Consider the following 56,812-nt stretch of genomic DNA (forward strand, 5'->3'; position numbering starts at 1 on the left):
CGACCAGTCGGGCGCCGTCTCGGACGAGCAGGCCGCCCTGGCCCAAGCGATCCTCTCGCCCGAGTTCCAGATCGCCTTCAACAAGGTGAAGGGCTCGGTTCCGGCGCGCACCGACCTCGAGGTCGATGCCCTCGATGCCTGCGGTCAGCAGGGCTACGCGCAGTTCAAGGCGGCGGCCGAAAGCGGCAACCTCATGGGCTCCTTCGCGCATGGCCACGCCAACCCGGCGGCGGTGAAGAACGCGATGTATGACGTCGTGACCGCGCATTTCAACGGCGAATACGACAGCGAGGTCGCCGTCGAGGAGCTGGTGACCGCGGTGCAGATCAACCGGTGATCCGTCCTCCCGGGGGCGGTGCCTGCCGCCCCCGACCCAAGCCTTCAACCGGGAGAACCGCCATGTCCCTCTCCGAGACGGGGCGCGGGCCCGGCGCCGCCGACCGGCTGCGCGACGCCCTGCCGAAACTCGTCCTGAGCCCGACCGTCGCTTTGGTCGCGGTCTTCGTCTACGGCTTCATCGCCTTCACGCTTTACCTGTCCTTCACCGACAGCCGGATCCTGCCGTCCTTCGGATGGGTCGGCTGGCAGAACTACGAGAACCTCTTCCGCATCCGGGCCTGGGACACCGCGGTCGCCAACCTGGCGATCTTCGGGCTGCTCTACATCGCGATCTGCTGCGCGCTGGGGCTGATGCTGGCGATCCTGCTCGACCAGAAGATCCGCGCCGAGGGGGCGATCCGCACCATCTACCTCTACCCGATGGCGCTGAGCTTCATCGTGACCGGCGTCGCCTGGAAGTGGTTCCTGGACCCCGGCATCGGCCTCGAGGCGGTGGTGCGCGGCTGGGGCTGGGAGAGCTTCAGCTTCGGCTGGATCAAGGACAGCGACATGGCGATCTACACCATCGTCATCGCCGCGGTCTGGCAGACCTCGGGCTTCGTCATGGCAATGTTCCTCGCCGGGCTGCGGGGCATCGACAGCGAGATGCTGCGCGCCGCGCAGATCGACGGGGCGACGAGCTTTGCGCTCTACCGGCGCATCGTCATCCCGCAGCTGCGCCCCGCCTTCATGTCGGCCTTCGTGGTGCTCGCGCATATGGCGATCAAGTCCTACGACCTGGTCATCGCGCTGACCGGCGGGGGGCCGGGCACGGCGACCGAACTGCCGGCGACCTTCATGTATTCCTACACCTTCACGCGCAACCAGATGGGGATCGGCGCGGCCTCGGCGGTGATCATGCTGATGACCATCGCGGCGATCATCGTGCCCTACCTCTGGTCCGAACTCAGGGAGAAGTCGTGATGGCCAGTGCTTCCACATCCATGGCGGCCGAGGCCGGGACCGCGCGTCCCGCCCGCCGGGCCGGCGGAGCGCGGCTTGCCGCGCGGCTGCCCCGGTTTGCCCTCTACGCCGTGCTGATCCTGTTCTGCCTCTATTACCTGCTGCCGCTTTACGTGATGCTCTCGAACTCGCTGAAGCCGCTTTCCGAGATCACCGCGGGCGGGATGATGGCGCTGCCCGGCGACTGGACCACGGCGCCCTGGCGCGCCGCCTGGTCGAGCGCCCAGGTCGGCGTCGAGGCCACGGGTCTCAGGCCCTATTTCATCAACTCGATCCTGATGGTCGTGCCGGCGGTGGCGCTTTCGACGGTGGCGGGCGCGCTCAACGGCTACGTGCTGACCAAGTGGCGCTTTCGCGGCGCGACGCTGGCCTTCGGGCTGCTGCTCTTCGGCTGCTTCATCCCCTTCCAGATGGTGCTGATCCCGATGGCGCGGATGCTGGGGCTGATGGGGCTCGCGGGCAGCGTGCCGGGGCTGGTCTTCGTGCATTTCGTCTACGGGATCGGCTTCTCGACGCTCTATTTCCGCAACTACTACGCCGCCTTCCCGACCGAGCTGGTGCGCGCCGCGCAGATCGACGGCGCGGGCTTCTTCCGGATCTTCTGGCGCATCCTTCTGCCCTCCTCGGGGCCGATCGCGGTGGTCTGCGTGATCTGGCAGTTCACCAACATCTGGAACGACTTCCTCTTCGGCGCCTCCTTCTCGGACTTCGACAGCCAGCCGATGACCGTGGCGCTCAACAACCTGGTGCAGTCCTCGACCGGCGTGAAGGAGTACAATGTCCACTTCGCCGGTGCGATCATGGCCGCACTGCCCACCCTGTTCGTCTATGCCGTCGCCGGGCGCTTCTTCGTGCGCGGTCTGATGGCCGGTTCCGTGAAAGGATAAACCCATGGGCTTTCTCGACATCAAACAGGCCACCAAGTCCTACGGCGCGGTCAAGGTGCTGCACGAGACCGACATCTCGGTCGAAGAGGGCGAGTTCCTCGTGCTGGTCGGCCCCTCGGGCTGCGGCAAGTCCACGCTTCTCAACATGATCGCCGGCCTCGAAGAGGTGAGCTCGGGCGACATCGCGATCCGCGGGCGCAGCATGAACGGCGTGAAGCCGGCCGAGCGCAACATCGCCATGGTCTTCCAGAGCTACGCGCTCTACCCCAACATGACGGTGCGCGGGAACATCGCCTTCGGCATGGAGATGCACGGCATCCCCAAGCCCGAGCGCGAGCGCAAGATCGCCGATGTGGCGCAGCTTCTGCAGATCGAGCCGCTTCTGGACCGCAAGCCCGGCCAGCTTTCGGGCGGCCAGCGCCAGCGCGTCGCCATGGGCCGGGCGCTGACCCGCGACCCCGACGTCTTCCTCTTCGACGAGCCCTTGTCGAACCTCGACGCCAAGCTGCGCGTCGACATGCGCACCGAGATCAAGAAGCTGCACCAGAAGCTCGGCACCACGGTGGTCTATGTCACCCATGACCAGATCGAGGCGCTGACCCTCTCGACCCGGATCGCGGTGATGTATGGGGGTCATGTGCAGCAGCTGGGCACGCCGAAGGAGATCTACGACAACCCGGCCAACATGTTCGTGGCGGGCTTCATGGGCTCGCCTTCGATGAACCTCTTCCCGGCCCGGGTGACGGGGCATGAGGGCCGCCCGGCCGCCGAAATCCGGCTCGGCGACGGCAGCCTGGCGCGGCTGCCCTTCGCCGAGGGCTTCGCGGGCCAGGAGGGCCGCGAGATCATGCTCGGCATCCGGCCCGAGGCGATCACCGACCGCGAGGGCGCGGACCGCAACGCCCGGGCGCTGCAGGTCATCGACGCGCGGGTCGAGGTCACCGAGCCGGCGGGATCGGACATCTTCGTGGTCAGCCAGATGGGCGGGCGCGAGGTCACCGGCCGCTTCCGCGCCGATGTGCCGGTGCGCGCGGGCGAGACCTTCCCCTTTGCCATCAACATGGACAAGGCGGTGGCCTTCGATCCCAAAACGGAAATGCGGATCGGCTGAGGCGGCATGACAGGCTCCCCGGATATCGTGGTGATCGGCAGCGGCATGGGCGGCGCAAGCCTGGCCGCGGGCCTGGCGCCCAGCGGCGCGCGGATCGTGATCCTCGAACGCGGCGCGCCGATTGCCGCCGATGCCCCGGCGCGCGACCCCGCCGCGGTGCATGGCCGGGGTGCCTTCCGCGACCCCGAGACCTGGCTCGACGGCGCCGGGCGGCGCTTTTCGCCCGGCAATTACTACAACGTCGGCGGCAACTCGAAGTTCTACGGCGCGGTGCTGATGCGCTACCGCTCCGAGGATTTCGACGAGATGGCCCATCACGAGGGCCTCTCTCCGGCCTGGCCTTTCGGCTATGCCGAGCTTGCGCCCTGGTACGACCGTGCCGAGGCGCTCTACCAGGTGCGCGGGGATGCCGACTCGGACGCAAGCGAGCCGCCCCACAGCACGGCCTATCCGCATCCGCCGGTGCCCGATGAGCCCGCCATCGCGGCGGTGCGCGCCCGGCTGGCGCGGGCGGGCGTGCGGCCCTTCAGCCTGCCGCTCGGCGTCGACGTCGACCGCTGGCTCGCCGCCGGGCGCACCGGCTGGGACGGCTATCCCGACCAGCGCTGCGGCAAGATGGACGCCGAGACCTGCGGGCTGGCCGCGGCGCTCGCGCATGACAACGTCGAGCTGGTGACCGGCGCGCGGGTGACCGGGCTCACCGCCGGGTCCGACGGGCGGCGCATCACGCGGGTCACTTATGAAAAGGACGGCGCGACGCATCACCTGACGCCGGGCACCGTGGCGCTCTGCGCCGGGGCCGTGCAATCGGCGGCGCTGATGCTGCGCGCGGGGCTCGGCAACGACCAGGTCGGGCGCTGCTTCATGAACCACAACGCCAGCGCGATGATCGCCATCGACCCGCGCTTTCGCAACGACAGCACCTACCAGAAGACCTTCGGGATCAACGACTGGTATCTCTCGGACGGGCAGGGTGGGCCGCCGCTCGGCAACCTGCAGCTCCTGGGCCGGGTGGTGCCGGAGATCCTGAAGATCCAAGTGCCGACCCTGCCGCGCGCCGCGGCGCGCTGGATCTCGGGCCATGCCATCGACGCCTATCTGATCTCGGAGGATCTGCCCGATCCGGAAAGCCGGGTCACGCTTGCGGGCGGAGAGATCCGGCTGGCCTGGCGGCGCTCCAACATGGTGGCGCACCGCAAGCTGGTGGCCAGGGCGCGCCAGACCTTCCGGGCGGCGGGCTTCCCGATCGTGCTGTCGCGGCTCTTCGACGGGCGGGTGCCCTCGCACCAATGCGGCACGCTGCGGATCGGCGCGGATCCGGCCTGCTCGGTCGCCGATCCCGAGGGCCGCGCCTGGGACCACCCCAACCTTTTCATCGCCGATGCCGGCGCCCTGCCGACCTCGGCCGCCGTGAACCCGGCGCTCACCGTGGCCGCGCTGGCGCTGCGCGCGGCGGATACCATCAAGAAGGACCTTGCAGCATGACCCGTGTCGCATTGATCACCGGCGGCCAGAGAGGCATCGGCCTCGGCATCGCCGAGACCCTGGCCGAGGCGGGCTTCGCCGTGGCGCTGGCCTCGCGCAGCCCCGCCGACAGCCCCGAGGTGCAGGACGCGCTGGACCGGCTCGGCCCGCAGGCGCGCTACTACGCCCATGACCTCCAGGCGATCGAGGGGCACGCGGGCCTGCTCGACCGGGTGGAGGCCGACCTCGGGCCGGTCACCTGCCTTGTCTCCAACGCGGGCGTGCCCGCCAAGCGGCGCGGCGACATGCTGGAGATGGAGCCCGACAGCTTCGATTTCGTGCTGGGCGTGAACCTGCGCGGCGCCTTCTTCCTGGCCCAGGAAGTGGCGCGGCGGATGCTCGCCCGCCCCGAGGAGAGCTACCGCTCGATCAGCTTCGTGACCTCGGTCAGCGCCGACATGGTGTCGGTGGAACGCGCCGAATACTGCATCTCCAAGGCGGGCGCGGCGATGATGTCCGAGCTCTTCGCCGTGCGCCTCGCACCGCATGGCATCGGCGTCTTCGAAATCCGCCCCGGCATCATCGAGACCGGCATGACCGCCGGCGTGAAGGACACATACGACAGCCGCATCGCCGGCGGGCTGGTGCCCGCGGCGCGCTGGGGACGGCCCGGCGACATCGCCGACGTGGTGCTGCCCATCGCCGAGGGCCGCATGGCCTTTGCCACCGGCAGCGCGATCCGGGTCGACGGCGGCCTCTCCATTCCGCGGCTCTGAGGACGGACCATGGCAGACGGATACGATTTCATCATCATCGGCGGCGGCAGCGCGGGCTGCGTGCTGGCCGCAAGGCTCTCCGAGGACCCCGCCGCGCGGGTCCTGCTGCTCGAGGCGGGCGGGCGCGACCGGCATCCCTTCTACCACCTGCCCGTGGGCTTCGCGAAGATGACCAAGGGCATCGGCAGCTGGGGCTGGAGCAGCGTGCCGCAGCGCCACATGCAGGACCGGGTCTTCCGCTACACCCAGGCCAAGGTGATCGGCGGCGGCTCCTCGATCAATGCGCAGATCTACACCCGCGGCAACCCGCTCGATTACGACGAATGGCGCCAGAAGGGCTGCACCGGCTGGGGCTATGACGACGTCTTGCCCTATTTCCGCAAGGCCGAGGACAACGACAGTTTCGACGACCGCTACCACGGGCGCGGCGGCCCGCTGGGGGTCTCGCAGCCGCGCGCGCCGCTGCCGGTCTGCCAGGCCTATTTCGAGGCCGCCGCCGAGCTCGGCATCCCGCGCAACCACGACCTGACCGGCGCCAGCCAGGACGGCGTGGGCTTCTACCAGCTCACCCAGCGCGACGCGCGGCGCTCCTCGGCGGCAATGGCCTATCTCGCGCCGAACCGCGACCGGCCCAATCTGACCGTGCGGACCGGCGCGCAGGTGCGGCGGATCACCGTCACCCAGGGCCGCGCCCGGGGCGTCGAGATGATCGACGGCAGCCGCATCACCGCCGCGGCCGAGGTGATCCTGGCCTCGGGCGCCATCGGCTCGCCGCGGCTTCTGCAGCTTTCGGGCATCGGGCCCGCCGACGCGCTGCGCGAGCTGGGCATCACACCCGTGTGCGACCAGCCCGGCGTTGGCGCGGAGCTGCAGGATCACCTCGATCTCTACTGCATCTCCGAGCTGACCGGCCCGCACAGCTACGACCGCTATGCCAAGCCGCATTGGTCGGTGCTGGCGGGGCTGCAATACCTGGTCTCGCGCAGCGGGCCGGTGGCCTCGAGCCTCTTCGAGACCGGCGGCTTCTGGTATGCCGAGCCGGGCGCGCGCTCGCCGGACCTGCAGTTCCACTTCGGGCTCGGCACCGGCATCGAGGCGGGCGTCGAGGCCATGCCCGACGGCGGGGTGACGCTGAACTCCTGCTACCTGCGGCCGCGCTCGCGCGGGTCGGTCCGGCTGCGCAGCGCCGATCCGGCGGAGGCGCCGCTGATCGACCCGAACTACCTCGCCGATCCGCATGACCGCGAGATGTCGATCCGCGGGCTGAAGCTCACGCAGGAGATCATGGCGCAGGCCCCGCTGAAGCCCTTCGTGCGCGCCGAGCGGCTGCCGGGGCCGGAGGTGCGGACGGAGGCGGAGTATTTCGACTTCATCTGCCGCCACTCCAAAACCTCGCACCACCCCGCCGGCACCTGCCGGATGGGCAGCGACCCCGGGGCCGTGCTCGACCCCCGGCTGCGCTTCAACGGCATCGAGGGGCTGCGCGTCGCCGACGCCTCGATCATGCCGACGCTGATTTCGTCCAACACCAACGCCGCGGCGATCATGATCGGCGAAAAGGCCGCCGACATGATCCGCGCCGACCATGGAGTGCCCGCATGATCCGCCACATCGTCCTTGTCCGCTTCGCCCCCGGCACCACAGAGGCAAAGATCGCCGGGCTCTGGGAAGAGCTGCACCAGATCGAGGGCCAGCTGCCGGGGCTTCTCGGCATCGCCTCGGGCCAAAGCGAAAGCCCCGAGCAGATCGAACGCGGCTACATGCACGGCTTCACCGCCGATTTCGCCGATTGGGAGGCGCTGGCCGCCTACCAGGCGCATCCCGACCACATCCGCTTCGGCCAGCGCCTGACCGCCCATGCCGAGGGCGGGCGCGACGGCCTCCTGGTCTTCGACCTGCCCGTCGCCGACCGCTGATCCTGTCCCTGCCGGAGAGCTCCATGCTGACCCTGCCCACCGCCGACCGCCGCCTGGAAGCCTATGCGCTTTCCGGCACGCCCCTGACCCCGCGCGCCCCCGAGGTGCCGCTGACCCGCACCGCCTTCGCCGCGGCGCATATCGTCTCCGACCCCTTGGGCGAACGCGACCCCTGGGTCGGCGCGCCGGCGGTCGACTGGGAGAACACGCTCCGCTTCCGGCACTGGCTCTGGGACCAGGGACTGGGCCTGGCCGAGGCCATGGACACCGCGCAGCGCGGCATGGGCACCGATTGGCCGACCGCGCGCGAGCTGATCGCGCGGACCATGCGCGAGGCGAAGGCGCATCCCCTGAAGCCGCGCGTCGCCTGCGGCGCGGGCACCGATCAGTGTCCGCCCGAGGACCTGCGCGACGAGAGGGCCATCATCGCCGCCTATGCCGAACAGATGGAGGCGATCGAGGCCGAGGGCGGGCAGGTCATCCTCATGGCGACCCGGACGCTGCCGGCCATGGGCGCCGATGCCGAGACCTACGCCCGGGTCTACGGGCGCCTGCTCGACCAGGCCACGGAGCCGGTGATCCTGCATTGGCTGGGCGAGATGTTCGACCCGGCGCTGGCCGGTTACTGGGGCGCGCGGGACGTGGCCGCCGCCTCGGATGCCGTCCTCGCGATCATCGAGGCCCATCGCGACAAGGTCGACGGGATCAAGATTTCCCTGCTCGACCAGGCCCATGAGGAAGCTTTCCGCGCCCGGCTGCCCGCGGGCGTGCGGCTCTATACCGGCGATGACTTCAACTACGCCCCGCTGATCGAGGGCGACGGAGCGCATCATTCCCACGCGCTTCTCGGGGCCTTCGCGGCCATCGGCCCGGCGGCGAGCCAGGCGCTCGAGGCGCTGGCCCGGGACGACCGCGAGACCTATCACGCGCTTCTCGCCCCGACGGTCCCGCTCTCGCGCGAGATTTTCAAAGCGCCGACGCGCTTCTACAAGGCGGGCATCGCCTTCCTGGCCTGGCTCAATGGCGCGCAGGAGCATTTCATCATGCCCGCGGGCTTCCAGTCCTCGCGCGAGATCACCCATTACGCCGAGATTTACCGCCTCGCCGACCAGGCGCGGCTCCTGGCGCGGCCCGATCTGGCCGAGGACCGCATGGGCTGCCTGCTGAAACTGCACGGGCTTGGCTGAGACCATGCCGCGCCGCGCCACGATCCGCGATGTCGCCCAGCGGGCGGGGGTGTCGAAATCCACCGTCTCGCTGGTCCTGCAGGGCTCGCAGCTGGTGCGCGACAGCACCCGGGCGCAGGTCGAGGTGGCCATGGCGGAGCTCGACTACGTCTACAACCGCGCCGCGGCGGGGTTGCGCGGCGCGGCCAAGGGGCTCGTGGGCCTGGTGATCAACGACCTGCGCAACCCTTTCTTCACCGAGTTCGCCGCCAGCGCGCAGATGGGCTTCGCCGAACGCGGCTTCGCCACGGTGATCGCCAATACCGACGAGGACCCGGCGCTTCAGGCCCAGGTGATCGACTCGATGATCGAACACGGGGTCACCGCCATGGTGATCTCGCCGGCCTATGGCGACCCTTCCGGCTTCGACCGCATCGCCCGGGCCGGGGTGCCCTGCATGCAGGTCTTGCGCATGGTCGATCCGCGCACCGATCTCTTTCCCTTCGCCTCGCTTGATTACGCCGAGGGCGGGCGGCTCGCGGCACGGCACCTGGTCGAGGCGGGTGCCCGGCGCATCGCCTTCGTCGGCGGGCTCGAGGACCGGCCGATCACGCTCGAACGCATGCAGGGCTACGCGGGCGTCATGGAGGCCGAGGGCCGCGCGCCCCGGGTCTTCCCGGGCCGGCCCTCGCGCAGCTTCGGCCGCGAGCTGGCGCTGGAGCTGGCGCGGTCCCACCCCGAGGTCGACGCGGCGGTCTGCTTTAGCGACCTCGTGGCGCTGGGCATGCTCTCGGGCTTCGCCGAGGCCGGCGTGCCCCTGGGCGAGGCCTTCCGCCTCGTCGGTTTCGACGACATCGAGGAATGCTCGCTGGTCTATCCGCAGCTCAGTTCCGTGCGCTGCAACACCACCCGTTTCGGCCGCGACGCGGCGCGGACGCTGCTGGCCTGGATCGACGACGGCGAACGCCCGCCCGACACCCGCCGCCTGCCGGTGGAGCTTGTGGCCCGCCGCTCGAGCCTGGGAGAGACGCGATGACCCAAGAGCCCGAGACCCTATTGCGCGCGCTCTTCGACGCCGCCGTGGCCGCCGCCGACCCGATGCGCTGCCTGCCGCGCGCGCTGCCGCCGCGCCCGCCCGGGCGGCCGCTGGTGGTGGGCGCGGGCAAGGCCGCCGCCCGCATGGCCGAGGCGGTCGAGGCGGCCTGGGGCCCCTGCGAGGGACTGGTGATCACCCGCGACGGTTACGAGCGGAGAACCGAAGGCATCGAGATCCTCTCGGCCGCCCATCCCGTGCCGGACGCGCGCGGCGAAGAGGGCACCCGCCGGATGCTGGCGCGGCTCAAAGCGCTCGGCCCGGACGACCAGGTGCTGGCGCTGATCTCCGGCGGGGCCTCGGCGCTGCTGGTGGCGCCCGCCGGGCGGGTCACGCTGCCCGAAAAGCGCGCGATCAACGAGGCGCTCCTGGCCTCGGGCGCGCCCATCGAAGAGATGAACACCCTGCGCAAGCATCTGAGCGCGGTGAAGGGCGGGCAGCTTGCCGCCGCGGCCGCGCCGGCGGCGATGACCGCGCTGGTGATCTCGGACGTGGCGGGGGATGCGCTCCCGGCCATCGCCTCGGGGCCCACGGTGGGGGACCATTCGACCCCGGCGGAGGCCCGGGCGATCCTTGACCGCTATCGCATCGCGGTGCCGCCCTCGGTCGAGGAGCTGCTCTCCGGTGAGACCGGCGTGATCCCGCCCGGCGATGCGCGGCTCGCGCGCGCCGAGACCCGGCTCATCGCCGCGCCCTCGCAATCGCTGGAGGCCGCCGCCGAGCTCGGCCGCAAGGCCGGATGCCGGGTCGAGATCCTGGGCGATGCGCTCGAAGGCGAGGCCCGCGCGCTGGCGACAGAGCAAGCCCGGCTGGCTCGCGCGCGGCAGGCGGGCCTGCGCCCCGGCGAGGCGCCGCTCCTGCTGCTCTCGGGCGGCGAATGCACCGTGACCCGGCGCGGCGCGGGCTCGGGCGGGCCGAACGCCGAGTTCGCCCTGGCCCTGGCGCTGGCCCTCGACGGACAGCCCGGCATCTCCGCCATCGCCTGCGATACCGACGGGGTCGACGGCGCCGCCGAGGTCGCGGGCGCGGTCATCGGCCCCGAGACGCTGGCCCGTGCCCGCGCGGTGGGGTGCGAGCCGGAGGCGGCGCTGGCCAGCAACGACGCGCATGGCTTTTTCGGGGACATCGGCGGGCAGGTGGTCACCGGCCCGACGCTGACCAATGTGAACGACTTCCGCGCGATCCTGGTGACGGGCTAGGGGCCTCAGCCCGCGCCGCAGGAGGCGCGCACCACCAGGCGCGTCGGCAGGATCGTCTCTTCGGGCACCGTCTCGCCGCTGATCCGGGACAGGAGTGCCCCGGCGGCGGCGCGGCCCAGCTCGTCGATCTGCACGTCGACCGTGGTCAGCGGCGGCGCGTGATGCGCGGTCTCGGCGATATTGTCGAAGCCCGTCAGCGCGATGTCGCGGCCGATGCCGAGCCCGCGGGCTTGTAGCGCCGCGCCGACGCCGAAAGCCACGATGTCGTTGTAGGCCACCAGCGCGCCGGGCCGCGGGCCGCCTTCGGTGCGCTCCAGGAGCGCTTGTGCCGCCTCGTGCCCGCCCGCCCGCGAGGGCAGGGCGTCGACGACCTCCACGACGCGGTCGGGATCGAGCCCTGCCTCGGCGAGCCCCGCGCGCAGGCCCGAGAGCCTCTCGCGCTGGGTCGCCATGCCCGCCATGCCGCCGAGGAAGGCCAGGTGGTCATGCCCGAGCCCGACCAGGTGCCGCGCAAGCTGGCGCGCGCCATCACCGTTGTCCGGCCCGACGTAGGGCAGACCTGAGCCCGGGGCGGGTCGGCGCATCATGGTCACGATGGGCAGGCCCAGCTCGGCCAGGTGTGCGCCGTCCGAGCCCTGCGCGGGGCTGATCATCACGCCTGCCGCCCCGTGTTCGCGCATCGAGCGCAGAAGCTCGCGCTCGCGCGCCGGGTCGTCGTTGGTATTGGCCAGAAGCGGCACGAAACCCCGGGCCGAAAGCGCCTCTTCCACGGCGACGGCGAGCTGGGCGAAGAAGGGGTTCACCAGGTCCGGGATCACCAGCGCCACGAAGGAGCTGCTGGCCGAGCGCAGCGCCGCCGCGCCGCGGTTGTAGACATAGCCGATCCGCTCGGCCGCGGCGGTGACCCGGTCGCGGGTCTCGGAATTGACCAGCGAGGAGCCGCGCAGCACCAGCGAGACGGTGGATTTCGAGACGCCGGCCTCGCGCGCGACGTCGAGGATGGTGATCCGGCGCTGGGAGCTGTCGGGCATCGTATGTCCTGGGGTCGGAGGCGGGTTAGGGCGGCTCGGCGCAGTATGGCGGCTCGGGCGCGGCGGTAACAGGGGGGATTGGCGGTGGGCGCTTGGCGGCGACAAGGGGCGGCGTTGGGCGTGCGGGCAAGGCGCCAAGCCCAAAGCGCCCCTTCCCCCTGCCGCCCGGCGCGTTAGGCTGCGCGGATGACCCTCGACCGGCTCGACAACGCCACCGCGCGGCGACTCTTCCTCGACCGTCACCTGCTGCTCGCGCCGGGCGGCGGGCCGGGGCGCGGCCAGGACCTCGAGACGGTGCTCGACCAGCTCGGCTTCGTGCAGGTCGACAGCGTCAACACGCTGGCCCGGGCGCATGACCTGATCCTCTGGGCGCGGCGCGGGCGCTACCGGCCGGCGGCGCTCTCGCGCCTCGTGTCGCACCGCCGCAGCGCCTTCGAGCATTGGACCCATGACGCCTCGGTGATCCCCATGGCGGCCTATCCGATGTGGCGGCTGAAGTTCGAGCGCGACCGCGCGCGCATGCTGGCGCGCTGGCCCGCCGCCCGCCGCGCTGGCTGGCAGGAGGAGCTCGAGGGAGTTCTGGCCCATATCGCAGAGCATGGCCCGGCGGCTTCGCGCGATCTGGGCGGCGACGCCCCCAAGGGCTCCTCGGGCTGGTGGGACTGGCACCCCTCGAAGACCGCGCTGGAGTTTCTCTGGCGCTCGGGGCGGCTCTCGGTCTGTCACCGCGCGGGTTTCCAGAAGGTCTACGACCTGGCCGAGCGGGTGATCCCGCCCGAGGCGCTCAACGCCTTCGTGCCGGACGCCGGGGTGATCGACTGGGCCATGTCGGCGGCCTTGGCGCGGCTGGGCTTCGCCACCAGCGGCGAGCTTGCTGGCTTCTTCGAGATCGTCACCCGCGCCGAGGCCCGCGACTGGTGCGCCCGGGCGCTTGCCGAGGGCCGCATCCGCGAGGTCGAGGTGGCTTTGGCCGACGGCAGCCTCCGACGGAGCTACACCACCGAGGACGCGCTGGCCGAGGCGCGGGCCCTGCCGCAGCCCTCGGCGCGGGTGCGGCTCCTGTCGCCCTTCGATCCCGCGCTGCGCGACCGCGCCCGGGCCGAGCGGCTGTTCGGCTTTCACTACCGGATCGAGATCTTCACGCCCGAGGCCAAGCGGCGCTACGGCTACTACGTCTTCCCGGTGCTGCAGGGCGACCGGCTGATCGGGCGCATGGAGGTGAAGCGCAGCGGTTCGGCGCTGGAGCTGCGCGCCTTCTGGCCCGAGGCCGGGGTCGCTATGGGCAAGGCCCGCCGCGCGGGGCTGTTCTCGGAGCTGGAGCGGGTGCAGGGGTTGGCGGGCACCGAGCGGCTGGAGGTCGCGCGGGATTGGCTGCGGGGGTGAGGGGGGCATTCCGGCGGTTGGCTGGGAGCCTCCGCGCCTCAGCCTTCCTTGCGGCCAACGCCACAGCGCCCACCGCACACACGCGCCTTCCTTGCGCCCGAATAGCACCGAAGGTGCCGGGCGCGCGCCGGACCGGCCCCTTGGGCCGGCGCTTCTTGGGGTGACGTGCCTAGCCTACAGCGAGCAATGACCTTGCCGGGATAAAGCGCCTAGCTTGCAGGTCGGAAGCGCCGGCCCCCGGTCCGGCGCGCGCCCTCTGGTGGTTTAGGGTGAGAGGGAAGCGGGGCTTGGGGGAGGTCGTCATGTGGGCTTTGCGTGGTGGCTTCAGAAATGCGCCGCGTGAGGTGACGCTGAGTTCAGGCAAACACAGAGCGGACCGCCACCCCTCACAAATCCTCCGCCATCACCCGGTCCAGCGCCCTGTGCAGCGCGTCGAGCTCCTCGGACAGCAGCGCCTCCAGCCGGGCCTGGTAGTCCGCGGCCAGGGGCAGGAGCTCGGCCATCAGCGCGCGGCCCTTGTCGCTCAGTGACAGGCGCAGGAGCCGGCGGTCCTCGGGGTTGGGGATCTTGGTGATATAGCCGTCCTGCGCCAGCCGGGCGGCGGCGCGGCTGGCCTTCGATTTCTCCAGGCTCACCCGGCGTTCGAGGTCGCGGATCGAGACCGCGCCCTCGTCGGCCAGATGCACCAGCACCCGCCATTCCGCGACCGAGATGCCGAAGTCCTGCCGGTAGCGCCGGGCGAGCCCCGCGCTCAACCGGTCGCCGGCCACGGTCAACCGGTAAGGCAGGAAGCGGGCAAGGTCGAAATCCGGCAGGTCTTTGGTCACGGGGCAGGGGTCCTCCGAGGGTCCTTCGGGCGCCGGGGCAAAAGGCCCGCGCCCAGGCAACATAACCAACCGCAAAAGAGCGGCGCAGCGCCGCCAGCATCCCCGGATTTCATCTCATTTGCAACGAATATTGACTTCATTGCACATGCAACGAATACTGCCACGGCGATTCCGGCGAGTTTGGGAGGAGACCCGATGACCCAGCAGGAGCTGCCCGAAGGCATGATCCGCGCCCCCCACAGCGGCGGCACGGTGGAGGGCTACATGCCCGGCTTCGGCAACGATTTCGAAACCGAGGCCCTGCCCGGCGCGCTGCCCCAGGGCATGAACAGCCCGCAGAAGTGCAACTACGGGCTCTACGGCGAGCAGCTCTCGGGCACCGCCTTCACCGCGCCCGCGCATCAGAACGAACGCACCTGGTGCTACCGGATCCGGCCCTCGGTGAAACACTCCGGCCGCTACCAGCGCATCGATCTGCCCTATTGGAAGACCGCGCCGCATGTGCCCGAGGGGGTCACGAGCCTCGGCCAGTATCGCTGGGACCCGGTGCCGCACAGCGACGCGGCGCTGACCTGGCTCACGGGCATGCGCACCATGACCACGGCGGGCGACGTGAACACCCAGGTCGGCATGGCGAGCCATATCTACCTGGTCACCGACAGCATGCGGGACGCCTATTTCTACTCCGCCGACAGCGAGCTGCTGGTGGTCCCGCAAGAGGGCCGGTTGCGGTTCTCGACCGAGCTGGGCGTCATCGACCTCGCGCCGCAGGAGATCGCCATCATCCCGCGCGGGCTGGTCTACCGGGTCGAGCTTCTGGAGGGCCCCGCCCGCGGCTTCGTCTGCGAGAACTACGGCCAGAAGTTCGACCTGCCGGGCCGCGGCCCGATCGGCGCCAACTGCATGGCCAACCGGCGCGACTTCAAGACGCCGGTGGCGGCCTTCGAGGACCGCGAGACGCCCTCGACCCTGACGATCAAGTGGTGCGGGCAGTTCCACACCTGCGAGATCGGGCATTCGCCGCTCGACGTGGTGGCCTGGCACGGCAACTACGCGCCGGTGAAATACGACCTGACCACCTATTGCCCGGTGGGCGCGGTGCTCTTCGACCATCCCGACCCGTCGATCTTCACCGTACTGACCGCGCCCTCGGGCGTCGAGGGCACGGCGAACATCGATTTCGTCTTGTTCCGCGACCGCTGGATGGTGGCGGAGGACACCTTCCGCCCGCCCTGGTACCACAAGAACGTCATGTCCGAGCTGATGGGCAACATCTACGGCCAGTATGACGCCAAGCCGCAGGGCTTCGTGCCCGGCGGCATGAGCCTCCACAACATGATGCTGCCGCATGGGCCCGACCGCGAGGCCTTCGAAGGCGCCTCGATCGCCGAGCTGAAGCCGCAGAAGCTGGCCGACACGATGTCCTTCATGTTCGAGACCCGCTTCCCCCAGCATCTGACCGAGTTCGCCGGCCGCGAAGCGCCGCTGCAGGACGATTACGTCGATTGCTGGGACGGCATCGAGAAGAAGTTCGACGGGACCCCGGGCCCCAAGTGAGGCCGCCCACCCGCATCACGCAAGACAGGAGACGCTGACATGGCCAAGGCTTTCGCCTCTGCCGGAGACATGGACGAGAAACAGGTGAGCTTCACCGAGGTGGGCGAGGGGCTCTATGCCTTCACCGCCGAGGGCGACCCCAACACCGGCGTGATCATCGGCGACGAGAGCGTGATGATCATCGAGGCCCAGGCCACGCCGCGGCTGGCCCGCAAGGTTATCGACTGCGTGCGCTCGGTCACCGACAAGCCGATCAGCCACCTGGTGATGACCCATTACCACGCGGTGCGGGTGCTCGGCGCCTCGGCCTATGGCGCGCGCGAGGTGATCATGTCGGAGGCTGCCGCCGCCATGGTCGAGGAGCGCGGCCAGGAGGACTGGGACAGCGAGTTCGCCCGCTTCCCCCGGCTCTTCCAGGGCCACGAGGAAATCCCCGGCCTGACCCGGCCCACCACCACCTTCCGCGACCGCATGAGCGTCTATCTCGGCAAGCGGCGCGTCGACCTGATGACCCTCGGGCGGGCCCATACCGCCGGCGACGCGGTGATCTGGGTGCCCGACGCCGAGGTGATGTTCACCGGCGACATCGTGGAATACCACTCGGCCTGCTACTGCGGCGACGGCCACCTGCAGGACTGGGGTCCGACGCTCGACCGGATCGCCGCCTTCGAGCCGCGCGCCATCGCGCCGGGCCGGGGCGACGCGCTGGTCGGCGACGAGATGGTCGCCGCGGCCATCGCCAACACGCGCGACTTCGTCGAGAGCACCTACAAGCCCGCCGCCCGCGTGGTCGGCCGGGGCGGCACCCTCAAGGAGGCCTGGGACGCGGTGCGCGCCGAATGCGACCCGAAGTTCGCCGATTACGCGATCTACGAGCATTGCCTGCCCTTCAACGTCGCCCGGGCCTACGACGAGGCGCGCGGCATCGACACGCCGCGGGTCTGGACCGCCGCCCGCGACAAGGAGATGTGGGAGGCCCTTCAGGGCTGACGGGCCTCAAGGGGGGCGCCGGGCGGCCCTGCCGCCGCGCCCCCGGCCCCACCCGCAGGCGCCGAGGGAGGACGCCATGCTAGACGACAGATACGACCTGGCCTTCCGGCTCTACCCCTATGAACGCTCCGCCGACCAGGACGCGGCGACGCCGGTGCGCCACCCGGTGGTGGTGCTCGGCGGCGGGCCGGTCGGCGTGGCGATGGCGCTCGACCTCGGTCTGCGCGGCGTGCCGGTGGTGCTGCTCGACGACCACGAGGGTGTGGGCCAGGGCAGCCGCGCGATCTGTTTCGCCAAGCGCACGCTCGAGATCTGCGACCGTTGGGGCGCGGCCCTGCCGATGGTCGAGAAAGGCGTGGTCTGGAACCTCGGCAAGGTCTTCCACGAGGACCGGAAGGTCTATGAATTCAACCTCTTGCCCGAAGAGGGCCACCGCTTCCCGGCCTTCATCAACCTGCCGCAGCCCTGGTTCGAGCGTTACCTGGTCGAACGCATCCGCGCGGCTCAGGCGCAGGGCGCGCCGATCGAGATCCGCGGTAGGAACCAGGTCACCTCGGTCGAGGTCGACGAGGATCACGCCCGGCTCGAGGTCGAGACCCCCGAGGGGCCCTACAGCCTCGAGGCCGACTGGCTGATCGGCTGCGACGGCGCGGGCTCGCCTCTGCGCAAGCGGATGGGGCTCGACTTCGAAGGCCGCGTCTTCGAGGACAACTTCCTCATCGCCGACATCCGCATGACCGCGGATTTCCCGACCGAGCGCTGGTTCTGGTTCGAGCCGCCCTTCAAGTCCTCGGGCGCCTCCTGCCTCTTGCACCGGCAGCCCGACGACATCTGGCGGGTCGATTTCCAGATCGGCTGGGACATCGACCGCGAAAAGGAGCTGCGCGAGGAGAACGTGCGCGCCAGGCTCGACGCCATGCTGGGCGAAGGCGTCGACTACGAGATCGTCTGGACCTCGATCTACCGTTTCCAGTGCCGCAGGATGCGCCGCTTCCGCCACGGCCCGGTGATCTTCGCGGGCGATTCCGCGCATCAGGTCTCGCCTTTCGGGGCCCGCGGAGCGAACTCCGGCATCCAGGACGTCGACAACCTGGGCTGGAAGCTGGCCGCGGTGCTGCAGGGAGCCGCGCCCGAGGCCCTGCTCGAGAGCTACGACAGCGAGCGGCGGCAGGCGGCGGACGAGAACATCCTGAACTCCAGCCGCTCGACGGATTTCATCACGCCCAAGTCGCAGATCAGCCATGTCTTCCGCAACGCGGTTCTGGACCTGGCCGAGGCCTTCCCCTTCGCCCGCCCGCTGGTCAATTCGGGGCGGCTGTCGCTGCCCTGCACCTATGACGGCAGCCCGCTGAACGGCGCCGATGCGCTGCCCGGCGGCCCCGCGCGCACCCGACCCGGCAGCCCTTGCCCCGACGCGCGTCTGGGTCAGGGCTTTCTGCTCGGCCGGCTGGGGCAGGGAGTGACGCTTCTGACGCTGGATTGCGCGCTGCCCGAGGGGGCGCTGCCCGAGGGCGTGACCCACCTGGCACTGTCTTCGGATGATGACGCCAGCGGCGCGCTGGCCGCCCGCTACCTCGGAGAGGCCGCGCAGGCGGTCTACCTGATCCGCCCCGACCAGCATGTCGCCGCGCGCTGGGCGGCCCCGGAGGCGGAGGCCATCCGCGTCGCCTGCGACAGGCTTTTCGGAAGGGAGATGACATGAGCGAGTTCGTCACCGACCCCAATCTGGCCGACCCCGACGGCTTCTACGCCGACCTCCTCGCCGCCCATGAGGGCCTGAGCGAGGAGGAAAGCGCCGCCTTCAACGCGCGGCTGATCCTGGTGCTGGCCAATCAGATCGGCGCGCCCGAGACCCTGCGCGCCGCGCTTGCCGCCGCTGCCGAGGCGGGCGCGCGCGGCTGAGGCCCCGCGCCGCTCAAGTCGAGATGAAGCGCACCTCGCCCGCCTCGACGATGCCCGCGGTCAGCCGGCCCGTCGCATAGGCCCCGGTGTCGAGCGCCACGCGCCCGTCCTCGGCGCTCGGCGCATCGACGATCGTATGGCCGTGCACCACCCAGGTCCCGTCCTGGCGCGGCACCTGCAGGAAGTCGCGGTGTCCCCAGATCAGCGTCCGCTTGTCCGCCGCGCTCAGCGGCTTGGCCGGATCGGCGCCCGCGTGCAGCACCGCGACATTGCCGGTCTCGTGCAGGAGCGGCAGTTCGCGCACCCAGGAGATCAGCTCCGCGCCCATCTCCTCGGCCATGCGGTGACGCGCCTCGATCAGCGGCTCTCCCTGTGTGGTCTCGCTGATCCCGCGCACGCCGATGTCGGCCAGGGTCTGCAGCCCGCCGTTGCGCAGCCAGCGCGGGCCGCGCTCGTCGGGGCGGTCGATGAAGTCGAGCAGCATGTCCTCGTGGTTGCCCTTGAGGCAGAGGATCTCGGGGTGGTCCTTCAGGAAACGCAGGGTGTTCACGGAGGCCGGGCCTCGGTCGACGTAATCGCCGACGCAGATGATATGCAGATCCTGCGGCAGCTTGGGCAGCAGCTCCTCAAGCAGGTCGAGCCGTCCGTGAATGTCGCCCACCGCGGCAAAGGGCACCTCGGGCGCGGGCGGCTCGAAGCGCGCGCCGGCGGGTTTGCGGAAGCGGTCGAGAAGCGATTTGATCACGCGGGGGCCCTTCGGATTTTTTCGGGTCCGCCCCTGTTACCAATCCGGGCGCCGAAAGGCCACGGGGGCGGGGCTTGGCCTGGGGTCACAGGGGCGTCAGGCGCCCTGCCTGTGGATAACTTTCCAGATTATTCGGAACTGTGTCCGCCCCGCCACAACCGGCGGTTTGGCGCCGGCGCCGCCCGCCCCCCGGGGGTGCCGCGCGCCCGGGGATGCACTAAGCACGAGGAGACGTCCAAAGGGGGGAATTGTCGTGAAGCGTCTCGCCGCCATCGCGGTCCTGTTCTGCGCGGCCGGCTCGGCCGCGGGCGCGGAGACCTTCGAGACCTGGCGCAACAACTACGGCCTGCCGGGCCTTCTCGACATGCCCAACGCGCTGAGCTTTCCCGACGCGGACCTGTCGGTCACGGATGCCTATTTTGGCGGGACGAACCGCCTGACGGGCTCGTTCCAGATCCTGCCGCGGGTGACGGGGTCGTTTCGTTACACGCGCATCGAGAACTTTCGAGGCGGGACCACCGGGCGCGACACCAACTACGACCGCTCCTTCTCGCTGCACCTGAAGCTGCTCGAAGAGCGCGAATACCGCCCGGCGCTGGCGGTCGGCGTGAACGACCTGATCGGCACCGGCCTTTACGCCTCGGAATACCTGGTCGCCACCAAGCACCTGACGCCGCGCGTGCGGGTCTCGGGCGGCCTGGGCTGGGGGCGGTTGGCCTCCAACAACGGCTTCACGAACCCCTTGGGCGTGTTGAACGAGAACTTCGAGACGCGCCCCGCCCGGACCACTGGTGTTGGTGGCGAGGCCGAATTCGACCAGTTCTTCCGGGGGGACGCAGCCTTCTTCGGCGGGATCGAGGTCAGGGCCACCGACAAGCTGGGCTTCGCGGTGGAGTATTCCTCGGACGTCTACAGCTTCGAAGACGGCCCCACCTTCGACTACCGCTCACCCTGGAACTTCGGCCTGCGCTACGCCCTGCGCGACGGCGTGAACCTCACGGCAAGCTACATGTATGGCTCCGAGGTCGGGGTGAACCTGACCTTTGCCCTCAACCCCAAGAACCCGCCTTATTACGGCGGCGGCGATGCGGCGCCCTACCCGGTCACGCCGCGCGGCGAAGTGGATGCCGAGGCGCTGGGCTGGACCCTCGACGACGGCGGCGCCACGGCGACCGACCAGCTGGCCGAGGTGCTCGAGGCCGAGGGCATCTTCCTGCACGGCCTCTCGATCCAGGGCGGCACCGCGCGGGTCGAGATCGAGAACAACCGCTGGCGCGCCAATGCCCAGGCGATCGGGCGCACGGCGCGGATCCTGACCGCCTCCATGCCGGCCTCGGTCGACACCTTCGTGATCGTGCCCATGGTCACCGGGCTCGCCGGCTCGCAGGTCACCATCCGCCGCGCGGACATGGAAGAACTGGCCTTCTCGCTCGACAATTTCTGGGAAAGCTACGCCCGCGCGGGCATCGCGCCGGTGACCCAAGGGCCCGCGCCGCGTCCGGGCACCTATCCGCGGTTCGAATACGACATCTCGCCCTACCTCCAGCCGAGCCTCTTCGACCCCGACGCACCGGTCCGGCTCGATGCGGGCGTGCAGCTCAAGGCCACCGCCGAGCCCGCGCCGGGCGTGGTGCTGCGGGGCGCGGTGCGCCAGAAGGTCTTCGGCAACCTCGACGAATCCACCCGGGTCTCGAACTCAGTGCTGCCGCGGGTCCGCAGCGAAACCAACATCTACGAGCGCACCGGCCCGCTCGACCTGACCGATCTGACCGCCACCTATTTCTTCAAGCCCGGCCGGGATCTCTACGGGCGGGTCACCGTGGGCTACCTCGAACGCCACTTCGGCGGCGTCTCCTCGGAGCTTCTCTGGAAACCGGTCGACAGCAGCCTCGGCCTCGGGCTCGAGGCCAACTACGTCAAGCAGCGCGCCTTCGACCAGGGCTTCGAGTTCCGCGACTACGAGACCGCGACCGGCTTCGCCTCGGTCTATTACGAATGGGACAACGGCTTCGAGGCGCAGCTTGACGCCGGGCGCTACCTGGCCGGCGACTGGGGCGCGACACTGACCCTGCAGCGCGGCTTTGCCAACGGCTGGAAGGTCGGCGCCTATGCGACGCTGACCGATGTGCCCTTCGAGGAGTTCGGCGAAGGCTCCTTCGACAAGGGCATCCTGATCACCATCCCGATCGACTGGGCGCGCGGCGATCCGACCCGGCAGACCTTCGGCTACAACCTCAAGCCGATCCTGCGGGACGGCGGCGCGCGGCTGACGATCCGCGACCGGCTCTACCAGCGGGTCAACCAGAATCAGCGCGACGCCCTGCGCAACGGCTGGGGGAGGTTCTGGAAATGAAGCCTCTCGCGTCTCTCTCGGCACTGGCGGCACTGGCGCTCCTGGCGGGCTGCGCGGCACAGCCGCCCTTCGGCGCCTTCCGGGCCGGGCTCACGCAGGAGCTCGTCGATACCGTCGACAACCCGCTGCTTTATGTCGGCGTCGAGGGGCTGGGCCGCGAATCCACCGTGCAGCCGCTGCAGGAGCTCGACGGGGTCACCACCTGGCGCACCCCCGACGGCACCTCGGCGATCTCCACGCGCGACGGGCTCGTGGTCTCGACCCGCTCGCTGGGCGACGACCTCATGGCCGCGGATATCGCGGGCTCGGTCGCGGCCTCGAAAGGGCAGGGGGGCGGCGGCTATTACCCGCGCTTCCACACCACGCTCGACGGGCTTTCGCAGCCCGAGTTCGAGGCCTTCCAGTGCCGGGTCAGCGCCCGGACATCGGAAGACATCGTTATCCTGGGGCGCGCCCGTGCCTCGGTGCGCACCGACGAGACCTGCACCACCCCGGGCCGCGAGGTCACCAACAGCTACTGGCGCGCCGCCGACGGCACCATGCTGCGCGCGCGGCAGTGGATCAGCGAAGGCGTGGGTGTCATCATAACCGAAAGACTGAACTGACCCCGCCAGACAGGGACGGAAGATGAGGGACTATCAGATGAACAAAGCTCTGTTCGGATCGGCGCTGGCCGTCGCCGTACTGGCGCTGACGGGATGCGGCGTATCCTACACGAGCCCCTCGGTGAGCCGCCAGGCCGGTGGCGCCGAAGTGCGCGTCGTGGATGTCGACCCCGAGACGGTGCTGGTCGCGAACCGCGCGCCCTATGCGCCGAAGACCCTGCCCGAGGTCTTCTACCAGGCCGCCGGCGGCGGCCAGCTGCGCGGCGTGGGCGCGCTGCCCGAGGAACCCTATCTGCCCGACGAGCGCCGCCAGGCGCTGGAGCTGCGCGTGCCGCCGCAGGTCCCGGCCGAGCCCTACCGCATCGGCGTCGGCGACGTGCTGCTGCTGGCGACGAAATCCGCCGGCTCGACCGTCGAGGAGCTGTCCGGCCTCCTGGCCGCGCAGAACTCCCGGCAGGGCTATACCGTGCGCGACGACGGGGCCATCGCGATCCCCGACATCGGGCCGGTGCAGGTCGCGGGCATGACCATAGACGAGGCCGAGGCGATGCTCTTCGACTCGCTGGTCTCGAACCAGATCGACCCGGCCTTCTCGCTCGAGGTGGCGGAGTTCAACTCCAAGCGGGTCGTGGTCGGCGGCGCGGTCGGCAACCCGACGCTGGTGCCGATCACGCTCAACACGCTGGACCTGGGCGAGGCGGTCACCGCCGCGGGCGGCATCCGGGTCACCAACGAGGAGTTTGCCTCGATCCGCATCTACCGCGACGGCACGCTCTACCAGATCCCCTACGAGGAGTTCCTCTCGCGGCCGGACCTGCAGCGGGTGCGTCTGACCGACGGCGACGCGATCTATGTCGACACGAGCTACGACCTCGAGCAGGCCCTGGAGTTCTACCGCTCGCGGATCGACGTGATCACCGTCCGCCAGGAAGCGCGGCGCAACGCGATCCAGGAGCTTCAGGCCGAGGTGGCCCTGCGCCGCGGCCAGCTCTCCGAGGTGCGCGACAACTTCAGCGCGCGGCTCGAGCTGGGTGCCGAGGACCGCGACTTCGTCTACCTGGCGGGCGAGGTGAGCGAGCAGAGCCGCTACGTCATGCCCTACAACCAGCAGGTCACCCTGGCCGATGTGCTTTATGACAGCGGCGGTTTCCCGACCACAACAGGCGATCCGTCCGAGATCTACGTGCTGCGCGCCTCGGCCAATCCGGCCGAGTTCGGAGCGGTCACCGCCTGGCATCTGAACGCCGCCAACGCGGTGAACCTGACCCTGGCGACGCGCTTCGAGATGCGTCCGAACGACGTGGTCTTCGTCGAGGAACAGCCGATCACCAAGTGGAACCGCGCGCTCCAGCAGGTCTTCCCGACGCTTCTGAACACCACCGCGGGTGTCGTGCGCACCGGGCTGACGCAGTAAGATCAAGCGCTTGAGCGGAAAGGCCGCGGGGCAGACCCCTGCGGCCTTTCTATTTCTGCAACGCTGGGTTTACCGGATTGCGTTGAATGCGACGGTGAATCCCCTTTTTCGCCTCATTTCGATCACGATTAACCACGAGGTTGGTCGCATCCGGTAGGACAATTCCGTCTTGCCGACCGACTGGAGGCAACCGATGCGCATTCTGGCAGTAGATGATGATCCGATCATCCTCGACCTGTTGCGGACGGTTCTGAGTGAAGCCGGTTACACCGACCTCGCCACCGCAAGTTCCGCCGAAGAAGCGGTGAGCGTGATCGAACGGACCGACCGCGGGTTCGACTGTTTTCTTTTCGACATTATGATGCCGGGCATCGACGGCGTGGCCCTGACCGGGGCGGTGCGCGCGATGCCGCAATACGCGCAGACGCCGATTCTCATGGTGTCGCGCCTCGATGACAAACATCACTTCGACCGGGCCTTCGCGGCCGGGGCGAGCGACTATGTGACCAAGCCCTTCGAGCCGACCGAGCTGAAGGTGCGCCTGGGTCTGGCCGAACAGGTCAGCCGCCAGCAGAAGGCGCTGGCCGCCGCCGCCGTGGACGCGCCGCAGACGCCGCTGCCGCGCCTGGCCGAGCCCTTTCAGCTCGACGACGTGCCCTATGCGATCAACAACCACGCGCTGGAAAGCTACCTGCAAAGCGTGCCGGTTGGCAGCTCGGGCATGCTGTTCTTCGCGCTCAAGCTGGTCAACGCCAGCGAGCTGCACCGCAAGTCGACGGGCGATGACTACCACTTCATCATCAACTCGCTGGCCGATGCGGTCACCGACGTGCTGTCGGGCGCCAACTACTTCATCTCGCATGCCGGCAACGGCGTGGTGAGCTTCGTGGTGCATGGCGGCACCGACATGACCGAGGAGGAGATCATCCATTCGATCATGTCCGACGCCTCGGGCCTCGACGTGACGCTCGCCTCGGGCGAGGAGGTGGTGCTCGACATCGTGGTCGGCTCGTCCAGCGCATCGCGGATCACCTCGCGCGGGGCCCGGATCGAGGCCATGCGTGAAGCGGTCCTCAGCGCCGAGGGCATCGCCGAGGCGATGGTGGCGCGCGAGCTCGGCCTTGCCGCCGTCCATCCCATGCCGAAGCGTAGCGGCGGTCTGTTCGACCGTCTGTTTGGAGGTATCGCAGCATGAACATGCAGGCCCGTGAGGTTCAGCCGGACCCGGCGATCACCGCGATCCGTGAAAAGTTCCTCTCGGGCCTGGAGACCCGGCTCGCCGAGCTCGACTCGTTGTCGGGGCTGCTCAAGGGCGAGGCCAACCGCGCCCGCGTCTGGGAAGAGATCCGCCTCAGGGTCCACCGGATCGCCGGGGTCGCGGGCTCGCTGGGCTTCGCCGCGCTGGGTGCACGTTCGGGCCGTCTTGATACCGCGATCGAGCATTACCTGAACAAGCCCGCCAATCCGCGCGACGAGGCCACGCTGTCGGCCGCGCTGGAAGGGCTTCTGGACGACATCGACCAGATCCTCGAGGAGCAGGCCGCGGCCTGATCCCCTCTGATCTATTGTGGTGCGCGCGGGCCCCGAGGCTCAGCGCGCCGCCAGCATTTCCCGCAGTTGATCGGCAAGCGTCATCGGGTCGAACGGCTTGGTGACAAAGCCCACCGCGCCGGTGCGTTCGACCAGCGAGGCCGAGCTGTCCTCGGTCTGGGCGGTCATGAAGATCGCCGGCACATCCTTCAGATGCGGGAAATTGCGCAGCGCCAGCAGCGTTTCCTCGCCGCTCATGTTCGGCATCATCTGGTCGAGCAGCAAAAGATCCGGGCTCAGCGTTTCCGCGTCCGACAGCGCCAGGGTGCCGTCGGAATACTGCGTGACGGTCAGCCCGCCGATCATCTCGAGCGCCAGACGGGCGATTTCCTGGATGTCGGCGTCATCCTCGATGTGCAGGATATGGGAAAGCTCGCTCACGGTCCGTCCTTTTTTCCGGGACTGTGGCAGAGCCCGCGCGCAATTGCCAACGACAAAAAACGCCCGCCGTTGATTTCGCGCAACAATGTCGGAACTCGGCCCGGATAGGGGATAGGCCGGGCGGAGATTTGGCATCACGGTGCCGTGAACGCGCCTCGACGCGCGACGAGCAGAAAAAAGCGAACGATATCGGGCCGAACCTGAATGCGCGCATCCATCCTCAAGACCTCGTGGCGCCACGCCGTGGTCGCCGCGGAACTCGTCGTGGTGATCCTGGTCGCGACGGCCTTCACCGTGTCGCTGCTGGTCGACCGCCAACGCGCCGAGCAAGAGCTGCAGACCCGCGAGCAGGCCGAGATGATCCGCGCCGAGCTCGATGCCTCGGTGCAGCAGATCCTGCAGGCCGCGCGCGGCGTCGCCACGGCCATCGCCCGCGACACCACCATGGACCAGGAGGTCTTCGCCCGGATCGCCCGCAGCTTCAGCCCCGAGGGCCCCTCGGACAATCGGCTGCGGCTGATCAACATCGGCGCCTCGGACGGCTACGTGATCCGCTACGTCTACCCGCTCGAGGGCAATACCTCGGTGCTGGGCGTCGACTACCGCGACCTGCCAGGCCAGCTGCCCAACGTCGAGGCCGCGATGCGCAGCGACGACGTGGTGATGATGGCGCCGGTCAACCTGATCCAGGGCGGGCGCGGCATCATCGCCCGCATCGGCGTGACCGAGATCGGCGGCGACGAGGTCTTCGGCGTCGTGGGCGTGGTGGCGCTGCTCGAGGATCTCTTCTCGGGCGCGGTCGAGATGGCGCGGACCGCCAAGCTGGAGCTGGCGATCTCCAAGCAGGAGGCGCGCCAGGAGGGTCGGCAGCAGATGTATGGCCCGGCCAACCCCGAAGAGGGCGAGCCGGTCATGGTGCAGCTCGTGGTGCCGGACGGGCTTTGGTATCTCTCGGTCGTTCCCTCCGAGGGCTGGCCGACCTGGACCGATTTCGCCGGGCGCATCCTCCTGGGCTATTTCGGCATCGGGGCACTGGTCTTCATGGTCTACCTGCTGCTCGACCGCGCGGCGCGGGCGCGGCGCAGCGCCGAGGAGCAGCTGACCACCGCGATCGAATCCATCGACGACGGCTTCGCGCTCTACGACCCCGAGGACCGGCTGGTCCTGTGTAACGAGACCTACCGCCGCTACTACCCGCGCTCGGCGCGGATCATCCAGCCGGGCGTGCGCTTCCAGGATCTCCTGGAATACGGCGTGGCGCGGGGCGAATACGCCGACGCCAAGGGCCGCGAGCCGGAGTATATCCGCGAGCGGCTGAACGCCCGGATGCACCCCGAGCGGCATTTCATCCACGAGCTGGCGGGCGGGCGCTGGATCAAGGTCTCCGACCACCGGCTGTCGGACGGCAGCACCGTGGGCCTGCGGGTCGACATCACCGAGCTGGTCGAAGCGCGCCGCGCCGCCGAGGCGGGCAGCCGCGCCAAGTCGGTCTTCCTCGACCGGATGAGCCACGAGCTGCGCACGCCCCTGGCGGTGCTCATGGGCTCGGCGGCATTCCTCGAACGGCCCGAGCGGCTCGCCACCCGGGCGGCGCTGGCGGCGCGGATCGAGGGCGGGGAGCTGACCGCCTTCGAGGGCGAGATCACCGGCCACGCGGGGCGAATCGGCAAGTCCGCGCGGCACCTCATGGCGCTGATCGACCGGCTGCTCGACGTGGCGCGCGCCGAGCGCGAGGCGCCCGACAGCGGCGAGGTGCTCCTGGGCGAGCTGCTGGAAGAGCAGCGCACGCTCTTCGACGCGGCGCTGCCGCGCGGCATGACGCTGGACCTGCGCCACGCCAAGGGGCCGCTGCCGGTGCCCTACGGCGAGACGGTGCGCAACGCGCTGGGCGCGATCCTGCGCCACGGCCGCGACGGCTTCGCCGAAAGCAAGGCCGAGCTGAGCGTGGCCGCCACCGACCGCCATGTGTCGCTGGCCTTCGTGATCTCGGGCAAGCGCACCGAACCGGTGCTGACCGAGCGATTCTTCGGACCCGCCTCCGACGACCTGGACCGCGCCGGCGCCGCCGATCTGACGCTGGATCTGGCCGTGGCCGAACGGCTGGTCAGCCGCGCCGGCGGCACCTTCCGTTACCGGAAGGTCAACGAATCGAAGGACTTCGTCGACATAACCTTCCCTCGGAGAAAGGACGAAGACCTTGTCGCTGTCTCGTGAACAGTGCGTTTCCAGCGCTGCCAAAGTTATGCCCAAATCTCGGGTTAACTTCCGGACAAATCAAAAATGGTCTTTGGTTCGATTTTGGTAAGGGTTTTTAAATGTACAGGGCAGTGAAACGGGTGTTCTCCGTTAGAAACAAACAGGCCTTCGCGCTTCGACTGGTGATGGTCGGACTGCTGGCCACCTTCATCGTCACAGCCTTTGCCACCGTCGAATCCGAAGAAGCCCGATCTCCCGACATCTACCTTCTGCTGACCGCCTTTCTGTTCGTGGCGGTGGGGGCCTTCTACAAGCTCCAGCAGACCAGCCTGCGCCGCGACCAGATGCTGATGATGCAGCGCAAGGAAAACGCCGCGATGCGCGTCGCGCTCGACACCCATGCGATCGTTTCGGTCACCGATGCGGTGGGCACGATCATCGACGTCAACGAGCGCTTCGTGGAGCTGACGGGCTACACCCGCAGCGAAGCCATCGGCCGCACCCCGCGCTTCCTGCACGAATGCGCCGAGGGCGAGAACACCTTCCACGTCATCCGCAAGTCGCTGGACCAGGGGCTCAGCTGGCACGGCGAGCATTGCTCGGTCACCAAGAACGGCGAGCGGCGCTGGTTCGAGGTCACCGTGGTCCCGATGATGGACCGCCGCGGCAAGCTGATGAAGGCGATCTCGGTGCGCACCGACGTGACCGAGCAGCGCGCCGCCGAGGGTGACCGCCAGATGCGCGCGATCCTCGACAACCTCCAGGACGAGGTCTTCATCTACAATCTCGACGACACCTCGCTGCGCTACATGAACCGCGCGGCCTGCGACCGCTTCGGCTGGGCGCTCGACGAGGTGGCGGGCAAATCCATGCGCGACATCCGCGAGGACTTCGAGATCGACCGCTTCCGCGCCCATGTGGCGCCGCTGCTGGAAGGCAAGGTCGATGCGACCTACGCCCAGGGCAAGCTCGCGGGCTCGCCGGTCGAGGTCTCGACCAGCATCCTCGAGACCGCCGACGGCGAGCGGGTCTTCATCTCGATCCTGCGCGACATCCGCGAGCGCCATGCGCTGGCGCGGGCCAAGCTCTCCTCGGTCTCGGTGGTCAGCCACGAGCTGCGCACGCCGCTCACCGCCATTTCCGGCGCCATCAAGATGCTGCGCGGCCGCTTCGACCAGGACATGAGCCGCGAGGCCGCCGGCGTCGTCGAGATCGCCGAGCGCAACTGCGACCGGCTTTTGTTTATCGTCAACGACATCCTCGACCTCGAGAAGATCGAGGCCGGCAAAATGGCCTTCGACAAGAAGCACATCGACCTCAACGGCCTGGTGAACGAGGCGGTGACCACGCTGCAGACCTATGCCAGCGGGCTCAACGTGCGGATCGCGCTCGAATCCGACTGCGACAGCGCCATGGTCGAAGCCGACCAGGCGCGCCTCATGCAGGTCATGTCGAACCTGGTCTCGAACGCGGCGAAATATTCCTCCTCGGGGGATGTCGTGACCGTGTCCCTGGCCGACAACGGCAATTGCTGGCGGGTGGCGGTGCGCGACAGCGGCCCCGGCATCAGCCGCGAGAACCAGAAGAAGCTCTTCGACACCTTCGCGCAGATCTCGGCCGCCGACGGCAAGAAGCGTCTCGGCACCGGGCTCGGCCTCGCCATCACCCGGCGCATCCTCGACAACCACCAAGCCAGGATCGCGGTGCAGAGCGAGATCGGGAAGGGCTCGACCTTCTACTTCGACATCCCCAAGCTGGTCGACGATGGCAGCAACCGGATGCGGGTGATCGCGGCCTGAGCGCCGCCTCTTTCACCGCCTGATACCTGTCATCGGCGCCGGGGGCGCCTTGCCCTCCCGGCCCCGTGGACCCGGGCGGAATTGTCTTGTAGTGGTCTCGGCGAAACCTGCACAGGACGAGGCCATGACCGACAAAGCATATCCGGATATTGTGTATACAAAGGTAGACGAAGCGCCCGAGCTTGCCTCGCATTCGCTTCTGCCGATCATCCGCAGCTTCACCGATGCCGCAGGCGTGAGCGTCGGCATGAAGGACATTTCGCTTGCCGGGCGCATCCTCGCGGCCTTCCCCGAAAAGCTGACCGAGGCGCAGCGCCGCAGCGACGACCTGGCCGAGCTGGGCCGGATCGTGAAGGAGCCGCAGGCCAACGTCATCAAGCTGCCGAACATCTCGGCCTCGGTGCCGCAGCTCGTCGCCGCGGTGCGCGAGCTGCAGGGGCAGGGCTACGACATTCCCGATTACCCCGAGTCCCCCGAGAGCGACGCCGAGAAGGACGCCCGCGCGCGCTACGACGCGATCAAGGGCTCGGCGGTGAACCCGGTCCTGCGCGAGGGCAACTCCGACCGCCGCGCCGCCAAGCCGGTGAAGAACTACGCCATGGCGAACCCGCATTCGATGGGCAACTGGTCGGCCGAGAGCAAGACCACCGTGGCCAGCATGTCGGGCGGTGACTTCTACTCGAACGAGACCTCGACCACGCTCAGCGGCGCCCAGGCCGGCAAGGCGAAGATCGAGCTCGAGGCGGAGGACGGCAGCGTCACGGTGCTGAAGGAAGGCGTGGACTTCCCCGAGGGCACCGTGGTCGACGCGACCTTCATGTCGGCGCAGAAGCTCGACGCCTTCCTGGCCGAGCAGATCGCCGCCAGCAAGGCCGAGGGCGTGCTCTTCTCGCTGCACATGAAAGCGACGATGATGAAGGTCTCCGACCCGATCATCTTCGGCCACGCGGTGAAGGAATTCCTCAAGCCGGTCTTCGAGAAATACGGCGACGCGCTGAAATCCGCGGGCGTCGATCCGAACTCCGGCATCAAGGACCTGATGGCGCGTCTGCCCGAGACCGGCAAGGCCGAGGAGATCGAGGCCGAGATCAAGCGCGTCATGGACGAGCGGCCGCCGATGTACATGGTCGACAGCTCCAAGGGCATTTCCAACCTGCACGTCCCCTCGGACGTGATCATCGACGCCTCGATGCCCGCGGTGATCCGCGCCGGCGGTAAGGGCTGGGGCCCCGACGACGCCCAGCATGACGTCAACTGCGTGATCCCCGACAGCTCTTATGCGCCCGTCTACGACGAGACCATCGCCTACTTCAAAGAGACCGGCGCGCTGGATCCGACCACCTCGGGCACGGTGCAGAACATCGGCCTGATGGCGCAGAAGGCCGAGGAATACGGCTCGCATCCCACCACCTTCGAGATCCCCGCCAAGGGCAAGGTGCGGATGACCGCCGCCAACGGCGAGGTGATCCACGAGCACGCGGTCGAGCCCGGCGACATCTGGCGTTCGGCCAGCGCCAAGAAGGCGCCGATCGAGGACTGGGTGAAGCTGGCCATCGAACGCCAGCGCGCCGAGGGCTGCGAGGCGATCTTCTGGCTTGACGCCAAGCGCGCCCATGACGCCGAGCTGATCCGCTTCGTGAAGCCGATCCTCGAGGCCGAGGGCGTGGCCGACAAGTTCGCGATCATGGCCCCGCGCGAGGCGACCCGGCAGACGCTGGAGACCATCCGCCGCGGCGAGAACTCCATCGCGATCACCGGCAACGTGCTGCGCGACTATCTCACCGACCTCTTCCCGATCCTCGAGCTCGGGACCTCGGCTAAGATGCTCTCGATCGTGAAGCTGATGAACGGCGGCGGCCTCTTCGAGACCGGCGCCGGCGGCTCGGCCCCGAAGCACGTCCAGCAGCTGGTGGAGGAAAACCACCTGCGCTGGGACAGCCTCGGCGAGTTCTGCGCCCTGGGCGAGAGCCTGAAGTTCCTGGCCGACCAGCAGGGCAACGCCAAGGCGCGGGTCCTGGGCCAGGCGGTGGAAGCGGCGACGCAGGGCGTGCTCGACAACGACCGCTCGCCCTCGCGCAAGGTCGGCCAGCCCGACAACCGCGACAGCCACTTCTGGTTCGCGCTCTACTGGGCCAAGGCGCTGGCCGACCAGGGGGAGGACGCCGAGATCGCGGCGCATTTCGCCCCGATCGCCAAGGCGCTCGAAGAGAACGCCGAGACCATCACCGGCGAGCTGGCCGCCGCGCAGGGCCAGGCGGTGGACCTCGGGGGCTACTACAACACCGACGAGGCCAAGACCTCGGCGGTGATGCGCCCCTCGAAGACGCTGAACGAGATCCTCGGCTGACGCCGAGAGGTCTTGGCGACACGACGCCCGCCGGTCCCGGAATGGGGGCCGGCGGGTTTTTTGTTGGGGGGAGGGGGCCGTCGGCGGATGCGCGGGGCAGGGTGTCGGCGCGCGCCCGCAGCCCCTTCCCAGCGCCGCAGCCCGCCCCTAGGCTCCGCGACCCTGACCCCCGGAGCCCCCCTTCCCACCGTCGCACCCCGCCCCTAGGCTCCGGGCATCCCGACCCTGACCCCCGGAGCCCCCATGCGCGCCTTCTTCGACGACCGCCAAAGCCGTCACGACCCGCAAACCTTCCTGGTCGCGGGGATCCTGCAGCCCTCGCCGGAACAGCCCGAGCGGGCGGCGCGGCTGAAGCGCGGGGCAGAGGCGGCGGGCTGCACCTTCGAGGCCCCCTCGGATCACGGCATGGCGCCGCTCGCAGCGGTGCATGGCGCCGACTACCTGCGCTTTCTCGAGACCATCCATACCCGCTGGGCGCGGCTGCCGGGCGCGGGGCCCGAGGTGGTGCCGAACGTGCATCCCGCCAACCGCAGCGACAGCTACCCGGCCTCTCCGGCGGGGCTCGCGGGCTATCATCAGGCCGATACCGCCTGCCCGATCGGGGCCGAGACCTGGGGCTCGGCCTATTGGTCGGCGCAGACCGCCGTCTCGGCCGCCCAGGCGCTGGCCCGCGCGCCCGGAGAGGGGCTGGTCTACGCGCTCTGCCGTCCGCCCGGGCACCACGCCTTCGCCGATCTCGCCGGCGGCTTCTGCTTTCTCAACAATGCCGCCATCGCCGCCGAGGTGCTGCGGTCCGAAGGACGCCGGGTGGCGATCCTCGACGTCGACGTGCACCACGGCAACGGCACCCAGGGCATCTTCTACGCGCGCGGCGACGTGCTGACCGTCTCGGTCCACGCCGATCCGGCGGGCTTCTATCCCTTCTACTGGGGCCACGCCCACGAGCGCGGCGAGGGGGCCGGGCGCGGGGCCAACCTGAACCTGCCGCTGGCGCGCGGGGCGGACGACGCGGCTTTCCTCAAGGCGCTCGAGCGCGGGCTCGCCACGGTCCGGGCCTTCGGGGCGGATGTGCTGGTGGTGGCGCTGGGGCTCGATGCCCATGAGAGCGATCCGCTGCAGGGCATGGCGGTCACCACCCCGGGCTTCACCCGGATCGGCGCGGCGCTGGCCGCGGCGGGGCTGCCGATGCTGCTCGTGCAGGAGGGCGGCTATCTCTCCGACGCGCTCGAACACAACCTGACCGCCGCGCTGGAAGGCGTGCAGGGCGGGTGAGCCGCAAAGCCCTCGCGCCGCGCGCCCAAGCGTGCCGCCCATGCACCGCTTGGCCGGGCGCGCGCGCCCTGCGGGCATACTTTTGCCGCCGCCCGGCCTAGACTACCCGGAACCCCGCCCGCGTCCCGGGGCGCCGGCCCGTGCGTGTTGTGCCGGTCGCACCCAGGGCGTATAGGCGCGGCATGTTGGCGTGGGCATCATAGGCGGCGGCGATGCGGCTATCTCGGACGCAACTCCGCGTGATCCAGATCCTGGTGAGCCTCACCCTGCTCACGCTGCTCTGGCTCGCGGTGGACGGCCAGCAGGCGCTGCGGATCCTGCGCCGCGCGGACCTGGGCTGGATCGCGCTGGCCTGGCTGGTGATGAGCGCCCAGACCATCCTCTCGGCGGTGCGCTGGAAGCTGATCGCCGGGCGGCTCGGCCAGGTCTTCGGGCTGAAACACGCGCTGGCGGAATATTACCTCTCGCAATTCGTGAACCAGTCGCTGCCGGGCGGCATGGTGGGCGACGCGGGCCGGGCCTTCCGGGCCCGCAAGGCGGCGGGGCTCCTGCGCGCGGCCCAGGGCGTCTTCTTCGAGCGGCTGACCCAGCAGGCGGGCATCTTCGCGATCTTCGCGGTGACCTATGTGGTGACCACGGTGCAGCCCGGGGGCCTGCGCTGGCCGGTCTGGCTGACCTCGATCACTGCGCCCTTCCTGCTGATCTGCCTGGCGCTGCCGGTGCTTCTCTGGTTCGGCTGGCTGCTGCCCGGACCCCAGCGCCGGGCGCTGCAGGACCTCTGGTCGGCGCTCGAGGCCTCGCTTCTGAAACCGCGCATCCTGGCCTACCAGGTGCCGCTGGCGCTGATCACCGCGGCCTGCAACATCTTCGCCTTCTACGCCTGCGCCCGCTCCATCGGCACGGAATTGCCGCTCGCTGCGGTGCTGGGGTTGGTGCCGCTCATCCTCTTCATGATGCTGGTGCCGGTGACCGTCTCGGGCTGGGGCCTGCGCGAGGGCGTGGCCGCGGCGCTTTTCCCGGTGGCGGGCGCCAGCGGCTATTCGGGGCTCGCGGCCTCGATCGCCTTCGGGCTGGTCTTCCTCGCGGCGGTGCTGCCCGGGGTGCTGCCGATCCTTTTCCGCCGCAAGCGTGTTGAGGAAGACCCGGACCCGACCTAGCTGGCAATGCGGCGCCGGGCCCGCGGATCCGCCCGGCCGTTGTTCCGCCCGGCGCCCAGCCGGGCTCCGAGGAGTGCCCCATGCCCGTGACCGCCGGCCCCGTCCTGATCTTCCGCGCGCTCGACGACAGCGTGCTGCGGCTTGCCGCCCTGGTCCTGACCGACAGCGCCGAGAGCCCGCCGCCCGAGCTCGAGACCGAAGCGGGGCGCGTGGCGCCGCGGCTCCTGGCCGAGATCGGCGGCGAGGGCGTCTGGCGCTTCGACTTCGCCCTGCCGCGCGGCGGACGGCCGAGTTACAGCTTCGACGGCGTGAGCCACCGCGTCGCCACGGATTTCGACGGCGATCTGCGCATCGGCTTCGTCTCCTGCAACGGCGAGGAACACGGCGACCTCGACCGCGACGAGGCCGAGCGCAACGCCATGTGGCGGCACATGCGCGAGGCGCATCTGCAGTCGCCCTTCCACCTGATCCTGCACGGCGGCGACCAGGTCTATGCCGACGAGGTGACCCGCGGCCACGCGCTGAGCGAGAGCTGGCCCGAGGACCTCGAGGAGGCCCCGGGCGCCGAGGCCCTCGACGACCTCGAGGACCACCTGCGGCGCGGCTTTCTCGAACGCTACCGGCTGACCTACGCCGGGGCGGGCTTTGCCCGGATGGCTGCCGAGGTGCCCGCGCTGATGATCTGGGACGACCACGACATCTGCGACGGCTGGGGCTCGCTAGGCGAGGAGCTGGCCGCGCATCCGATCGCGCGGCGGCTCTTCCGCGCCGCGCGCGAGGCCTTCCTGCTGTATCAGCAGGCCGCGACCGAGGACGATGTGCCGGCGCTTTTCCTCGACCCCAAGGGCCGCTCCCTGTCCTTCCGGCGCGACCTGCCCGGGGTCAGCGTGATCGCCCCCGACCTGCGCTCGGAGCGCGGCATGGAGCGGATCATGGGCCCGGCGGGCTGGCAGGGCTTCGAGACGGCGGCCGAGGCCCCCGAGGAACGCGTCCTCCTGGTCTCCAGCGTGCCGCTTCTGGGGCCCCGGCTCTCGATCCTCGAGCGGCTGATGAACGCCATCCCGACCATGCAGAAATACGAGGACGACCTGCGCGACCAATGGCAGAGCCGCGCGCATCGCGCCGAATGGCAGCGCATGTTGCGCCGGGTCCTGGAGATCGAGGCCGGCGGGTCCGATGTCACCGCGCTTTCGGGCGAGATCCACCTGGCGACCCGCGCCACGCTCGACAGCCCGCGCGGCCCGGTGCACCAGCTGGTGGCCTCGGGCATCGCCCATCGCGCCCCGCCCAAGGCCTGGGCCTGGATGCTCGGCACGCTGGCGCGGCTCGGTGAGGCGCCGCTGCCCGAGCACCCGATCCGCATCGCGCCCCTACCGGGACGTGGCACCAATTACACCGCCGAGCGCAACTACCTGATGCTCGAACGCGAGGGCGGCGTCTGGTCGGCCCGCTGGGCGCTCGAGGAGAGCGGGGTGACCCCGGCGCTGCCGATCTGAGGGTTGGACTTCAGGGCGGTCGGTTGGTGTTTTTTGCTGGGTCCGGGCCGCCTTCGGCGCCCCGGACCGGGGGAGGGGGCGCTGCCCCCTCTGCGGGCGTGCCGCCCGCATTCACCCCCGAGGTATTTGGACAAGCTGAAGCATGGGGTGGGGCGCGTCGGGAGAGGGTGCGGCGCTGTTTTGGGAGCGGTTGCGTGTTGGGGGGGAGCGGCGCTTGTGGAGGGCGGCGGCGCGCCGTGGTGACGGGGACGCGCCGCTTTTCATGGGTATGCGAAGGGAGGCGGGCGCTCAGCCGAGGTAGATCCGGCCTTTGGGGTAGCGCACCCGCACGGCGCTGTGGGTGGCGAGGAAGAAGCCCAGCGTCAGCGGGCCGACCCGGCCGAGGAACATCACCACCATGATCACCGCGCGCCCGAGGGCGTCGAGCTCTCCGGTCGCGCCGAGCGAGAGGCCGACGGTGCCGAAGGCCGAGACCACCTCGAAGGCGAGGCTGATGAAGCTGCCCTCATAGGTGATCGAGACCAGGAAGAGCGCCAGGAAGACGATCAGGATCGAGACCGTGGTCAGCGCCAGGACCTTCATCACCTCTTCGAGGCCGAGGCTGCGCCCGAAGGCATGCAGCTCGGTGCTCTTGCGGAAAAACGCGATGGTGGCGAGCACCAGCACGATGGCGGTGGTGACCTTGATGCCGCCCGCCGTCGAGGTCGAGCCGCCGCCGACCAGCATGAGCGTCATGGTCATCAGCGTGGTGGCGTTCTCCATGCCCGCGGTGTCGAGCGTGTTGAAGCCCGCGGTGCGCGGGGTGACCGCCTGGAACCAGCTGGCGAGGATCTTCGCGCCGGTGCCCTCGAGCCCGCCGAGGGTCGCGGGGTTGCGCCATTCCAGCGCCGCGAAAAGCGCCCAGGCGGCGAGGATCAGGCAGAGCGTGCCGTAGAGCATGATCTTGCTGTGCAGGGTCAGCGCCCGCCAGCGCCGGGCCTCGTAGAGATCGGCCAGGACCACGAAGCCCAGCCCGCCGAGGATGAAGAGGAGCGGGATCACCAGGTTGATCACCGGGTTGCCGACCCAGGGCATCAGCGAGCCGTCGTCGAGCCCGAAGCCCGCGTTGTTGAAGGCCGAGACCGCGTGGAAGACCGCGTACCAGCCGCCCTGGGCCCAGCCCATCTCGGGCACGAAGACCGTCATCAAGAGGAGCGCGCCGAGGGCCTCGCAGGAGAGCGAGACCACCAGGATCACCCGCACCAGGCGCAAAAGGTCGCCGAAGGAGGACTGGTTGAGGTCCTCGCGCAGGACCAGCCGCTGGCCGAGGCCGACCTTCACCCCGATGGCCGAAAGGACGAAGACCGCGAAGGTCATCAGCCCGAGGCCGCCGAACTGGATCAGAAGCGCGATCACCAGCTGGCCGAAGAAGGTGAAATCCTGGCCCGTGGAGACCACCACGAGCCCTGTCACCGTGACCGCCGAGGTCGAGGTGAAGAGCGCGTCGTAGAGCCCCACGCCGCCGCTCTGCGAGATCGGCAGCGCCAGGAGCCCCGCGCCGAGGACGATCACGCAGAGATAAAGCGCCACCAGGAGCATCGGCGGCGAGAGCCGCACGACGCGGTCGAGGAGCCGCGAGCGCATGCCGATGAGCGCCATGTCAGAGGCTCGCCGCGAAGCGCCGCAGGTCGGCGCGCTGGCCGAGCAGCAGCAGCAGGTCGTCGCTCTCGAAGGTGCAGGCCTCGCCGTCCTGGGCGATGAACTTGGTGCCGCGCATCACGCCGACGCAGCGCAGGTTGAACTTCTCGCCATGCGCCAGGTCGCCGAGGCTCTTGCCTTCGAGGCTCTTGGGGATGCGGAAGTTCACCACGTAGAAGCCGTTGCCGAGGCTGATGTAGTCGCGGATCAGCGGGTTGTGCAGCACCTGGGCGATGTGCTGGCCGACCTCGACCTCGGGGTGCACGATCCGGTCGACGCCGAGCCGCGAGAGGATCCGGTGGTGGGTCTTGGTCCGGGCCTTGGCCCAGATCTTGTCGACGCCGACGAGCTTGAGGTTGATCGCCGAGAGGATCGAGGCCTCGAGATCCGAGCCGAGCGCCACCAGCGCCACGTCGCAATCGCCCATGCCGGCCTCCTTCAGGGCCTGGTCGTCGCGGGCGTCCACGATCAGCGCCTGGGAGAGCTTGTCGGCATGCGCCGAGACCCGCGTCTCGTTGATGTCGATGCCGATGACCTGGTTGCCGAAGCGGGTGAGCTCGCGGGCGACGGTGGAGCCGAAATTGCCCAGGCCCACGACGCCGAAGATGCGGGATTTCTCTGCCATGATGGAATGCTGTCCTAGCTTGGAAGGCGGCCCTCGGGCCTGTCCGCGGCTGAGGGTGGCGCGCCCGGGCCCGAAGGCAAGGCGCGGGCACCGCGGGGCGGGTGGCTCAGGCCTCGATTTTCTCGAGATAGACGGCGGGCACCGTGACGCGGGTCTTTTGGCCCATGAACTCCATCAGGAGCCGGATCCGGTCGTCGTCGCCGAGCGCCTCGATGCGGCTGACCAGCATGGCCATCGGGCCGTTGATGACCCGTACGAGGTCACCCTCGGCGAAGGCCGGCACGGTCTCCAGCACCTCGTCGCGGTCGCAGCGCGCCAGGAGGCCCGCCATAAAGTCTTGGGGCAGGGGGCGGGGGTGGCGCGGGTCGTCCAGCACCACCCGGGTGAGCCCGCGCGTGGCGTTGAGCTTGCGCCAGTCGGCGCCCGCGGGGTCGAACTGCACGAAGACATAGCCCGGGAAAAGCGGCCGCGGGCGGCTGGTGAGCTTGCCCGCGCGGCGCGTGGTCTCCATCCGCCGCGGCGCGAAATGCGCGAAGCCCTGGCGGGCGAGGTTGCGTTCGGCCAGCGTCAGCCCGTTGGGCTTGAGCTGGGCCGCGAACCAGTTCCGGGGATTCTGCGTGTCGCTGTTCCTGTCCATCGCGTCTGTGTCCATGACATCAATCGCAGGGCTTTGGGGCCTCAACTGTCGTAGTAGCCCGCGCCATAGGCACCATAAGCGCCGTATTTGCCGCCGTAGCCGTAGCGCTTCATGCCCTTGTGGTCGATCTGGCTCAGCACCAGGCCGGTGACCGGCACGTTCACGGTGGCGAACTGGCGCATGGCCTCGCTGACCTGGGACTTGGTGGTGCGGTCCCAGGCGGTGGTGAAGGCGATGGCGTCGACATGCTGGCCGATCACCCGGGCGTCGGGCACCACGAGCACCGGCGGGGTGTCGATGATGATCGTGTCGTAGATGCCGCGCATCTTCTCGAGGAACTGCTTGAAACGCTCCGAGGAGAAGACGTCGGCGGCGTTGAGGCTGGACTTGTCGCCCATCAGCACGTCGACCTTGAGGCGCGGGTCGCGCACCAGCGCGTCCTCGACCGAGGCTTCCTCCATCATCACCGCGACGAGGCCGGGCTGGTTCGCGGGCACCTCGAAGTATTCCTGGAAGGTCCGGCGGCGGATGTCGGCCTCGATCAGCAGGACCTTGCGGCCGAGGCCGGCGAGGTTATGCGCCAGCGAGATGGCCTGGGTGGTCTTGCCCTCGCCGGGCAGCGAGGAGGTCGACATGATGAGCTGCGGCGGGTGGTCCACATCCGAGAGCAGCACCGAGGTCCGCAGGTTGCGGATCGCCTCGGCGGCGGCCGAGGTCGGCTTGTCGTTGAGATACTGGATGAGGCCCTGCCGCTTCTTGATCGGCATCTTGGGGATCTGGCCGAGGATCGTGCGGCCGGTATGCGCCTCGAGGTCCTCGGCGGTGCGGAAGCCCTGGTGCAGGAACTGCCGGCCCAGCACCACGGCGGCGCCGATCATCAGGCCGAGGATCATGGACAGCGCCAGGATCAGCCCCTTGCGCGGCTCGACGTAGCGGCCCGGCGTCGCCTCGGAAAGGACGCGGCTGTCGGCGTTCATCAGCCCGCGCTGGACCGTGGCCTCCTTCAGGCGGGCCAGGAAGGTCTCGTAGAGCGTGCGGGTGGTCTCGATCTCGCGGTTGAGCTGTTCGAGCGCCGAGAGGTCCTCGGATTGGGCCTGAAGCTCGTTCTCCTGGCGCCGCATCGAGGCCTCGAGGGCGGCGGACTGCGAGCGCAGGCGTGCGAGCGTGGTCTCCTGCCGGGAGACCAGCATCTCGGCACGGTCGAGGAAGCTCTGGCGCGCCTCCGCGTCGCCGGCCTGGGCCTCGGAGCGCAGGCGGGTGAGGATCGGGTCGTCCAACTCCTCGGCCAGAAGTGCCAGGTCTTCATTCTCGAGCGCGCCGGTCAGCATGGCGACCTCGGCGGCCTGGGCGTCGACATCGGCGCGGGTCTCCTCGAGACGGTTGCGCACGTCGATGAGCTGGCGGTTCACCGCCTGCAGCGCCTCGGGGGTGATCAGGTCGGTCTCTGTGCGCAGCTGCTGAAGCCGGTCCTCGCCGTCGTTCAACTCCTGCTCGAGCTCGGTGACGCGCTCGGAAAGCCAGGTCACCGCGGTCTCCAGGCTGTCGAACTTCGCCTGCACCTGGTCGTCGATATAGACCTCGGCGAGGGTGTTCACGACCTGCTGGGACTTCGCCCGGCTGGTGGTCGTGGCGGAGACGTTGAAGACATAGGTGTCGCGCTTGACGCTGGCGGAGATGGCGGCGCGGAGGTTCTCCACGGTCTTGTTGAGGATGTCCTCCTCGGTGAGCGCCTCGCCGGTGTTGGCCGTGGCGCCGGTCAGGCCCGCGACGACCTCCATCACGTTGCCGATCGAGAAGGCGGGCTCGGGCCGCAGGGCGGCGTTGAACTCCGGGTCATCCAGCAGGTCCAGCCGCTCCACCAGCTGCAGGAGCACATTGCGCGAGAGCAGGATCTCGAGCTCGGTGTTCATGCTGGCGTCTTCGGTGGAGACGCCGCTCACGATCGATTCGATGTCGGCGATGGGCGAGGATTGGACCGAGATCGCGACGGTGGTGGTCGAAGTGTATTTCGGCACCGCCACGACATAGGCGTAATAGGCCCCGATGAAGAGCGCGATGAGCGCCGCGCCCGCCAGCATCAGCTTGCCGCGCCAAAGCGTGCCGGCCAGTTCCAGAAGGTCGATCTCGTCGTCCTGGTCCGCCGGTTGCGGCGGAGGCGTGACGCTCGGCCTGTTCTGGAATGCGGAGTAGCTTTTATTCACGGCGCGCTCTCGAATTTCTGGGGCAAATTCTTTTGCGAAACTTTTATCAGGTGTCGGCTGACAGTGAAGGGCCTAGGGCTGGATTGGGTGCAGAATAGCAAGAAATCCGGGTGCCAGGTGCGGAATATACACCCCTCACAAACAGAAAAGGTGGCCCGGGGGGGCCACCTTTCAAATCCTGTGCTGATCGGCCGATCAGTCGGTGCCGCCGGTGCCCGACGTGCCCGAGGTTGCCGAGCTGGAGGATCCGTCGCCGTCGCCGCCAAGCGCTGCGATGATCGCCACGAAGGTCAGGCCGGCCACGGCGGTGCCGGTCGCACCCAGCGTGCCGCCGAGATCGCCGCCACCGGCGCGCAGGCAGACCACGCGGACGTTGCCGTTGGGCAGGAACTCGGCCGACTGGATCGACGCCCCGCTTCCGCATGCGTTCTGTGCCTGAGCAATTTGCAGGGCTTCCGCGTTGGTGCCCTGAGCGGCTGCTGCGCTCGCCGTCACGGCGAGTGCGAGGGATGCGGTAATCGCACGAATAGACATGGCCAAGCTCCTTAGGTTCGAAGACTCGAAAAAATGAATAACGTTCTGGCTGTCCAAGGCATAGCTCAAAACCGGCTCTCGTCACAAGCTTGACGATTATTTTTTGAGGAATCCCGGTTAAGCCCGCGAATTGGGCGGGAAGTCGCCGGGGCGGATGCGGAATTCTTCGGAAAATTGCGAAAATTCAGGCGATAAGCCTGTGGCGGGCGGGTCACGGGCCGGAACGATTCGGCCCGGACCGGTGCCCGCGCTCAGCCCAGAACGAAGATCGCGCCAAGCGCCACGAAGCCCGCGAGGAAGACCGTCTCGAGGCAGAGCATCAGCATCGCGGCGCGGCCCACCTGCATGAGTTTCGGCAGCGAGGTCTTCATGCCCACCGCCGCGATGGCGGTCAGCAGGGCCCAGCGCGACAGGTCCGAGGCCAGAGCATTGACCGTGTCGGGCACCACGCCGGTCGAATTCACCCCGGCCAGCACCAGGAAGGCCAGGACGAAGCCCGGCAGGAGCGGCGGGCGGCTGCCGGTCTCGGCGCTGCGGCGGAAGGCCAGCGCGGCCAGAAGCACCACGGGCGCCAGGAGGCTGACGCGGATCAGCTTGACCAGCGTGGCCACGTCGCCGACCTCGTCGCTGACCGAATAGCCCGCGCCGACGACCTGGGCGACGTCGTGGATCGTGCCGCCCAGGAAGACCCCGGTCACGGTGGCGTCGAAGCCCAGCCAGGCGGCCAGCATCGGGTAGAGAATCATCGCGAAGGTCGACAGGACGGTGACGCCCACGACGGTGAAGACGATGTCCTGTTCGGAGCGTTCGTCGCGCGGCAGCACCGCGGCGATGGCCATGGCCGCCGAGGCGCCGCAGATCGCCACCGAGCCGCCGGTCAGCAGCGCGAAACGCTGGCGCCGCCCGAAGAGCGGCGCGGCCAGGAGTGCCACGCCGATGGTCGCCGCGGTGGCCAGCACGATCAGCCCGACGAAGCCGAAGCCCAGGTCGGCCACCAGCCCCGCCGAGATCCGCAGCCCCAGAAGCGCCACCCCGAAGCGCAGCACCACCTTGGCGGCGAAATCGACACCCGGCGCGGTGCGCCCCTCCTCGGAGAGGAAATGCAGCGCGATGCCCAGGAGGATCGCCATCAGCATGGCCGGCGCGCCGTAATGTTCCGACAGGAAGGCCGCCGTCACCGCGACCAGCGCGGTCACCGCGAGGCCGGGGAAGATCGTCTGGAAGCGGTCGCGCAGCGTCTGGGTCGTCATCTCGGCTCCGGGTCTGGGCAATAGCTCGGGTGCGGCCGGGGGCCGGCGCGGCTGCCGTTTACGCATGTGGGAAAGCGGAGAAATGGGTGGCCCCGCGCGTCCATGGCGCGGGGCCCGCGGACCTTACTGGATATCGGCCGCGATTTCGGCGTCGATGCGCTCTTCGGCCTCGGCGACGCTGTCGCGCAGCGCCTGGAGCACCTCTTCACCGCCGTCGACGTTCTGCGCGAACCAGTCGTAGACCGGGGTCACGGCCTCGGAGAAGGCGTCCATCTCCTCGGCGGTGGGCACGTAGATCTCGCCGCCGGCCTCGGTGAAGGCCTGGTAGGCCGAGATCTGCTTGCGCTTGGGGCTGGCAAAGGTCGCCTGCTGCAGCTCCTTGAAGCCGTTGACGACCACCGTGCGCAGCTCTTCCGGCATGGAGGAGAAGCGCTCGTTGTTCATCACCCAGATGGCGGCCATATAGGCGTGCCCGTCAAGCGTGAGATGCTTCAGCCCGGCATCGGTGAACTTCATGTTCATGATGTCGGTCACGCCGTTCTTGGTGCCTTCCACCACGCCGGTCTGCAGCGAGGTGAAGAGTTCCGGCCACGGGATCGGCGTCGGCGAGGCGCCGAGCGTCTTGACCAGCTCCTGCGGCAGGTCGGCGACCACGGTGCGCATCTTCATGCCTTCGAGGTCCGAGGGCGAGGCGATGCGCTTCTGGGTGTTCGCGAAGTTCCGCCAGCCGCCGGTGTTGCCGATGGTCATGATGCGGATCGCGTCGCCGGAATCCTCGAGCCCCATCTCGCGCAGGGTGCGGGTGAAGGTGCCGTTGGTCAGGACCGCCTCGGCGATGCGGTCGTCGCGCATCAGGTAGGGCAGGTCGAAGACCTGGACGTAGGGGAAGATCCCCGCGGCGCCGCCCGAGGTGGTCACGAAGATGTCGATCGAGCCGTCGGCCACGCCCTGCAGGCACTCGGTGCCGTTGCCGCAAAGCTGGGTGCCGATGAAGAGCTCGACCTCGATCGCGCCGTTCGAAGCCTTCTCGACGTAGTCCTTGAAGACCACGAGGCCGTCGTAGTCCTCGTCCTGGTCGTTGGAGTTGGCGGTGGCGCGCAGGGTGTATTCCTGCGCCTGGGCCACACCCGCGGAGAGGCTGAGCGCCGCCGCGAGGCCGAGGCCGGTGAGGGTCTGTTTCAGCATGGTAGTCCTCCCTGTTTTTTGGATGCTGATCAGTTCACGAATCCCGCAAGTCGCGGAATGGTGAGGGAAATCGCGGGGACATAGGTGATCAAGAGGATCACCAGCACCTCCACCGCGAGGAAGGGCAGGATCGCCCGCGAGATGGATTCCACCTTCTCGCCTGACACCGATGAGGCGACGAAAAGCACCAGCCCCATGGGTGGCGTTGCCAGCCCCACGGTCAGGTTCACCGACATGATGATGGCGAAATGCACCGGGTCGACGCCGAGCGAGGTGAAGACCGGCCCGAGGATCGGCCCGAGGATGATGATCGCGGGCCCTGCGTCGAGGAACATGCCCACGATGAACAGCAGGATGTTGATCAGGAACAGCAGGGTCAGCGGGTTCTCGGAGAGCGCCAGGATGAACTCGGCCATGATCTCGGGCGCATGGCTGAGGCTGACGACGGTCTTGAAGCTGACCGCCGCGCCCACCAGCAGCAGCACCGTGGCCGAGGCGATGGCCGAGCGGCGCAGCACGTCGGCCAGATCGGCCAGCGTCATGGCCCCCAGCACCCCGTAGGAGATGATCAGCGCGTAGAGGACCGCGATGGCCGCCGCCTCGGTGGGCGTGAAGACGCCCAGGAGGATGCCGCCGAGGATGATGATCGGGGTCTGCAGCGGCGCCACGGCCTTCTTGCAGACGATGCGGAAATCCGCGTCCACGCGCTTGCGGTAGAAGACCAGCAGGAAATGCGCGGGGATCAGGAGGCCGATGTAGACGGCGATGCCGCCCACCGCCATGCCCTCGGGCAGGAGGCCCGCGAGCAGGTAGAAGATGCCCGCGAGGTTCAGCCGCAGGAGCGCGAAGCTCACCCAGCTTTCGACCCGGCCGATCTTGGCGCCGCGGGCGACGATGCGCTCGGCCTTGGGCAGATCGAAGCGGTCGGCGAGGATGCGCACCATGACCATGAGCCCGAGGCCCACCAGGATGCCCGGCACGATGCCCGCGAGGAAGAGCGCCGCGACCGACTGGCCCATGACATAGGCGTAGATGATCATGATGCCCGAAGGCGGGATGATCGGCCCGATCACCGAGGAGGCCGCGGTGATCGCCGCGGCGAAGCGGCGCGAATAGCCCTGCCGCTCCATCGCGGGAATGAGCGTCGAGCCCAGCGCCGAGGTATCGGCCACCGCCGAGCCCGAGAGCCCCGCGAAGAGGATCGAGGACAGGATGTTCACATGCGCGAGCCCGCCCCGCAGGTGACCCATGAAGGCCTGGGAGAACAGCACCAGCCGCTCGGTGATGCCGCCGCGGTTCATGATCTCGCCCGCGAGCAGGAAGAAGGGCAGGGCCATCAGCGGGAAGCTGTCCATGCCGTTGTAGAGATTGCGGTAGAGAAGCGCGAGGTCCCGCTCCTGGCCGTTCAGCCAGAGAAGCGCCCCGGGCGCGAAGAGCAGCGCGAAGAAGACCGGCAGGCCGATCATCAGGAGCAGCAGGAACAGCGGCAGGAACCAGACAAGCATCACTCGGCCTCCGGCAGGTCGGCGGGGACCAGCGGCGACAGCTCGTCACCGCGCCCGGCCAGGATCAGGATGCGGCGCAGGATCAGCTCGATGTTGACCAGCGCGAGCAGGATCATCCCCAGGAAAACGGACATATACATCCAGGCGAGTTTGACCTTCACGACCTCGCCGCCGATCAGGTCGAGCGGCACCCGCAGCGAAGACGAGGCGAAGAGCCAGCCGGAATTCACATGCGTGTGGCCGAGCTGGACGCCCATGGCCAGGACGCTCATCGACATGAACAGCAGGACCAGGATCACCGTGTCGGCGAGCTTGCGGGGCAGGGCCTCGGTGATCATGTCGATCGCCACGAAGCCGCCCCGGCGCAGCCCCGAGGGTGCGGCCAGGCCGGTCATCCAGAGCATCAGGAAGCGCGCGGCCTCGTCGGGCCAGGGCAGGGCGTTGTTCAGCACGTAGCGGAACCAGACCTGCGCGAGGATCACCACCACCATGATGCCCAGCGCCAGGAGCGCCAGCCAGCGCCCGAGCGCCAGCGCCCAGGTGTTGAACAGCTCGAGCGGGACGAGCAAAGCCCGGATCAGCCCCATCTGTCTCCTCCCCTGCCTGCGCGCAGCGGGGCGCGCGCCGGTCCAAGTCTCCCGCGCCCCGTCCCGGGGCGCCGGGCCGGTGTCAGTCGAACGCCTGGAAGGCGCCGTAGCGGCCCTGCAGGAACAGCAGCGGTTCTCCCTCCCGCATGCGGACCCGCTGGACCCGGCCGACCACGATGACGTGGTCGCCGCCGTCGTGCACCGCCTCGCGGGCGCATTCGAAATGCGCCAGCGCCGATTCGATCAGCGGCACGCCGTTCTCGTTCTCGGTCAGGTCGCCGGGGCGGAAGCGCCGCGCGTCCTTGGCCACCTCGCCGCAAAGCGCGGCCTGGTCGGTGGCGATGACATGGATCGCGAAGTGCTGCGCCTCGGCAAAGGGCTTGAAGCGGCTCGAGGCCTTGGCCGGCGACCAGAGCACCAGCGGCGGATCGAGCGACAGCGAGGCAAAGCTGTTCGCGGTGATCGCGATCGGCCCGTCCTCGGTCTGGGTGGTCACGATGGTGACCCCGGTCGCGAAACGGCCCAACGCGTCGCGGAAGTCGCGCTCGCGGCCCGGTCCGGGCTCGAAGATCTCGTCCATCGTGCTCATGCCACCATCCATGTCAGGGCACCTCGTGGCCCAGCGCAAGGGTATAAAGCTCGAACCACGTCTCGCGGTCGATCTCAACCTTTTCGGCGGCCCCGAGGCCCTTGATCCGCTCGAGGTTGTTGGTGCCCATCACCGGCAGGATCCGCGCGGGATGGCGCAGGAGCCAGGCCACCGCCACCGCCGCCGCGTCGACGCCCTGCGCGGTCGCGATCTCGTCGAGCTTGGCGCGCAGCCGCGCCGAGCTTTCGGCAAAAAGCGAGCCGCCGCCCAGCGGCGACCAGGCCATGGGCGCGATGCCGCGTTCCTGCAGGAAGGCCACGTCGCCGTTGGTGAAGCCCTCATGCGCCAGCAGCGACAGCTCGATCTGGTTGGTCACCAGCGGCGTCTTCATCGCCGATTGCAGCAGCGTCCAGTCGTAGGGGCGGAAGTTCGACACGCCGACCTGGCCGACCTTGCCCGAGGCCACCGCCTTGTCGAGCGCCGCGCCGGTCTCCTGGTGGTCCATCAGCGGGTCGGGGCGGTGGATCAAGAGAAGGTCGATATGCTCGATCCCCATCAGCCGCAGCGAATGGTCGACCGAGGCCTCGATATGCGCCGCGGAGGTGTCGTAATATTTCACCCGACGGTCGGCGTAGCGCCCCGCCGGCGCGACGATGTCGCACTTGGTGACGATTTCGATCTTGTCGCGCAGGTCCGAGCCCTTGAGCGCCTGGCCCAGCACCTCCTCGGCCTCGTAGCCGCCGTAGATGTCGGCCTGGTCCATGGTGGTGATGCCCTGCTCGAGGCAGGCTTCGATCTTGGCCTGCACATGGACCGGCGAGGTGTCGCTGTCGTCCGACAGCCGCCACATGCCGTAGACGATGCGGCTGAGGCTAAGATCCTGGGCGAGTTGGACGCGGGACACGGTCACTTGCGCTCTCCTTCTGCGAGGGGGGTCGCGGGGGTCTCGCTCGGCACCCGGCCATAGACATGGGGCAGCGAGCAGGTTTCGAGGTTCGGGAGCACCTTCTCGCCGAAGTGGCGGCATTCGTCGAGATGCGGATATCCCGAGAAGATGAAGGCGCGGATGCCCATCTTCTTGTAGCGTTCGATCTTGGACATGACCTGGTCGACCGAGCCGACAAGGGCCGCGCCGCAGCCCGAGCGCGCCCGCCCGATGCCGGTCCAGAGGCCGGGCTCCACGTAGCCGAACTGGTCGGCCAGCTCGCGCGCCCGCGCCTGGTGGCTGACCCCGAGCGATGTGGCGTCATGCGAGCGTTCGCGGATCAGCCGGCCGTATTCGTCGTCGAGCTTGGAGACGATGTAATCGGCGTATTCCCGCGCCTCCTGTTCGGTGTCGCGCACGATCATGTGCACCCGCAGCCCGTAGTCGAGCGTCCGTCCGTAGCGTTCGGCCACCGCGTTCACGTCGCGCATGCGCTGGGCGAGCTGCTCCTCGGGCTCGGGCCACATCAAGTAGACGTCGCAGTGCTGGCCGCAGAGCTCGAGCGCGTGGGGCGAGTAGCCGCCGAAGTAGAGGAGCGGCCCGCCGTTCTGCTGGTAGGGCTTGGCGGGGTCGGTCCAGAGGTTCTTGAAGTTGTAGACCTCGCCCTCGTAGTTGATCTCGTCGCGGGTCCAGGCCTGCTTGAGGATCTCCACCACCTCGCGCGAGCGCTGGTAGCGGAAGGCGCTGTCGGCCTTCTCGCCGGGGAAGTCCGAGGAGATGACGTTCAGCGTCAGCCGGCCCTTCATCATGTGGTCGATGGTCGCCACGGTGCGCGCCAGCATGATCGGCTGCATCTCGCCGCAGCGGATCGCGGCGAGCATGTTGATGTCCTTGGTCACCTGCGCGCCCGCGGCCACGAAGGACAGCACGTCCTGGCCGACCTGGTAGGACGAGGGACACAGGATGTTGCGGAAGCCCTGGGCCTCGGCCTCCTTCAGGATTGAGGAGCAGTGGTCCCAGCTCGAACGCAGCCGCCCTTCGGGCACGCCGAGGAACTGGTAGTCGTCCGAGCAGAGCGCGGCGAACCAGGACACCTCGGCGGCGTCGAGATCGGCGGAGGTGACGGGCACTACGGTCATGTGATTCCTCGGAAGCTCGGCGTGAATTGGCCCTTGCGTAGCATCGTCATTGATGTGCATCAATAGTGTATCAATTTTTCGCCGCAGAATCGATGCCCGACGAAACAGCCCTTCCCCGCTACCTCCAGGTGGCCGAAACCCTGATCCGCGAGATCGCGGCGGGGCGGCTGGCCGATGGTGCGCGGCTGCCGCCCGAACGCGAGATGGCCGCCGAGCGCGAGGTCTCGGTCGGCACCCTGCGCAAGGCGCTGGCGCGGCTCGAGGAGGCGGGGCTTCTGGAGCGCATCCAGGGCTCGGGCAACTACGTGCGCCACGCCCCGCAGGAGCTGGGCCTCTACGCCTTCTTCCGGCTCGAACTGGTGGAGGGCGGCGGCTTGCCCACTGCCGAGCTGATCACCGTGGAGCGCCGCGGCAAGGAGCCGGCGATGCCGGACTTCGGCCCGGCCCCCGAGGGCCACCGCATCCGCCGCCTGCGCCGCATCGGCGGCATTCCCGCGGTGCTCGAGGAGATCTGGCTCGACGGCGCGGCGGTCGCCGAGATCGACCGTTCGGACCTCTCCGAGAGCCTCTATCTTTACTACCGCGAGCGGCTGGGCCTGGTGATCACCCGGGCCGAGGACCGGCTCGGCGTGGCGCCGGTGCCCGATTGGGTGCCCGGCGCCGCCACGCTGACGTCGGGCGAGACCGCCGGTTTCATCGAACGCGTGAGCCAGGCCGCCGACGGCGCCCGGGTGGAATATTCCCGCACCTGGTTCGACAGCCGCCACGTCCGCTACGTGGCACGCCTCAGATAACGAAGGGACGACTTGAGCATGGTTAACTACGGCATCATCGGCGCCGGCATGATGGGGCAGGAGCACATCCGCAACATCCAGCTTCTGGGCGGGGCGCGGGTCGACGCGATCTTCGAGCCGGACGCCGAGATGCGCGGCCGGGCCGGGGCGCTGGCGCCCGATGCGGCGCTCGTCGGCAGCATCCCCGAGATGCTGCGCCGGAACACGCTCGACTGCCTGCTGATCGCCTCGCCGAACAACCTGCATGTGTCGCAGATGGAGGAGGTCGCCGCGATCCGCCCGCTGCCGATGATCGTGGAGAAGCCGCTTTACACCAGCGAGGCCGAGGCCGCCCGCGTCGAGGTGCTGGCCCGCGACTATCCCGCGCCGATCTGGGTGGCGATGGAATACCGTTACATGCCGCCCATCGCGATGATGCTCGAGCGCGCCGAGGCCGAGACCGGCGGGCTGAAGATGCTGACCATCCGCGAGCACCGTTTTCCCTTCCTCGACAAGGTGCAGGCCTGGAACCGCTTCAACGCCACCTCGGGCGGCACGTTGGTCGAGAAATGCTGCCATTTCTTCGATCTCATGCGGCTGGCGACCGGGGCCGAGCCGGTGCGGGTCATGGCCTCGGGTGGCCAGTCGGTGAACCACCGCGAGGAAAGCTACGACGGCCGCGCCCCCGACATCTGGGACAACGCCTATACGATCGTGGATTTCGACAACGGCGCGCGGGCGATGCTCGAGCTTTGCATGTTCGCCGAGGGCTCGAAGTATCAGGAGCACCTGAGCGCCGTCGGCCCGCGCGGCAAGATCGAGGCGCTGGTGCCGGGACCGACGCGTTTCTGGCCCGAGCATCTGGGCCCCGCGCCGGTGCCGCAGGTGGTGCTGAGCCCGCGCAACCCCTCGGGCGAGCAGGTGCTCGACGTGCCGGTGGACCCGGCGCTGCTGGATGCCGGGGATCACAACGGCTCGACCTTCTACCAGCACCGCCGCTTCCTCGAGGTGATCCGCTCGGGCGGGCCGGTCGAGGTCTCGCTGAGCGACGGCGCCAAGGCGGTGCGCATGGGGCTGGCCGCGCAGCGCTCGGCCGAGACCGGCGCGGCGGTCGCGCTTTAGCGGCCCGGGGTGCGGCCTCGGGTCGCCGGTTATCGCCTAACACACAAGAGGCATGGTCAAATTCCCGGGCTGCGCTAGAGTTTCCGCCGTGGGAACCGAAGGAGGAGACCCAGACCGCAAGGTCGGCCCGGCCCGGCACAAGGGCGCGTCCGACCCGACCGGCTGGATTTCCGTGTCGCATCAGTCTGAGGAAAGAGAGATCATGTTCAACAAACTTCTCGCCGCGAGTGTCCTTGCCATGCTGCCCGCCGGGATGGCCTGGGCCGAAAGCCACGAATCCGGCGAAGGCATGGAGATCACCGGCGATCCCGAGGCCGGCGAGCGCGTCTACCGCAAGTGCATGGCCTGCCACATGGTGGGCGAGGACGCGCAGAACCGCGTCGGCCCGCAGCAGAACGGCGTGGTCGGCCGCGATGTCGCCGCGGTCGAGGGCTTCAACTACTCCGACGCGTTGATGGAGAAGGGCGAAGAGGGCGTGGTCTGGACCCCCGAGAACCTCGACGCCTTCCTCGAGAACCCGCGCGAATGGGCGCCGGGCACGAAGATGTCCTTCGCCGGTCTGCGCAAGGAGGAAGAGCGCGCGGATGTGATCGCCTACCTCGCGACGTATAACGCGGACGGCACCCGGGCGGAGTGAGCCGGGGGCGGGCGTGGGTGTCGCCGCTGGTGACGCGCCGCGCCGCGCAAGGTCACCGACGTCGCGCAGCCCTGCGCGCCTAGGCTGAGATAAGAACGCCCGGTGGACCTCCGCCGGGCGTTTTTCTTTGTTGTCTAGGCGGAGCGGGGCCTGTCGTCGGCGCGGAGTGGGGCCACGGGTTGCCTGCCCATAGCTGGGGCTCGAGCCTTCACCGCCTTCACCGCCTTCACCGCCTTCGCCAACTTCACCACACACGCAGCCTTCACCATCATCGACACCCGCACCGCCCGGGCCGCCTTTAGCACCTTCACTCCCCACACCGCCTTCACCGCTTGGCACAAACGGAGACGCCCCTCCTCTTGCGCCCGAATAGCACCGAAGGTGCCGGGCGCGCGCCGGACCGGCCCCTTGGGCCGGCGCTCCTTGGGATGGCGTGCTTAGATCGTCGCTAGCCCTGACCTTGCATGGATAAAGCGCGCCGCTCGACTGTCAGCAGCGCCGGCCCCCGGTCCGGCGCGCGCCCTCTGTTGCGAGGGGTGAGAGGGGCGCGAGGCGAGACGCACCCTCTGTTGCGAGAGCGGAGAGAGGCGAGACACACCCTGTGTGGCAAGGGGTGAAAGGGGCGTGGAGTGAGACGCGGCCTCTATTTCGACCGGTGCTCGGGGCGGCTAGGTCTGCGGATCGGCTCACAGCCAGGTCAAAGCGCAGCGTGAGGGGGCTGCTCACGTTCTCGGAGGGAGGCGGCAACTAGGACGTCGGAAAGAGGCGCCACCCAGGCCGGTGCGCCATCTCGGCACGAATGGGACCGCGCGCCGCTCCACAGACAGCGCCCCGCACCATCCAGCCCCACGCCAACCGGCCCAAACCTCACCCCCCAGACCCCCCAGACCCCAGGTCCACCACCCGGCCGCCGGCGGCCTCGGCGTCCTCGGGGTCGTGGGTCACCATCAGCACCGGCAGCGCCCGGGCGCGGGCGTGCTCGAAGACCAGCCGGCGCATCTGCGCGCGCAGGCCCTGGTCGAGGCCGGAGAACGCCTCGTCGAGCAGCAGCGCCCGGGGATCGGACAGCAGCATCCGCATCAGCGCCACCCGCGCCTTCTGCCCACCCGAGAGCGTCGCGGGATCGCGCGGCCCGAAGCCCTCGAGGCCGATCTCGCAGAGGCCCTCCTCGATCCGGGCGCGGCGCGCGGCGCGGCTGCCGCCGGGGGCCAGCCCGAAGGCGAGGTTCTGCGCCACCGAGAGATGCGGGAACAGCAGGTCGTCCTGGAACAGGATCCCGATCCGCCGCGCCTCGGCGGGTTTCGCGGTGATCTCCTCGCCGTCGAGCAGCACCCGGCCCTCGAAGTGGAAGACCGGCGCCAGCGAGCCGGTGATCAGCGACAGGATGGTCGACTTGCCGACCCCCGAGGGGCCCATGACGCTCAGCACCTCGCCGGGGCGCACCGCGGCGTCGAGCGACACCAGCGGCGCGCCGCCCTGGCAGATCACCACCTCTTCGAGCCTCAGCCCCTCAGCCATGCAGCCCCCTGCGGTTGCGGTAGATCAGCGCCGGCAGCATCAGCGCGGCGGCGAAGGGCACCATGACCGCCAGCGTCTGGGCGACGCCATAGACCCCGATCGCCCGCCGGTCGCCGCCCGAGGCCAGCGCCACGGCCTCGGTTGTGAGCGTCGGCACCCGCCCGCCGCCGACCAGCAGCGTCGGCAGGTATTGCCCGACGCTGACCGCCACGCCCACCGCCGCGGCGGTCAGGAGCGGGCGGATCAGCATCGGCAGACGGACGCGCAGGAGCACCCGCAGCGGCCCCGCGCCGAGCGCCCGCGCCACGGTGCCCGCGCGGCCGTCCCAGGCGCGCCAGGGATCGCCGAGCGAGAGGAAGACGTAAGGCAGGACGAAGACCAGGTGGCCCAGGATCACCGGCCCCGGCCCGGCCCCGAAACCCAGCACCAGAAGCAGCGTCTGCAGCCCCGGCAGGAAGGCGATCTGCGGCACCAGGAGCGGCAGGTAGATGAGCCAGAGCCCGGCCTGGCTCAGCGCCCGCCCACGGCGGTATTCGGCCTCGAGGCAGCCCACCACCAGTGCCAGCGCCAGGCCGACCGAGGCCAGCGCCACCAGCGCGGTGAGCCCCGTCGCCTCCCAGGCGCCCGGGCCATGGCGCATCCAGTTCTGCGCGGTGAAACCCCGGGGCAGCGGTTCGGGAAAGCTCCAGAAGCCCGCGAGCGACCAGACCGCGAGCCCCGCGAGCCCGGCCAGGATCACCGCCGCCGAGAAGCCGCCCGAGACCACGCCGAGGGGGCGCAGCACCCGGTCGGCAAGCCGCGCGCGGGCGCCGCGCTCGATCCAGGCGAGCCCGAGCCGGGCCACCAGCGCCTCGCCCAGCCGCCAGAGCGCGAGCGCGCCGAGGACCAGCGCCAGCTGCAAAAGCGCCGCCGCCGAGGCCACCAGCCGCATCGAGAGGTCCGGGTCGCTCATCCAGCGCACCACCTGCACCGACAGCGGCGGCGGCGTCGAAGGCCCGAGGATCAGCGCCACGTCGACGACGCTCATGGAATAGGCAAGCACCACGTAGACCGGCAGCCGGATCTGCGCGTAGATGCCCGGGAAGACCGCCTTCAGCCAGCCCGCGACTCGCCCGTAGCCCGCCGCCTGGGCCACCCGCAGCCGCCGCCGCGCGTCGGTCTGGCCAAGCGCCGCCAGGGCCATCAGCAGCAGGAAGGGCATCTCCTTGGCGACCAGCCCCATGGTCAGCGCGATGCCCCAGGGGTCCTGCACGATCAGAAGGTCGGGCGGCCGCTCCCAGCCCGTGGCCCAGGGCGAGAGCGCCCGGGCGATCCAGCCCGAAGGCGCGATCAGGAAGGCCAACCCGAAGGCCATGGCCGCATGCGGCACCGACAGGAGCGGCGACAGGAGGCGTTCAAGCGCGCGGAAGGCGCGGGTGCCCGACCAGCCGGCGAAGAGAAGCGCCACGCCCCCCAGCGCCAGAAGCGTCGCCGCAAGCCCGGTGGTCACCGAAAGGCGCATCGCGGGCCAGAGCCCGGGCCAGTCGGCCAGGTCGCGGAAGGGATCGAGCGAGACCGCGTCGAGCCCCGCCGCCGGCAGGTAGCCGAAGGCCGGCAGGAGCGTGCCCGCCAGCCCCGCCGCCACCGGGCCCAGCATGACCAAGACGGTCAGGACCGGCGCGGCGGCGAACGGCCCCGCTCCGCTGATCGTCCGGCGGCTCATGCGGTTACTGGACGACGCCGTAGCGTTCGATCCATTCCTCGGTGACGCGGGTCATCCAGCTCGGATGCGGCTCGGGCTGGACCCGGCCCAGTTCGGCGGGCGAGAGCGTGGCGACGCCCAGCTCCAGCGCGTCGAAGGCGGCGCGTTGTTCGTCAGAGAGCGCCTGCATGTCCAGCACGGTGTTGTAGCCCAGCACCTCGGGGTCCTGCGCCCGGACCTGCGCCTCGGGCGACATCAGGTAGTTGGCCACCACCATGGCGCCGGCCTTGGAGCCCGAGTTGTAGGGGATCGCCACGAAGGAGGCATTGCCCAGCGTGCCGTCCTCGAGGACGAAGGTGCGGATCGTCTCGGGCAGCTTGAACTGCGCGATGTTGCGCGAGGCCTCGTTGGGATTGAAAGAGATCGCCAGGTCGATCTCGTCATCGGCCAGAAGCTGGATCTGCGCCGGCCCCGAGGCCGGATAGGCCCGGCCCTGGCGCCAGAGGTTCGGCGTCAGCGCGTCGAGGTAGTCCCAGAGCGGCGCGGTGACCGCCTGGAAGTCGGCCTCATCGACCGGGGCGCCCAGCACCGCGTTGTCGTCGACCAGCTCGATCAGCGTCTGCTTGAGGAAGGTGGCGCCCAGGAAGTCGGGCGGCTGCGGATAGGTGAAACGGCCCGGGTTGTTCGCCGCCCAGTCGCGGATCGCCTCGGCCGAGGGCAGGGGGCCCTCGATATCGGCGGTGTCATACATGAAGACCACCTGCGCCATGGCCCAGGGCGCCTCGAGCCCCTCGGTCGGCACGGTGAAATCGGTCTGCACGGTCTTGCCGTCGACATCGACGTATTGCCAGTTCGGCAGGTCCTCGGCGAAGGGGCCGAAGAGGATGCCGGCATCCTTCATGGCGGCGAAATTCGGCCCGTTGATCCAGATCAGGTCGACCGCGCCGTCCGCGTCCTCGCCGGCCTGTTTCTCGGAGAGGACGCGGGTGACCGCGTCGCCGGTGTCCGAGAGCTTGACGTGTTCGAGGGTGACGCCGTGTTCGGCCATGACCCGGTCGCCGACCCAGGAGATGAAGTCATTGGTCGCGGTGTCCCCGCCCCAGGCGTGCCAGTAAACCGTCTGGCCCTCGGCGGCCTCGGTGACCTGGGCCCAGTCGGCGGGATCGGGAGCTTGGGCCAGGGCCAGGGGCGCGGGCAGGGCGAGCGACGCCGCGAGGGCAAGCGTCCGGGCGGTCTGGAACGGGGTCATTGTCTCTCCTTGGGGTCGGTGAACACACCGGAGGCGGCCCAGAGCCTGAGCCCGCCGGTCAGATAACAGAGCGCCCCGAAGATCCAGGCGAGCGCCGGGAACTGGGACGGCAGAAGGCAGAGTAGCACGAAGAAGCCGATGGTCTCGGTGCCTTCGAGGATGCCGTTGGAGAAGTAGAGCGACTTGGAGCCCTGGGCCTCGGTGGTCAGCCCGCGCTTGGCCGCGAGGATCGCGTAGCCCAGGAAGCTCGCGCCGTTGAAATAGAAGGCGGCGAGCAGGAAGGCGCCCGCCAGGCCGTTCCGCGCGGGATCGAGCAGCACGAAGGCCAGCGGCACCGCGCCGTAGAAGAGGAAGTCGCAGGTGATGTCGAGATAGCCGCCGTAGTCGGTCTTGCGGCTGGCCCGCGCGATGGCCCCGTCGAGCCCGTCGGCAAGCCGCGAGACGAGGAGCGGCAGGAGCGCCCAGGTTACCGCGCCGACCGCGATCATCGCGGCGGATGCGAGGCCGAGCGCCAGGCCCGCCAGCGTGACGGTATTGGCCCCGATCCCCATATCCGCCAGCCGCCGCCCGGCCGCGTTGAGCGGCGGGTCGATCAGCGGCCTGAGACGGGCATCGAGCATGGGCGGCAACCTTCCAGCGTTGGATGCGGCCAATCAATGCACCCGGGCGCCGGACCCGTCCATCGGTTCAACGGGAACGTGATGGGTCGTAATGCGGGGGGAGTTGGGGGTGGGAGGATGGCTTGCCGCCTACCGGCACCGTTGACCTGCACATCTCAGCACTGAAGGTGACGCCGCGCCTCTTGCGCCCGAACAGCACCGAAGGTGCCGGGCGCGCGCCGGACCGGCCCGATGGGCCGGCGCTCTTGTGGGCGAAGCGCTTAGATCATCGCTAGCCCTGACCTTGTTGGGATAAAGCGCTTCGCTCAGCCGTCGGCAGCGCCGGCCCCCGGTCCGCCGCGCGCCCTCTGTTGCGCGGAA

The 56,812-nt window shown here is 69.3% G+C and carries 50 protein-coding genes (1 of these 50 running past the window's edge); 30 read left to right on the forward strand and 20 right to left on the reverse strand.

What is annotated here, in order from left to right; translation table 11 throughout:
• The 11 genes from LR948_RS06735 to LR948_RS06785 all read left to right on the forward strand — a co-directional run.
• On the forward strand, window positions 1-337 hold the 3' end of the coding sequence (locus LR948_RS06735) for an ABC transporter substrate-binding protein (protein ID WP_232753228.1). Its footprint begins 908 nt before the window's first position; 337 of the gene's 1,245 nt are visible here — the last part of the coding sequence; the start codon falls outside the window, past its left edge; its stop codon occupies window positions 335-337.
• A 62-nt stretch (window positions 338-399) separates the two neighbouring features.
• The gene (locus LR948_RS06740) at window positions 400-1,302 is read left to right on the forward strand and encodes a carbohydrate ABC transporter permease (protein WP_232753229.1); all 903 of its coding nucleotides are present in this window, start codon (window positions 400-402) and stop codon (window positions 1,300-1,302) included.
• Window positions 1,302-2,228: a carbohydrate ABC transporter permease gene (locus LR948_RS06745; protein ID WP_232753230.1), complete on the forward strand. Its 927-nt coding sequence runs from the start codon at window positions 1,302-1,304 to the stop codon at window positions 2,226-2,228. Before LR948_RS06740 ends, LR948_RS06745 begins: the two co-directional genes overlap by 1 nt.
• Before the next feature lie 4 nt (window positions 2,229-2,232).
• The gene (locus LR948_RS06750) at window positions 2,233-3,339 is read left to right on the forward strand and encodes an ABC transporter ATP-binding protein (RefSeq protein WP_232753231.1); all 1,107 of its coding nucleotides are present in this window, start codon (window positions 2,233-2,235) and stop codon (window positions 3,337-3,339) included.
• A 6-nt stretch (window positions 3,340-3,345) separates the two neighbouring features.
• Window positions 3,346-4,824, forward strand: coding sequence for an FAD-dependent oxidoreductase (locus LR948_RS06755; RefSeq protein ID WP_232753232.1), 1,479 nt, complete (start codon window positions 3,346-3,348; stop codon window positions 4,822-4,824).
• Entirely contained in the window at window positions 4,821-5,579 is a 759-nt protein-coding gene (locus LR948_RS06760; RefSeq protein ID WP_232753233.1) for a 3-ketoacyl-ACP reductase, read from the forward strand. The genes LR948_RS06755 and LR948_RS06760 overlap by 4 nt, the downstream gene beginning before the upstream one ends.
• A gap of 9 nt (window positions 5,580-5,588) precedes the next feature.
• Window positions 5,589-7,181: a GMC family oxidoreductase gene (locus LR948_RS06765; protein WP_232753234.1), complete on the forward strand. Its 1,593-nt coding sequence runs from the start codon at window positions 5,589-5,591 to the stop codon at window positions 7,179-7,181.
• Window positions 7,178-7,495, forward strand: coding sequence for a Dabb family protein (locus LR948_RS06770; RefSeq protein ID WP_232753235.1), 318 nt, complete (start codon window positions 7,178-7,180; stop codon window positions 7,493-7,495). The genes LR948_RS06765 and LR948_RS06770 overlap by 4 nt, the downstream gene beginning before the upstream one ends.
• Window positions 7,496-7,518: 23 nt before the next feature.
• Entirely contained in the window at window positions 7,519-8,682 is a 1,164-nt protein-coding gene (locus LR948_RS06775) for a dihydrodipicolinate synthase family protein (RefSeq protein WP_232753236.1), read from the forward strand.
• Window positions 8,675-9,697, forward strand: coding sequence for a LacI family DNA-binding transcriptional regulator (locus tag LR948_RS06780; RefSeq protein ID WP_232753237.1), 1,023 nt, complete (start codon window positions 8,675-8,677; stop codon window positions 9,695-9,697). The genes LR948_RS06775 and LR948_RS06780 overlap by 8 nt, the downstream gene beginning before the upstream one ends.
• Complete coding sequence (locus LR948_RS06785; protein WP_232753238.1) at window positions 9,694-10,953, forward strand: glycerate kinase; 1,260 nt, start codon at window positions 9,694-9,696, stop codon at window positions 10,951-10,953. Before LR948_RS06780 ends, LR948_RS06785 begins: the two co-directional genes overlap by 4 nt.
• A gap of 5 nt (window positions 10,954-10,958) precedes the next feature.
• On the opposite strand, the gene LR948_RS06790 is transcribed toward LR948_RS06785, so the two are convergent.
• Window positions 10,959-11,984: a LacI family DNA-binding transcriptional regulator gene (locus LR948_RS06790; RefSeq protein WP_232753239.1), complete on the reverse strand. Its 1,026-nt coding sequence runs from the start codon at window positions 11,982-11,984 to the stop codon at window positions 10,959-10,961.
• Between the two features lie 186 nt (window positions 11,985-12,170).
• On the opposite strand from LR948_RS06790, the gene LR948_RS06795 reads away from it, so the two are divergent.
• Window positions 12,171-13,367 carry a winged helix-turn-helix domain-containing protein gene (locus LR948_RS06795; RefSeq protein WP_232753240.1) on the forward strand — a complete coding sequence of 399 codons (1,197 nt, stop codon included), beginning with the start codon at window positions 12,171-12,173 and terminating at the stop codon, window positions 13,365-13,367.
• A 386-nt stretch (window positions 13,368-13,753) separates the two neighbouring features.
• Here LR948_RS06795 and LR948_RS06800 read toward each other — a convergent pair whose 3' ends face one another.
• Window positions 13,754-14,194, reverse strand: coding sequence for a MarR family transcriptional regulator (locus LR948_RS06800; protein ID WP_232753241.1), 441 nt, complete (start codon window positions 14,192-14,194; stop codon window positions 13,754-13,756).
• Window positions 14,195-14,389: 195 nt separating this feature from the next.
• Between LR948_RS06800 and hmgA the strand changes: the two genes are divergently transcribed.
• From hmgA to LR948_RS06820, 4 genes are all read left to right on the forward strand, one after another.
• Entirely contained in the window at window positions 14,390-15,751 is a 1,362-nt protein-coding gene (hmgA, locus tag LR948_RS06805; RefSeq protein ID WP_232753242.1) for a homogentisate 1,2-dioxygenase, read from the forward strand.
• A 39-nt stretch (window positions 15,752-15,790) separates the two neighbouring features.
• A complete protein-coding gene (locus LR948_RS06810; protein ID WP_232753243.1) occupies window positions 15,791-16,741 on the forward strand; it encodes an MBL fold metallo-hydrolase in 951 nt (316 codons plus the stop codon).
• Between the two features lie 76 nt (window positions 16,742-16,817).
• Window positions 16,818-18,443 carry an FAD-dependent oxidoreductase gene (locus LR948_RS06815; protein WP_232753244.1) on the forward strand — a complete coding sequence of 542 codons (1,626 nt, stop codon included), beginning with the start codon at window positions 16,818-16,820 and terminating at the stop codon, window positions 18,441-18,443.
• Window positions 18,440-18,643: a DUF2783 domain-containing protein gene (locus tag LR948_RS06820; RefSeq protein WP_232753245.1), complete on the forward strand. Its 204-nt coding sequence runs from the start codon at window positions 18,440-18,442 to the stop codon at window positions 18,641-18,643. Before LR948_RS06815 ends, LR948_RS06820 begins: the two co-directional genes overlap by 4 nt.
• 13 nt (window positions 18,644-18,656) lie before the next feature.
• On the opposite strand, the gene LR948_RS06825 is transcribed toward LR948_RS06820, so the two are convergent.
• Entirely contained in the window at window positions 18,657-19,388 is a 732-nt protein-coding gene (locus LR948_RS06825) for a metallophosphoesterase (protein WP_370634895.1), read from the reverse strand.
• 253 nt (window positions 19,389-19,641) lie between these two features.
• Between LR948_RS06825 and LR948_RS06830 the strand changes: the two genes are divergently transcribed.
• The 5 genes from LR948_RS06830 to LR948_RS06850 all read left to right on the forward strand — a co-directional run bounded on the left by LR948_RS06830 (window position 19,642) and on the right by LR948_RS06850 (window position 25,311).
• A complete protein-coding gene (locus LR948_RS06830) occupies window positions 19,642-21,741 on the forward strand; it encodes a YjbH domain-containing protein (protein ID WP_232753246.1) in 2,100 nt (699 codons plus the stop codon).
• Window positions 21,738-22,346: a YjbF family lipoprotein gene (locus tag LR948_RS06835; RefSeq protein ID WP_232753247.1), complete on the forward strand. Its 609-nt coding sequence runs from the start codon at window positions 21,738-21,740 to the stop codon at window positions 22,344-22,346. Before LR948_RS06830 ends, LR948_RS06835 begins: the two co-directional genes overlap by 4 nt.
• A 37-nt stretch (window positions 22,347-22,383) precedes the next feature.
• The gene (locus LR948_RS06840) at window positions 22,384-23,760 is read left to right on the forward strand and encodes a polysaccharide biosynthesis/export family protein (protein ID WP_232753248.1); all 1,377 of its coding nucleotides are present in this window, start codon (window positions 22,384-22,386) and stop codon (window positions 23,758-23,760) included.
• Between the two features lie 193 nt (window positions 23,761-23,953).
• A complete protein-coding gene (locus LR948_RS06845) occupies window positions 23,954-24,955 on the forward strand; it encodes a PleD family two-component system response regulator (RefSeq protein WP_232753249.1) in 1,002 nt (333 codons plus the stop codon).
• Window positions 24,952-25,311, forward strand: a complete 360-nt coding sequence (locus LR948_RS06850) for an Hpt domain-containing protein (RefSeq protein WP_232753250.1) — start codon at window positions 24,952-24,954, stop codon at window positions 25,309-25,311. The genes LR948_RS06845 and LR948_RS06850 overlap by 4 nt, the downstream gene beginning before the upstream one ends.
• A 39-nt stretch (window positions 25,312-25,350) precedes the next feature.
• Here LR948_RS06850 and LR948_RS06855 read toward each other — a convergent pair whose 3' ends face one another.
• Complete coding sequence (locus LR948_RS06855) at window positions 25,351-25,731, reverse strand: response regulator (protein WP_232753251.1); 381 nt, start codon at window positions 25,729-25,731, stop codon at window positions 25,351-25,353.
• A gap of 204 nt (window positions 25,732-25,935) precedes the next feature.
• On the opposite strand from LR948_RS06855, the gene LR948_RS06860 reads away from it, so the two are divergent.
• The 6 genes from LR948_RS06860 (at window position 25,936) to LR948_RS06885 (ending at window position 35,998) form a co-directional block, all read left to right on the forward strand.
• Entirely contained in the window at window positions 25,936-27,945 is a 2,010-nt protein-coding gene (locus LR948_RS06860; protein ID WP_232753252.1) for a PAS-domain containing protein, read from the forward strand.
• Between the two features lie 167 nt (window positions 27,946-28,112).
• Window positions 28,113-29,726, forward strand: a complete 1,614-nt coding sequence (locus LR948_RS06865) for a PAS domain S-box protein (protein WP_232753253.1) — start codon at window positions 28,113-28,115, stop codon at window positions 29,724-29,726.
• A 124-nt stretch (window positions 29,727-29,850) separates the two neighbouring features.
• Window positions 29,851-32,073, forward strand: coding sequence for an NADP-dependent isocitrate dehydrogenase (locus tag LR948_RS06870; RefSeq protein WP_232753254.1), 2,223 nt, complete (start codon window positions 29,851-29,853; stop codon window positions 32,071-32,073).
• A gap of 243 nt (window positions 32,074-32,316) precedes the next feature.
• The gene (locus LR948_RS06875) at window positions 32,317-33,345 is read left to right on the forward strand and encodes a histone deacetylase family protein (protein ID WP_232753255.1); all 1,029 of its coding nucleotides are present in this window, start codon (window positions 32,317-32,319) and stop codon (window positions 33,343-33,345) included.
• Window positions 33,346-33,584: 239 nt separating this feature from the next.
• Window positions 33,585-34,502, forward strand: coding sequence for a lysylphosphatidylglycerol synthase transmembrane domain-containing protein (locus tag LR948_RS06880; RefSeq protein ID WP_232753256.1), 918 nt, complete (start codon window positions 33,585-33,587; stop codon window positions 34,500-34,502).
• An 80-nt stretch (window positions 34,503-34,582) separates the two neighbouring features.
• Entirely contained in the window at window positions 34,583-35,998 is a 1,416-nt protein-coding gene (locus LR948_RS06885) for an alkaline phosphatase D family protein (RefSeq protein WP_232753257.1), read from the forward strand.
• Window positions 35,999-36,286: 288 nt separating this feature from the next.
• On the opposite strand, the gene LR948_RS06890 is transcribed toward LR948_RS06885, so the two are convergent.
• The 12 genes from LR948_RS06890 to LR948_RS06945 form a co-directional block, all read right to left on the reverse strand.
• Window positions 36,287-37,636 (reverse strand): TrkH family potassium uptake protein, encoded by a 1,350-nt coding sequence (locus tag LR948_RS06890; RefSeq protein WP_232753258.1) that lies wholly within the window; start codon window positions 37,634-37,636, stop codon window positions 36,287-36,289.
• Between the two features lies 1 nt (window position 37,637).
• Window positions 37,638-38,300 (reverse strand): TrkA family potassium uptake protein, encoded by a 663-nt coding sequence (locus tag LR948_RS06895; RefSeq protein ID WP_232753259.1) that lies wholly within the window; start codon window positions 38,298-38,300, stop codon window positions 37,638-37,640.
• Window positions 38,301-38,406: 106 nt separating this feature from the next.
• The gene (locus tag LR948_RS06900; RefSeq protein ID WP_232753260.1) at window positions 38,407-38,937 is read right to left on the reverse strand and encodes a transcription termination/antitermination protein NusG; all 531 of its coding nucleotides are present in this window, start codon (window positions 38,935-38,937) and stop codon (window positions 38,407-38,409) included.
• A 41-nt stretch (window positions 38,938-38,978) separates the two neighbouring features.
• Window positions 38,979-41,138 (reverse strand): polysaccharide biosynthesis tyrosine autokinase, encoded by a 2,160-nt coding sequence (locus LR948_RS18990; protein ID WP_232753261.1) that lies wholly within the window; start codon window positions 41,136-41,138, stop codon window positions 38,979-38,981.
• Window positions 41,139-41,333: 195 nt separating this feature from the next.
• Window positions 41,334-41,672 (reverse strand): hypothetical protein, encoded by a 339-nt coding sequence (locus tag LR948_RS06910; RefSeq protein WP_232753262.1) that lies wholly within the window; start codon window positions 41,670-41,672, stop codon window positions 41,334-41,336.
• 251 nt (window positions 41,673-41,923) lie between these two features.
• A complete protein-coding gene (locus tag LR948_RS06915) occupies window positions 41,924-42,922 on the reverse strand; it encodes a YeiH family protein (protein ID WP_232753263.1) in 999 nt (332 codons plus the stop codon).
• Between the two features lie 123 nt (window positions 42,923-43,045).
• Window positions 43,046-44,107, reverse strand: a complete 1,062-nt coding sequence (gene dctP / locus LR948_RS06920) for a TRAP transporter substrate-binding protein DctP (RefSeq protein ID WP_232753264.1) — start codon at window positions 44,105-44,107, stop codon at window positions 43,046-43,048.
• Window positions 44,108-44,136: 29 nt separating this feature from the next.
• Window positions 44,137-45,612 carry a TRAP transporter large permease gene (locus LR948_RS06925; protein WP_232753265.1) on the reverse strand — a complete coding sequence of 492 codons (1,476 nt, stop codon included), beginning with the start codon at window positions 45,610-45,612 and terminating at the stop codon, window positions 44,137-44,139.
• Window positions 45,612-46,199, reverse strand: coding sequence for a TRAP transporter small permease (locus LR948_RS06930; RefSeq protein ID WP_232753266.1), 588 nt, complete (start codon window positions 46,197-46,199; stop codon window positions 45,612-45,614). Before LR948_RS06930 ends, LR948_RS06925 begins: the two co-directional genes overlap by 1 nt.
• Window positions 46,200-46,281: 82 nt before the next feature.
• Window positions 46,282-46,788: a flavin reductase family protein gene (locus LR948_RS06935; RefSeq protein WP_232753267.1), complete on the reverse strand. Its 507-nt coding sequence runs from the start codon at window positions 46,786-46,788 to the stop codon at window positions 46,282-46,284.
• 13 nt (window positions 46,789-46,801) lie between these two features.
• A complete protein-coding gene (locus LR948_RS06940; RefSeq protein ID WP_232753563.1) occupies window positions 46,802-47,692 on the reverse strand; it encodes an aldo/keto reductase in 891 nt (296 codons plus the stop codon).
• A gap of 2 nt (window positions 47,693-47,694) precedes the next feature.
• Window positions 47,695-48,852, reverse strand: coding sequence for an LLM class flavin-dependent oxidoreductase (locus LR948_RS06945; protein WP_232753268.1), 1,158 nt, complete (start codon window positions 48,850-48,852; stop codon window positions 47,695-47,697).
• A 92-nt stretch (window positions 48,853-48,944) separates the two neighbouring features.
• On the opposite strand from LR948_RS06945, the gene LR948_RS06950 reads away from it, so the two are divergent.
• From LR948_RS06950 to LR948_RS06960, 3 genes are all read left to right on the forward strand, one after another.
• Window positions 48,945-49,646 carry a GntR family transcriptional regulator gene (locus tag LR948_RS06950; protein WP_232753269.1) on the forward strand — a complete coding sequence of 234 codons (702 nt, stop codon included), beginning with the start codon at window positions 48,945-48,947 and terminating at the stop codon, window positions 49,644-49,646.
• 18 nt (window positions 49,647-49,664) lie between these two features.
• Window positions 49,665-50,747: a Gfo/Idh/MocA family protein gene (locus tag LR948_RS06955; RefSeq protein WP_232753270.1), complete on the forward strand. Its 1,083-nt coding sequence runs from the start codon at window positions 49,665-49,667 to the stop codon at window positions 50,745-50,747.
• Window positions 50,748-50,949: 202 nt separating this feature from the next.
• On the forward strand, window positions 50,950-51,384 hold the full coding sequence (locus LR948_RS06960; protein ID WP_232753271.1) for a cytochrome c family protein: 435 nt from the start codon (window positions 50,950-50,952) through the stop codon (window positions 51,382-51,384).
• An 867-nt stretch (window positions 51,385-52,251) separates the two neighbouring features.
• Here the strand turns inward: LR948_RS06960 and LR948_RS06965 are convergent.
• The 4 genes from LR948_RS06965 to LR948_RS06980 are packed head-to-tail and all read right to left on the reverse strand — an operon-like array spanning window position 52,252 to window position 56,452.
• Window positions 52,252-52,902, reverse strand: a complete 651-nt coding sequence (locus tag LR948_RS06965; protein WP_232753272.1) for an ATP-binding cassette domain-containing protein — start codon at window positions 52,900-52,902, stop codon at window positions 52,252-52,254.
• A complete protein-coding gene (locus LR948_RS06970; RefSeq protein WP_232753273.1) occupies window positions 52,895-54,604 on the reverse strand; it encodes an ABC transporter permease in 1,710 nt (569 codons plus the stop codon). The genes LR948_RS06965 and LR948_RS06970 overlap by 8 nt, the downstream gene beginning before the upstream one ends.
• A 4-nt stretch (window positions 54,605-54,608) precedes the next feature.
• Window positions 54,609-55,832 carry an ABC transporter substrate-binding protein gene (locus LR948_RS06975; RefSeq protein ID WP_232753274.1) on the reverse strand — a complete coding sequence of 408 codons (1,224 nt, stop codon included), beginning with the start codon at window positions 55,830-55,832 and terminating at the stop codon, window positions 54,609-54,611.
• On the reverse strand, window positions 55,829-56,452 hold the full coding sequence (locus tag LR948_RS06980; protein ID WP_232753275.1) for a CDP-alcohol phosphatidyltransferase family protein: 624 nt from the start codon (window positions 56,450-56,452) through the stop codon (window positions 55,829-55,831). Before LR948_RS06980 ends, LR948_RS06975 begins: the two co-directional genes overlap by 4 nt.
• Between the last annotated feature and the right edge of the window lie 360 nt (window positions 56,453-56,812).

Source organism: Roseivivax sp. GX 12232 (genome assembly GCF_021272185.1).
Lineage (GTDB): Bacteria > Pseudomonadota > Alphaproteobacteria > Rhodobacterales > Rhodobacteraceae > Roseivivax.

Excerpts from the sequence above, each read along its gene's own strand:
- LR948_RS06740 (WP_232753229.1), top strand. The coding sequence starts at position 400 with ATGTCCCTCTCCGAGACGGGGCGCGGGCCCGGCGCCGCCGACCGGCTG.
- LR948_RS06745 (WP_232753230.1), top strand. The coding sequence starts at position 1,302 with ATGGCCAGTGCTTCCACATCCATGGCGGCCGAGGCCGGGACCGCGCGT.
- LR948_RS06750 (WP_232753231.1), top strand. The coding sequence starts at position 2,233 with ATGGGCTTTCTCGACATCAAACAGGCCACCAAGTCCTACGGCGCGGTC.
- LR948_RS06755 (WP_232753232.1), top strand. The coding sequence starts at position 3,346 with ATGACAGGCTCCCCGGATATCGTGGTGATCGGCAGCGGCATGGGCGGC.
- LR948_RS06760 (WP_232753233.1), top strand. The coding sequence starts at position 4,821 with ATGACCCGTGTCGCATTGATCACCGGCGGCCAGAGAGGCATCGGCCTC.
- LR948_RS06765 (WP_232753234.1), top strand. The coding sequence starts at position 5,589 with ATGGCAGACGGATACGATTTCATCATCATCGGCGGCGGCAGCGCGGGC.
- LR948_RS06770 (WP_232753235.1), top strand. The coding sequence starts at position 7,178 with ATGATCCGCCACATCGTCCTTGTCCGCTTCGCCCCCGGCACCACAGAG.
- LR948_RS06775 (WP_232753236.1), top strand. The coding sequence starts at position 7,519 with ATGCTGACCCTGCCCACCGCCGACCGCCGCCTGGAAGCCTATGCGCTT.
- LR948_RS06785 (WP_232753238.1), top strand. The coding sequence starts at position 9,694 with ATGACCCAAGAGCCCGAGACCCTATTGCGCGCGCTCTTCGACGCCGCC.
- LR948_RS06790 (WP_232753239.1), bottom strand. The coding sequence starts at position 11,984 with ATGCCCGACAGCTCCCAGCGCCGGATCACCATCCTCGACGTCGCGCGC.
- LR948_RS06795 (WP_232753240.1), top strand. The coding sequence starts at position 12,171 with ATGACCCTCGACCGGCTCGACAACGCCACCGCGCGGCGACTCTTCCTC.
- hmgA (WP_232753242.1), top strand. The coding sequence starts at position 14,390 with ATGACCCAGCAGGAGCTGCCCGAAGGCATGATCCGCGCCCCCCACAGC.
- LR948_RS06810 (WP_232753243.1), top strand. The coding sequence starts at position 15,791 with ATGGCCAAGGCTTTCGCCTCTGCCGGAGACATGGACGAGAAACAGGTG.
- LR948_RS06815 (WP_232753244.1), top strand. The coding sequence starts at position 16,818 with ATGCTAGACGACAGATACGACCTGGCCTTCCGGCTCTACCCCTATGAA.
- LR948_RS06820 (WP_232753245.1), top strand. The coding sequence starts at position 18,440 with ATGAGCGAGTTCGTCACCGACCCCAATCTGGCCGACCCCGACGGCTTC.
- LR948_RS06835 (WP_232753247.1), top strand. The coding sequence starts at position 21,738 with ATGAAGCCTCTCGCGTCTCTCTCGGCACTGGCGGCACTGGCGCTCCTG.
- LR948_RS06840 (WP_232753248.1), top strand. The coding sequence starts at position 22,384 with ATGAACAAAGCTCTGTTCGGATCGGCGCTGGCCGTCGCCGTACTGGCG.
- LR948_RS06845 (WP_232753249.1), top strand. The coding sequence starts at position 23,954 with ATGCGCATTCTGGCAGTAGATGATGATCCGATCATCCTCGACCTGTTG.
- LR948_RS06850 (WP_232753250.1), top strand. The coding sequence starts at position 24,952 with ATGAACATGCAGGCCCGTGAGGTTCAGCCGGACCCGGCGATCACCGCG.
- LR948_RS06860 (WP_232753252.1), top strand. The coding sequence starts at position 25,936 with ATGCGCGCATCCATCCTCAAGACCTCGTGGCGCCACGCCGTGGTCGCC.
- LR948_RS06865 (WP_232753253.1), top strand. The coding sequence starts at position 28,113 with ATGGTCGGACTGCTGGCCACCTTCATCGTCACAGCCTTTGCCACCGTC.
- LR948_RS06870 (WP_232753254.1), top strand. The coding sequence starts at position 29,851 with ATGACCGACAAAGCATATCCGGATATTGTGTATACAAAGGTAGACGAA.
- LR948_RS06875 (WP_232753255.1), top strand. The coding sequence starts at position 32,317 with ATGCGCGCCTTCTTCGACGACCGCCAAAGCCGTCACGACCCGCAAACC.
- LR948_RS06885 (WP_232753257.1), top strand. The coding sequence starts at position 34,583 with ATGCCCGTGACCGCCGGCCCCGTCCTGATCTTCCGCGCGCTCGACGAC.
- LR948_RS06890 (WP_232753258.1), bottom strand. The coding sequence starts at position 37,636 with ATGGCGCTCATCGGCATGCGCTCGCGGCTCCTCGACCGCGTCGTGCGG.
- LR948_RS06895 (WP_232753259.1), bottom strand. The coding sequence starts at position 38,300 with ATGGCAGAGAAATCCCGCATCTTCGGCGTCGTGGGCCTGGGCAATTTC.
- LR948_RS06900 (WP_232753260.1), bottom strand. The coding sequence starts at position 38,937 with ATGGACAGGAACAGCGACACGCAGAATCCCCGGAACTGGTTCGCGGCC.
- LR948_RS06910 (WP_232753262.1), bottom strand. The coding sequence starts at position 41,672 with ATGTCTATTCGTGCGATTACCGCATCCCTCGCACTCGCCGTGACGGCG.
- LR948_RS06915 (WP_232753263.1), bottom strand. The coding sequence starts at position 42,922 with ATGACGACCCAGACGCTGCGCGACCGCTTCCAGACGATCTTCCCCGGC.
- dctP (WP_232753264.1), bottom strand. The coding sequence starts at position 44,107 with ATGCTGAAACAGACCCTCACCGGCCTCGGCCTCGCGGCGGCGCTCAGC.
- LR948_RS06925 (WP_232753265.1), bottom strand. The coding sequence starts at position 45,612 with ATGCTTGTCTGGTTCCTGCCGCTGTTCCTGCTGCTCCTGATGATCGGC.
- LR948_RS06930 (WP_232753266.1), bottom strand. The coding sequence starts at position 46,199 with ATGGGGCTGATCCGGGCTTTGCTCGTCCCGCTCGAGCTGTTCAACACC.
- LR948_RS06935 (WP_232753267.1), bottom strand. The coding sequence starts at position 46,788 with ATGAGCACGATGGACGAGATCTTCGAGCCCGGACCGGGCCGCGAGCGC.
- LR948_RS06945 (WP_232753268.1), bottom strand. The coding sequence starts at position 48,852 with ATGACCGTAGTGCCCGTCACCTCCGCCGATCTCGACGCCGCCGAGGTG.
- LR948_RS06950 (WP_232753269.1), top strand. The coding sequence starts at position 48,945 with ATGCCCGACGAAACAGCCCTTCCCCGCTACCTCCAGGTGGCCGAAACC.
- LR948_RS06955 (WP_232753270.1), top strand. The coding sequence starts at position 49,665 with ATGGTTAACTACGGCATCATCGGCGCCGGCATGATGGGGCAGGAGCAC.
- LR948_RS06960 (WP_232753271.1), top strand. The coding sequence starts at position 50,950 with ATGTTCAACAAACTTCTCGCCGCGAGTGTCCTTGCCATGCTGCCCGCC.
- LR948_RS06965 (WP_232753272.1), bottom strand. The coding sequence starts at position 52,902 with ATGGCTGAGGGGCTGAGGCTCGAAGAGGTGGTGATCTGCCAGGGCGGC.
- LR948_RS06970 (WP_232753273.1), bottom strand. The coding sequence starts at position 54,604 with ATGAGCCGCCGGACGATCAGCGGAGCGGGGCCGTTCGCCGCCGCGCCG.
- LR948_RS06975 (WP_232753274.1), bottom strand. The coding sequence starts at position 55,832 with ATGACCCCGTTCCAGACCGCCCGGACGCTTGCCCTCGCGGCGTCGCTC.
- LR948_RS06980 (WP_232753275.1), bottom strand. The coding sequence starts at position 56,452 with ATGCTCGATGCCCGTCTCAGGCCGCTGATCGACCCGCCGCTCAACGCG.